General features: G+C 68.7%; 52 protein-coding genes and 8 pseudogenes (1 of these 60 cut by a window edge). 28 read left to right on the forward strand and 32 right to left on the reverse strand.

The window, feature by feature from the left end; all coding sequences use genetic code 11:
* A pseudogene (locus ABZU69_RS31790) lies at nt 1-184 on the reverse strand (IS701 family transposase); the annotation flags it as partial.
* A 453-nt stretch (nt 185-637) separates the two neighbouring features.
* Here ABZU69_RS31790 and ABZU69_RS31795 point away from each other — a divergent pair.
* From ABZU69_RS31795 to ABZU69_RS31805, 3 genes are all read left to right on the forward strand, one after another.
* Nucleotides 638-1,093 (forward strand): hypothetical protein, encoded by a 456-nt coding sequence (locus ABZU69_RS31795; RefSeq protein WP_354967996.1) that lies wholly within the window; start codon nt 638-640, stop codon nt 1,091-1,093.
* Between the two features lie 209 nt (nt 1,094-1,302).
* Nucleotides 1,303-1,782 carry an SUKH-4 family immunity protein gene (locus ABZU69_RS31800; RefSeq protein WP_354967997.1) on the forward strand — a complete coding sequence of 160 codons (480 nt, stop codon included), beginning with the start codon at nt 1,303-1,305 and terminating at the stop codon, nt 1,780-1,782.
* Between the two features lie 127 nt (nt 1,783-1,909).
* Entirely contained in the window at nt 1,910-2,434 is a 525-nt protein-coding gene (locus tag ABZU69_RS31805; RefSeq protein WP_354967998.1) for a GNAT family N-acetyltransferase, read from the forward strand.
* 37 nt (nt 2,435-2,471) lie between these two features.
* Here ABZU69_RS31805 and ABZU69_RS31810 read toward each other — a convergent pair whose 3' ends face one another.
* The 6 genes and pseudogenes from ABZU69_RS31810 to ABZU69_RS31835 form a co-directional block, all read right to left on the reverse strand.
* A complete protein-coding gene (locus ABZU69_RS31810) occupies nt 2,472-2,888 on the reverse strand; it encodes a transposase (protein ID WP_354967999.1) in 417 nt (138 codons plus the stop codon).
* Between the two features lie 19 nt (nt 2,889-2,907).
* Nucleotides 2,908-3,201 (reverse strand): annotated as a pseudogene (locus tag ABZU69_RS31815) (integrase core domain-containing protein); the annotation flags it as partial.
* Between the two features lie 4 nt (nt 3,202-3,205).
* Entirely contained in the window at nt 3,206-4,405 is a 1,200-nt protein-coding gene (locus ABZU69_RS31820; RefSeq protein ID WP_354968000.1) for an IS30 family transposase, read from the reverse strand.
* A 74-nt stretch (nt 4,406-4,479) separates the two neighbouring features.
* Nucleotides 4,480-5,262, reverse strand: coding sequence for a DDE-type integrase/transposase/recombinase (locus ABZU69_RS31825; protein ID WP_354968001.1), 783 nt, complete (start codon nt 5,260-5,262; stop codon nt 4,480-4,482).
* Nucleotides 5,259-5,591, reverse strand: coding sequence for a transposase (locus tag ABZU69_RS31830; RefSeq protein ID WP_354968002.1), 333 nt, complete (start codon nt 5,589-5,591; stop codon nt 5,259-5,261). Before ABZU69_RS31830 ends, ABZU69_RS31825 begins: the two co-directional genes overlap by 4 nt.
* Before the next feature lie 45 nt (nt 5,592-5,636).
* Nucleotides 5,637-6,068, reverse strand: a pseudogene (locus tag ABZU69_RS31835) (IS5 family transposase); the annotation flags it as partial.
* Nucleotides 6,069-6,365: 297 nt separating this feature from the next.
* Between ABZU69_RS31835 and ABZU69_RS31840 the strand changes: the two are divergent.
* Nucleotides 6,366-7,202 (forward strand): IS5 family transposase, encoded by an 837-nt coding sequence (locus tag ABZU69_RS31840; RefSeq protein WP_354968003.1) that lies wholly within the window; start codon nt 6,366-6,368, stop codon nt 7,200-7,202.
* Nucleotides 7,203-7,357: 155 nt separating this feature from the next.
* Here ABZU69_RS31840 and ABZU69_RS31845 read toward each other — a convergent pair whose 3' ends face one another.
* Nucleotides 7,358-8,518, reverse strand: coding sequence for a low temperature requirement protein A (locus ABZU69_RS31845; RefSeq protein ID WP_354968004.1), 1,161 nt, complete (start codon nt 8,516-8,518; stop codon nt 7,358-7,360).
* A gap of 508 nt (nt 8,519-9,026) precedes the next feature.
* Nucleotides 9,027-9,276 (reverse strand): annotated as a pseudogene (locus ABZU69_RS31850) (transposase); the annotation flags it as partial.
* Between the two features lie 120 nt (nt 9,277-9,396).
* Between ABZU69_RS31850 and ABZU69_RS31855 the strand changes: the two are divergent.
* The 4 genes and pseudogenes from ABZU69_RS31855 to ABZU69_RS31870 form a co-directional block, all read left to right on the forward strand.
* Complete coding sequence (locus ABZU69_RS31855) at nt 9,397-9,699, forward strand: transposase (protein WP_354968005.1); 303 nt, start codon at nt 9,397-9,399, stop codon at nt 9,697-9,699.
* Complete coding sequence (locus ABZU69_RS31860) at nt 9,696-10,280, forward strand: IS3 family transposase (RefSeq protein WP_354968006.1); 585 nt, start codon at nt 9,696-9,698, stop codon at nt 10,278-10,280. Before ABZU69_RS31855 ends, ABZU69_RS31860 begins: the two co-directional genes overlap by 4 nt.
* 63 nt (nt 10,281-10,343) lie before the next feature.
* Nucleotides 10,344-11,602: pseudogene (locus ABZU69_RS31865) on the forward strand (IS30 family transposase).
* 34 nt (nt 11,603-11,636) lie between these two features.
* Nucleotides 11,637-11,903, forward strand: a pseudogene (locus tag ABZU69_RS31870) (integrase core domain-containing protein); the annotation flags it as partial.
* Nucleotides 11,904-12,083: 180 nt separating this feature from the next.
* Here ABZU69_RS31870 and ABZU69_RS31875 read toward each other — a convergent pair.
* The 4 genes from ABZU69_RS31875 to ABZU69_RS31890 form a co-directional block, all read right to left on the reverse strand.
* Nucleotides 12,084-13,217: an IS630 family transposase gene (locus tag ABZU69_RS31875; protein ID WP_354968007.1), complete on the reverse strand. Its 1,134-nt coding sequence runs from the start codon at nt 13,215-13,217 to the stop codon at nt 12,084-12,086.
* A gap of 68 nt (nt 13,218-13,285) precedes the next feature.
* Entirely contained in the window at nt 13,286-14,017 is a 732-nt protein-coding gene (locus ABZU69_RS31880) for an alpha/beta hydrolase (protein WP_354968008.1), read from the reverse strand.
* Between the two features lie 265 nt (nt 14,018-14,282).
* Nucleotides 14,283-14,720 (reverse strand): PPC domain-containing DNA-binding protein, encoded by a 438-nt coding sequence (locus ABZU69_RS31885; protein ID WP_354968009.1) that lies wholly within the window; start codon nt 14,718-14,720, stop codon nt 14,283-14,285.
* Nucleotides 14,721-14,987: 267 nt separating this feature from the next.
* The gene (locus ABZU69_RS31890; protein ID WP_354968010.1) at nt 14,988-15,560 is read right to left on the reverse strand and encodes a DNA starvation/stationary phase protection protein; all 573 of its coding nucleotides are present in this window, start codon (nt 15,558-15,560) and stop codon (nt 14,988-14,990) included.
* Nucleotides 15,561-15,676: 116 nt separating this feature from the next.
* On the opposite strand from ABZU69_RS31890, the gene ABZU69_RS31895 reads away from it, so the two are divergent.
* The 3 genes from ABZU69_RS31895 (at nt 15,677) to ABZU69_RS31905 (ending at nt 17,814) form a co-directional block, all read left to right on the forward strand.
* Entirely contained in the window at nt 15,677-16,663 is a 987-nt protein-coding gene (locus ABZU69_RS31895; RefSeq protein WP_354968011.1) for an NAD(P)-dependent oxidoreductase, read from the forward strand.
* Nucleotides 16,664-16,672: 9 nt separating this feature from the next.
* Nucleotides 16,673-16,969, forward strand: coding sequence for an SDR family NAD(P)-dependent oxidoreductase (locus tag ABZU69_RS31900; protein WP_354968012.1), 297 nt, complete (start codon nt 16,673-16,675; stop codon nt 16,967-16,969).
* Nucleotides 16,970-17,079: 110 nt separating this feature from the next.
* Nucleotides 17,080-17,814: a nucleotidyl transferase AbiEii/AbiGii toxin family protein gene (locus ABZU69_RS31905; protein WP_354968013.1), complete on the forward strand. Its 735-nt coding sequence runs from the start codon at nt 17,080-17,082 to the stop codon at nt 17,812-17,814.
* Between the two features lie 197 nt (nt 17,815-18,011).
* Here ABZU69_RS31905 and ABZU69_RS31910 read toward each other — a convergent pair whose 3' ends face one another.
* The 4 genes and pseudogenes from ABZU69_RS31910 to ABZU69_RS31925 form a co-directional block, all read right to left on the reverse strand.
* Nucleotides 18,012-18,293, reverse strand: a complete 282-nt coding sequence (locus tag ABZU69_RS31910) for a hypothetical protein (protein ID WP_354968014.1) — start codon at nt 18,291-18,293, stop codon at nt 18,012-18,014.
* Between the two features lie 426 nt (nt 18,294-18,719).
* The gene (locus tag ABZU69_RS31915) at nt 18,720-18,923 is read right to left on the reverse strand and encodes a cold-shock protein (protein WP_250799179.1); all 204 of its coding nucleotides are present in this window, start codon (nt 18,921-18,923) and stop codon (nt 18,720-18,722) included.
* A 326-nt stretch (nt 18,924-19,249) separates the two neighbouring features.
* Nucleotides 19,250-19,528: a hypothetical protein gene (locus ABZU69_RS31920; RefSeq protein ID WP_354968015.1), complete on the reverse strand. Its 279-nt coding sequence runs from the start codon at nt 19,526-19,528 to the stop codon at nt 19,250-19,252.
* 319 nt (nt 19,529-19,847) lie between these two features.
* Nucleotides 19,848-20,420, reverse strand: a pseudogene (locus ABZU69_RS31925) (NADAR family protein).
* Nucleotides 20,421-20,492: 72 nt separating this feature from the next.
* On the opposite strand from ABZU69_RS31925, the gene ABZU69_RS31930 reads away from it, so the two are divergent.
* Complete coding sequence (locus tag ABZU69_RS31930; RefSeq protein WP_354968016.1) at nt 20,493-20,807, forward strand: DDE-type integrase/transposase/recombinase; 315 nt, start codon at nt 20,493-20,495, stop codon at nt 20,805-20,807.
* A gap of 232 nt (nt 20,808-21,039) precedes the next feature.
* Entirely contained in the window at nt 21,040-23,526 is a 2,487-nt protein-coding gene (locus ABZU69_RS31935) for a tetratricopeptide repeat protein (RefSeq protein WP_354968017.1), read from the forward strand.
* Nucleotides 23,527-24,056: 530 nt separating this feature from the next.
* On the opposite strand, the pseudogene ABZU69_RS31940 reads toward ABZU69_RS31935, so the two are convergent.
* From ABZU69_RS31940 to ABZU69_RS31950, 3 genes and pseudogenes are all read right to left on the reverse strand, one after another.
* Nucleotides 24,057-24,233, reverse strand: a pseudogene (locus ABZU69_RS31940) (site-specific integrase); the annotation flags it as partial.
* A gap of 200 nt (nt 24,234-24,433) precedes the next feature.
* On the reverse strand, nt 24,434-25,621 hold the full coding sequence (locus ABZU69_RS31945; RefSeq protein WP_354968018.1) for an FAD-dependent monooxygenase: 1,188 nt from the start codon (nt 25,619-25,621) through the stop codon (nt 24,434-24,436).
* Nucleotides 25,614-26,093, reverse strand: a complete 480-nt coding sequence (locus tag ABZU69_RS31950; protein WP_354968019.1) for a cupin domain-containing protein — start codon at nt 26,091-26,093, stop codon at nt 25,614-25,616. Before ABZU69_RS31950 ends, ABZU69_RS31945 begins: the two co-directional genes overlap by 8 nt.
* 36 nt (nt 26,094-26,129) lie before the next feature.
* On the opposite strand from ABZU69_RS31950, the gene ABZU69_RS31955 reads away from it, so the two are divergent.
* Nucleotides 26,130-27,950: a GAF domain-containing protein gene (locus ABZU69_RS31955; protein ID WP_354968020.1), complete on the forward strand. Its 1,821-nt coding sequence runs from the start codon at nt 26,130-26,132 to the stop codon at nt 27,948-27,950.
* On the opposite strand, the gene ABZU69_RS31960 is transcribed toward ABZU69_RS31955, so the two are convergent.
* From ABZU69_RS31960 to ABZU69_RS31975, 4 genes are all read right to left on the reverse strand, one after another.
* Nucleotides 27,923-29,107 carry an MFS transporter gene (locus tag ABZU69_RS31960; protein ID WP_354968021.1) on the reverse strand — a complete coding sequence of 395 codons (1,185 nt, stop codon included), beginning with the start codon at nt 29,105-29,107 and terminating at the stop codon, nt 27,923-27,925. The genes ABZU69_RS31955 and ABZU69_RS31960 overlap by 28 nt on opposite strands.
* A 1-nt stretch (nt 29,108) precedes the next feature.
* Entirely contained in the window at nt 29,109-30,593 is a 1,485-nt protein-coding gene (locus ABZU69_RS31965; protein WP_354968061.1) for a CoA-acylating methylmalonate-semialdehyde dehydrogenase, read from the reverse strand.
* Nucleotides 30,594-30,673: 80 nt separating this feature from the next.
* A complete protein-coding gene (locus tag ABZU69_RS31970; protein WP_354968022.1) occupies nt 30,674-31,948 on the reverse strand; it encodes a helix-turn-helix domain-containing protein in 1,275 nt (424 codons plus the stop codon).
* A 271-nt stretch (nt 31,949-32,219) separates the two neighbouring features.
* On the reverse strand, nt 32,220-33,197 hold the full coding sequence (locus tag ABZU69_RS31975; RefSeq protein WP_354968023.1) for a LacI family DNA-binding transcriptional regulator: 978 nt from the start codon (nt 33,195-33,197) through the stop codon (nt 32,220-32,222).
* A 436-nt stretch (nt 33,198-33,633) separates the two neighbouring features.
* Here ABZU69_RS31975 and ABZU69_RS31980 point away from each other — a divergent pair, with 436 nt between their 5' ends.
* The 6 genes from ABZU69_RS31980 to ABZU69_RS32005 all read left to right on the forward strand — a co-directional run bounded on the left by ABZU69_RS31980 (nt 33,634) and on the right by ABZU69_RS32005 (nt 39,661).
* Nucleotides 33,634-34,701, forward strand: a complete 1,068-nt coding sequence (locus ABZU69_RS31980; RefSeq protein ID WP_354968024.1) for a hypothetical protein — start codon at nt 33,634-33,636, stop codon at nt 34,699-34,701.
* A 78-nt stretch (nt 34,702-34,779) separates the two neighbouring features.
* On the forward strand, nt 34,780-35,637 hold the full coding sequence (locus ABZU69_RS31985) for an ABC transporter permease subunit (protein WP_354968025.1): 858 nt from the start codon (nt 34,780-34,782) through the stop codon (nt 35,635-35,637).
* Nucleotides 35,634-36,458, forward strand: coding sequence for an ABC transporter permease subunit (locus ABZU69_RS31990; protein ID WP_354968026.1), 825 nt, complete (start codon nt 35,634-35,636; stop codon nt 36,456-36,458). Before ABZU69_RS31985 ends, ABZU69_RS31990 begins: the two co-directional genes overlap by 4 nt.
* Before the next feature lie 49 nt (nt 36,459-36,507).
* On the forward strand, nt 36,508-37,272 hold the full coding sequence (locus ABZU69_RS31995) for an ABC transporter ATP-binding protein (protein ID WP_354968027.1): 765 nt from the start codon (nt 36,508-36,510) through the stop codon (nt 37,270-37,272).
* A gap of 26 nt (nt 37,273-37,298) precedes the next feature.
* A complete protein-coding gene (hisD, locus tag ABZU69_RS32000) occupies nt 37,299-38,609 on the forward strand; it encodes a histidinol dehydrogenase (protein ID WP_354968028.1) in 1,311 nt (436 codons plus the stop codon).
* A gap of 41 nt (nt 38,610-38,650) precedes the next feature.
* Nucleotides 38,651-39,661: an amidohydrolase family protein gene (locus ABZU69_RS32005; RefSeq protein ID WP_354968029.1), complete on the forward strand. Its 1,011-nt coding sequence runs from the start codon at nt 38,651-38,653 to the stop codon at nt 39,659-39,661.
* Nucleotides 39,662-39,684: 23 nt separating this feature from the next.
* Here ABZU69_RS32005 and ABZU69_RS32010 read toward each other — a convergent pair whose 3' ends face one another.
* The 3 genes from ABZU69_RS32010 to ABZU69_RS32020 all read right to left on the reverse strand — a co-directional run bounded on the left by ABZU69_RS32010 (nt 39,685) and on the right by ABZU69_RS32020 (nt 42,339).
* The gene (locus tag ABZU69_RS32010; protein ID WP_354968062.1) at nt 39,685-40,095 is read right to left on the reverse strand and encodes a heme-binding protein; all 411 of its coding nucleotides are present in this window, start codon (nt 40,093-40,095) and stop codon (nt 39,685-39,687) included.
* Nucleotides 40,096-40,100: 5 nt separating this feature from the next.
* The gene (locus ABZU69_RS32015) at nt 40,101-40,991 is read right to left on the reverse strand and encodes an NAD(P)-dependent oxidoreductase (RefSeq protein WP_354968030.1); all 891 of its coding nucleotides are present in this window, start codon (nt 40,989-40,991) and stop codon (nt 40,101-40,103) included.
* A gap of 91 nt (nt 40,992-41,082) precedes the next feature.
* Nucleotides 41,083-42,339 (reverse strand): helix-turn-helix domain-containing protein, encoded by a 1,257-nt coding sequence (locus ABZU69_RS32020; protein ID WP_354968031.1) that lies wholly within the window; start codon nt 42,337-42,339, stop codon nt 41,083-41,085.
* A 111-nt stretch (nt 42,340-42,450) separates the two neighbouring features.
* Between ABZU69_RS32020 and ABZU69_RS32025 the strand changes: the two genes are divergently transcribed.
* Together ABZU69_RS32025 and ABZU69_RS32030 are read left to right on the forward strand one after the other, a co-directional pair.
* Nucleotides 42,451-43,146, forward strand: a complete 696-nt coding sequence (locus tag ABZU69_RS32025) for a cyclase family protein (RefSeq protein WP_354968032.1) — start codon at nt 42,451-42,453, stop codon at nt 43,144-43,146.
* Nucleotides 43,143-43,943, forward strand: coding sequence for an SDR family NAD(P)-dependent oxidoreductase (locus tag ABZU69_RS32030; RefSeq protein ID WP_354968033.1), 801 nt, complete (start codon nt 43,143-43,145; stop codon nt 43,941-43,943). Before ABZU69_RS32025 ends, ABZU69_RS32030 begins: the two co-directional genes overlap by 4 nt.
* Here the strand turns inward: ABZU69_RS32030 and ABZU69_RS32035 are convergent.
* From ABZU69_RS32035 to ABZU69_RS32045, 3 genes are read right to left on the reverse strand one after another with little or no spacing between them, the layout of a single operon-like run.
* Nucleotides 43,940-44,590, reverse strand: coding sequence for a GntR family transcriptional regulator (locus ABZU69_RS32035; RefSeq protein WP_354968034.1), 651 nt, complete (start codon nt 44,588-44,590; stop codon nt 43,940-43,942). The genes ABZU69_RS32030 and ABZU69_RS32035 overlap by 4 nt on opposite strands.
* A gap of 45 nt (nt 44,591-44,635) precedes the next feature.
* Nucleotides 44,636-45,343, reverse strand: a complete 708-nt coding sequence (locus tag ABZU69_RS32040) for an enoyl-CoA hydratase/isomerase family protein (RefSeq protein ID WP_354968035.1) — start codon at nt 45,341-45,343, stop codon at nt 44,636-44,638.
* Nucleotides 45,343-46,878 (reverse strand): aldehyde dehydrogenase, encoded by a 1,536-nt coding sequence (locus tag ABZU69_RS32045; RefSeq protein ID WP_354968036.1) that lies wholly within the window; start codon nt 46,876-46,878, stop codon nt 45,343-45,345. The genes ABZU69_RS32040 and ABZU69_RS32045 overlap by 1 nt, the downstream gene beginning before the upstream one ends.
* A 29-nt stretch (nt 46,879-46,907) precedes the next feature.
* Between ABZU69_RS32045 and ABZU69_RS32050 the strand changes: the two genes are divergently transcribed.
* The 5 genes from ABZU69_RS32050 to ABZU69_RS32070 all read left to right on the forward strand — a co-directional run bounded on the left by ABZU69_RS32050 (nt 46,908) and on the right by ABZU69_RS32070 (nt 51,176).
* Nucleotides 46,908-47,801, forward strand: a complete 894-nt coding sequence (locus tag ABZU69_RS32050) for an NAD(P)-dependent oxidoreductase (RefSeq protein WP_354968037.1) — start codon at nt 46,908-46,910, stop codon at nt 47,799-47,801.
* Nucleotides 47,798-48,544: an SDR family oxidoreductase gene (locus ABZU69_RS32055; RefSeq protein WP_354968038.1), complete on the forward strand. Its 747-nt coding sequence runs from the start codon at nt 47,798-47,800 to the stop codon at nt 48,542-48,544. Before ABZU69_RS32050 ends, ABZU69_RS32055 begins: the two co-directional genes overlap by 4 nt.
* A 249-nt stretch (nt 48,545-48,793) precedes the next feature.
* A complete protein-coding gene (locus ABZU69_RS32060) occupies nt 48,794-49,897 on the forward strand; it encodes an LLM class flavin-dependent oxidoreductase (protein ID WP_354968039.1) in 1,104 nt (367 codons plus the stop codon).
* Nucleotides 49,894-50,457 (forward strand): carboxymuconolactone decarboxylase family protein, encoded by a 564-nt coding sequence (locus tag ABZU69_RS32065; RefSeq protein WP_354968040.1) that lies wholly within the window; start codon nt 49,894-49,896, stop codon nt 50,455-50,457. Before ABZU69_RS32060 ends, ABZU69_RS32065 begins: the two co-directional genes overlap by 4 nt.
* A complete protein-coding gene (locus ABZU69_RS32070) occupies nt 50,454-51,176 on the forward strand; it encodes an alpha/beta fold hydrolase (RefSeq protein WP_354968041.1) in 723 nt (240 codons plus the stop codon). The genes ABZU69_RS32065 and ABZU69_RS32070 overlap by 4 nt, the downstream gene beginning before the upstream one ends.
* A 741-nt stretch (nt 51,177-51,917) precedes the next feature.
* Here ABZU69_RS32070 and ABZU69_RS32075 read toward each other — a convergent pair.
* Nucleotides 51,918-52,919, reverse strand: a complete 1,002-nt coding sequence (locus tag ABZU69_RS32075) for a Gfo/Idh/MocA family oxidoreductase (RefSeq protein WP_354968042.1) — start codon at nt 52,917-52,919, stop codon at nt 51,918-51,920.
* 175 nt (nt 52,920-53,094) lie between these two features.
* Here ABZU69_RS32075 and ABZU69_RS32080 point away from each other — a divergent pair, with 175 nt between their 5' ends.
* Nucleotides 53,095-54,342 carry a flavin reductase gene (locus ABZU69_RS32080; protein WP_354968043.1) on the forward strand — a complete coding sequence of 416 codons (1,248 nt, stop codon included), beginning with the start codon at nt 53,095-53,097 and terminating at the stop codon, nt 54,340-54,342.
* Nucleotides 54,343-55,685: 1,343 nt separating this feature from the next.
* On the opposite strand, the gene ABZU69_RS32085 is transcribed toward ABZU69_RS32080, so the two are convergent.
* Nucleotides 55,686-56,161 carry the 3' portion of a hypothetical protein gene (locus ABZU69_RS32085; RefSeq protein ID WP_354968044.1) on the reverse strand. Its footprint extends 82 nt past the window's final position, so only the last 476 of its 558 coding nucleotides appear in the window; its start codon lies beyond the right edge, outside the window; it ends in the stop codon at nt 55,686-55,688.

Here is a 56,161-nt window from a genome sequence, read left to right on the forward strand (position 1 = left end):
CCGCGGCGTCGTCCCACTTCACCCGGGTCAGCAGGTCCTGCATCCCGTCCGGGCCGGCGTCCCCGGCGTGCTCGGCGATGGTCCAGCAGTTCTTCTGTGGCAGAGGCGCCAGCAAGCCGCGGACGAAGTCACGCATCCGCCGCCGGGGTTCCGGCCTGCGGAAACGTTGCCCGACAGTCAGCATCAGGTCGTCGAACAACACCCGCCACCGTCGGGCGTCTACCCTGTATCCGGCAGCCACCGCTGCGTCATGGTCAGTCCACACAACCGTCCATGATCGACGGTGGCTGCCCTCGTTCCCACACCGCACCGAGCCACAGCTCAGCCAAGGTCAACAACCCCGGCTGGAGTATTAGACCGGCTCACTGCCGACACCATAGATCGCGGCCACGACAGACAACCTGGCCGTGGACCCCTCTGCCCCCGACTGTCACCGGGCCGACCTCTTCGTCCCGAACGAACCATGGCGGCCGCTTCACCTGCACCCGCGAGCGCCCTGACCTACGGCAATGGTCCGCCAACGTCCATGCTCGTCCGGGGTTGCACCCGTCGATCGTCGCCCAGTTCGTCACCCGACCGCAAGATCGCCTCGGCCTCCGTATCCTGTTCGTTTGTCAGCAACAGAAACGAGATGTGGATGGGGCAACTGAGTGACTATGGAGTGCCAACGGTGCTCCGCGGCGCGGTCGAAGTTCAGGGCGACGTCTATGCTCTCTACCTTATCGAGCACCGCGACGTCGAATCGTGGTCGTTGGGCTTCATGGAATCCGGCGATCCCAACGAGCAGTCGACAGAGCATGGAATGGACACGTACTGCCTGGGGGCAGGATCGGACAGCCATAGCTACTGGTATGGCGGCATCGTTGAGTGCGAGATTAGCGCTTCGAAGCAACCGACCTTGCCCAAGATGCCACCCAGCGATACGAGCGAACTGCGGCTCGTACTTACGCAGCAGACCGCAGGGCAGCTCGGGCTGCCTACGCAGGTGACCTTCACCCTTTGCCTTACTCTGCGGCAGTTGCTCATGGTCAAGCGAGGTCTGACCAGGGTTCTCACCTCGGGTCGCCCCGGCGATACTCCTCGGCTGCTCTAAGGTATGAGGCGCGCCCTCTTCGCCAAAGGCAAGTAGCAATCCACCGGAACCGTCCTCGCAATCCCGAATGCCGCCGATCCGCCCTCCTGTGGAGCGGGTGCGAATGCCATCTACGTTCGCCTAAAAAGAAGATCGAATAGTGTCAGCCATGTACCAAGTACGTGGTGTCAGGCATGACTCCGGGCCGCACCCTGGGAGGTTTGTAGAGGATGCCGGACCTGATTCGCTACTCGGAATCCGACCTGCGCCGATTCTTTAGCGGGGTCGTGCCGCCTGGTGCTTCCGGGCTGCTCGACGTGGAACTGCCGCGGGATGTGGATGTCTTCTTCCACGCTTATCCGATCGAAGCGGTGAACGTCTCGGCGGCGCCCCCACGCCTGGCGGTCGGCTGGGCGTGGCACGGGGTGTGTGAGGTTCAGATCGACCTCGCCGATGGATCGGTATGGTCGGTCGTCCCGGTCGAGAACAGCGCTTCGGAAGTCACCTTCATGAACAGCGACATCGGTAAGTTCGTTGTCTTCCTCCGATACATGGCAGGGATGGCCGCCCTCGCAGAGACAGAAAGCGGACGGGCTTACCGTGAACGGGCCGAGGCGGTTAGGCGTGAGCTCGTCGCGCTCGATGAGCGGGCCACTAGAGAGGGTGCCTGGTGGTCCGCGGTTACCGAGGAAATGGTGGAAATGGGCTAGGGCTGGCTAAGAGGGTGTTTGAGAAGCGTATGAGGTGATGCTCCGACGGTTGGCGCGACTGCTCTGGCGGCGAGCGGGTTGCCTTCCCGCGGGCGGCTTCTAACCTGATCCGCCGATACACTCGATCATGCCGTTTGATCAGCAGCCCGTGCTCCGTGGAGATCTCGTTGGCGTCAGGCCCATGCGCTCGGCGGACTTTGATGAGCTCTATCAGGTTGCTCGGGATCCTCTCATCTGGGATCAGCATCCGGTCAAGGATCGGTGCCGGTACGAGGTCTTCACGCGGTTCTTCGCGGAGTCCCTGGCGTCTGGCGGCGCTCTGGCGGTCACGTCGGCTGCGGGCGACATCATCGGGTCGTCCCGATTCCACGGTTACGATCAGCGACGCAGCGAAGTCGAGATCGGGTGGACGTTCCTCGCCAGGTCGTACTGGGGCGGCCAGGCAAACGGCCAGCTCAAGACCCTCATGGTGGGACACGCGTTCCGCTTCGTCGAGCGGGTCGTGTTTCTCGTCGGCCCAAACAATCGGCGTTCCCAACGAGCACTTGAGAAAGTCGGCGCGGTTCGCGTAGGAAGCCGGCCTGACGCGGCAGGCCAGGACAGCGCCCTGTTCGAGATGCGGCGCCCAGCGGGCTCTACGACGTCCGGGTGAGTCTTGGGGACGCGCTGGTCAAGGTCGAGGTGGATCATCAGGCCCAGGTGAAGGTGCGGCGGGCTTGTCGACGTGCGGGGTGGCCGCGGCTGATGCGGCGTGTCATGCCGGCGATGGCGGCCCAGCGGATGAGGGCTTCGGATACGGCGGGGTGGCGTTCGTAGTCGCGGGCCAGCCGGCGGCAGGCGGTGAGCCATGCGAGGGTGCGTTCCACTACCCACCGGCGGGGGTGGACGGCGAAGCCACGCTGGTCGGCGGGTTTGCGGACGATCTCCAGCGTGGTGCGCAGCGTGTCGCGGGTCCAGTCGACGAGTCGTCCGGTGAAGCCCTGGTCGGCGAAGACGTGCCGGATCGGCGCGGCCATGTAGGCATTGAGCAGTGCAGGCTTGGCGCCGTCGCGGTCCTGCCAGCTCGCAGCAAGCACTGTCACGGTGACCAGCAGGGTCTGCTGCACCGATAGGTGACAGTTTCAGTCACGCGGCCTGACTGGCCGGTGGGGTCATGATGGTCTCGTACTCGATAGGGGTCAACCGGGACAGGGATCGTTGGCGTCGGCGGCGGTGGTAGGTCCGTTCGATCCAGGTCACGATCGCGGTCCTCAACTGCTGCCTTGTCGTCCAGGTTCGGCGGTCAAGGACGTTGTTCTGCAACAGGCCGAAGAGCGATTCCATGGCGGCGTTGTCGCCGGCGGCGCCGACTCTGCCCATCGACCCGATCCCCTGGTGCTGGTTGAGGGCACGGACGAATTTCCGGCTGCGAAACTGGGCGAGTTCAATCGGTCGTTGCAACACGGGGCTGTTGTAGTGAGCGTAGTTGCTCGGCGAAGACCTCGGCCGGGGTCTTCCAGCCAAGGATCTTGCGGGGCCGGTTGTTGACCGCGAGGGCGACGGCCTCGAGGTCCTCGTTGGACCACCTTGACAGGTCGGTGCCCTTCGGAAAGTACTGACGCAGTAGGCCGTTCGTGTTCTCGTTCGTCGGCCGCTGCCAGGGCGAGTGCGGATCGGCGAGGAACACCGTCGTGCCGGTATCGAGGGTGAACTGCGCATGACCGGAGAGTTCCTTCCCGCGGTCCCAGGTGAGGGTCTTGCGCAGCTGCGCGGGCAACTTCGTCATCGATGTCGTAAGCGCGGTGTTCATCGCGACGGCGCCGTAGCCGCCGAGCGAGGGACCGTTCTTCACCGGTGGTTTCTCGCCCCAGCCTTCCAGCCGCGGCAGATGCACGAGGAGCGTGGAGCGGCTGGTGCGCTCGACGAGCGTGCCGATCGCGCAGCGGCCTGTCCCGATGATCAGATCCCCTTCCCAGTGTCCGGGGACCGCGCGGTCCGCGGCTTCGGCGGGGCGCTCGCAGAGGACGACATCGGCAGTGACATGCCCTTGCGGCTTGTTCTGGGACCGCGCTCTGGGAATCCGCAGCGCCCGGCCGGTGCGCAGACACGCAACCAGCTCACGCTTGAGCGCTCCACGTCCCTGAATGAACAGTGACTGGTAGATCGCCTCGTGGCTGACGCGCATGGACTCATCATCGGGGAAGTCGACACGGAGCCGGTGCGAGATCTGCTCCGGGCTCCACGCCGTCGCCCAGCGGCGGTCCTGCCGATGCGGCTTGTTCAGCCCTTTCCACGCGGGCGGCTCAGGCCCGGTGAGGATCGTGCCGTCGGGTCGGCGGACGCCGCCGGCGAGGCGGTCCTGCACGTACTCGCGTAACCTGCCATTGCTCACGAGCTTCGCGGTCTTCGGGCGCTTCGCGGCCTGCTGCGCCTTCCACTGCCCCACCAGAGCCCGGTAGACCGGCTTACCGCCCCTGGTCGCCGCATTACGGCGCAGCTCGCGTGAGATCGTTCCCGGGTCGCGTCCGATCCTGCGGGCGATCTCGCGCACTCCGACCCCCTGAGCGCGCAACAGCGCGATCTCCTCGCGCTCGGCGAATGACAGGTAACGGCCCGTGGGCTCGTCCAGACTGATCGGCGGCATGCCGCCAGCGTGACGAAACCACCGGGACCCGACCGGCCATGACACACCCACAGCCTCCGCGGCCTCTACCGTCGTTACTCCCGACGCGATCCGCCGCCAAAAGTCCCGCTGCACCGCACGAGACGGCTCCGGCCGTCCCGGTGAACGCATCGACGGTCGCAATGCCCGATCCGACGCCCACTGGCGCCGCGCACCAGCCGGCACCTCAGGTATCTGCCTCTTGCCGCGCCCCATCGCAAACCTCCGTGATCAAGGTGTTGCGACGACCAGTTGAATCCACCCTGCGAACCGCGGTCGGTGTGCAGCACGCGGCCAGCCACGTCACCACGACGGGCTACGGCGTTGTGCAGGGCATTGACGGCCAGCCTCGACTTCATGCGTGAGTCGATGGAGTAGCCGACGATCCGGTTGGACCACACGTCCTTGATCGCACACAGATACAGCTTGCCCTCACCGGTGCGGTGTTCAGTGATGTCGGCCAGCCACAACCGATTCGGGCCGTCCGCGGTGAAGTCGCGGCGCACCAGATCGTCGTGCACCGGCGGACCGACCTTGCCGCCCTTGCCCCGACGCTTCTTCTTGCTGAACGCGCTCCACCAGCCCATGCCCGAGCAGATTTTCCAGGCGGTGCGCTCGACCATCGGCTGGCCGGCAGCGCGGGCCTCATCGGCCAGGAACCGATACCCGAACTCCGGGTCATCACGATGGGCGTCGAACAACGCGTCCGTCCGATACGCCTGCTCCAGTTCGGCGGCGGTGACACGGCGGGCAAGCCACCGGTAGTAAGGCTGACGAGCGATCTTCAATACCCGGCACGTCACCGCCACGGGGATCCCGTCAGCGGCCAGCTCGCTCACGAGCGGGTAGAGCCTTTTCCCGGCAGGTTCGCCTGCGACAGGTACGCAGCGGCCCGCCGCAGAACCTCGTTCTCCTGCTCCAGCAACTTGATCCGCTTGCGAGCCTCCCGCAACTCGACCGACTCACTGCCGGCCACCCCGGGCTCGGCGCCGGCGTCGCTATCGGCCTGGCGCAGCCACTTGAACAACGTCATCGGGTGGACCCCGAAGTCCTTCGCGATCTGCTCGACCGTCACGCCCGGATCACGGTCACGGGCCACCCGCACAACATCATCACGGAACTCACGAGGGTAAGGCTTGGGCACAACAACATCCTTCCAGCCCGCCACCAGGGCAAGCCATCTCAGATGTCACCTATCGGTGCAGCAGACCCGCAGGCCCAGGGTGTCGGTAATGATGAACCGCTTCCGACCGTTGACCTTCCTGCCGGCGTCGTAGCCGCGGCTGCCCCGGCCGACGGTGTCGGCACCCTTTACGCTCTGGGAGTCGATTATCCCCGCCGACGGTTCCGGCTGGCGGCCCTGCTGCACCCGCGCCTTGACCCGCAGCGTCGCCAGGAGTTTCTCCGTCACACCGGCTTCTTCCCACCGGGTGAAGTACCAGTACACCGTCTGCCACGGCGGCAGGTCAGCGGGCAGGTACCGCCACGGACACCCGGACCGCACGACGTACAAGATCGCGTTGACGATTTCCCGCCGCGGGTGCTTCTCCCGCCGGCCGTCCGTGTTCGGCTCCGGCAACAGCGCCTCGATCAGCGCCCACTGGGCATCGGTCAGATCGGAGGGGTAGCCACGACGCGCAGACACCGCGCCACCCTGCCCGTCCCGCCGACGGAAGTCATGCCGCCACGCCGTCCACAACAGACCTTCTCAAACACGCTCTGACTGGGCGTTTTGATCACTCGTAATATGTATTGCTGCTTTCGTGGGCCTGGTCGGCGAGGCGGCTGCACGGTCGAATGGTCACTACTGAGGCCAGGTTCACCTGATTGATGCCGATGCGGGATGCCCTGCTTTGATCCGCAGATCGTGTCTGGTTCTGAAAGTTCGGGAATCGCCGGACCCAACGGCGATCCACCGCCTAGTCCACAGTAGACATGCCGTATGGCCGAGCGACCCGCCTACCCCTGCGACCTGTCCGACGCCCGCTGGGCGCTGATCGCACCACGGCTGACCGCCTGGCGCCAGGCCCGCACCGACGCCGGGATCGGCGGACGTACCGCCACCCACGACCTGCGGGAGATCTTCAACGCCATCCTCTACGTCAACCGCACCGGCATCGCCTGGCGCTACCTGCCCCACGACTTCCCGCCCTGGCAGACCGTCTACGGCTACTTCACCGCCTGGACCAGCGACGGCCTCTTCGCCCAGCTCAACCACGACCTCACCGGGCTGGCACGCGCCAAGGCCGGACGCGCCACCCAGCCGTCGGCCGCCGTGATCGACACGCAGAGCGTGAAGACCTCCACCAACGCACCACTGGCCAGCCAGGGCATCGACGCCGGCAAGAAGATCGTCGGACGCAAACGCGGCATCGTCACCGACACTCTCGGCCTGCTGCTCGCGGTCATCGTCACCGCCGCCAGCGCCAGCGACAACACCATCGGCATCAACCTCCTCGACCAGGCCAAAGCCACCCACCCCGCCCTGACCAAGACCTGGGTCGACGCCGGCTTCAAGAACAGGGTGATCGAACACGGCGCCACCCTCGGCATCGATGTCGAGGTCGTCGCCAAAGACCCGCACATCAAAGGGTTCTCGGTGGTCAAACGCCGATGGGTCATCGAACGCACCCTCGGCTGGATCATGCCGCACCGGCGCCTGGCCCGTGACTACGAAGCCCTACCCGACAACTCCGCCAGCATGATCCGCATCGCCATGATCGACAACCTCACCAAACGCGTCACTAACGAAACCACCCCAACCTGGCGAGACGACTGAAGGCAGCATCACTCGCAAAATACGTGAATCAGACGCCCTCTAAGGGGTTGATCCACGTCAGGGCAGCCCGACGGCTGTTCGGGGAACGGTCGCTTAGCAGACGGAGGGCGTTTCGTGGTGCAGCGCGCCTGCGGCAGGTGGCGCGCTGGAGTTCGTCAAAAGGGTGGTTGGGCGGGCTCCGGTGGTCGGCCGTGGGCACGGCGCGCATCGGTCACGGCCACGGCGAGGAGCACCGCGGCGGCGACGGCCGTGGCGGCGAAAGGCGGCGCGGACATCAGTGCCGGGTAGGACAGCGTCAGCGCCGCGAGGGTGATCAGACGGGCGGGAGAGACCCGGCCGAAGACCTCGTACTCGAAGCGGGCGCGGCCGGCGATGAACAGGGCCGGGCCGAGCAGGATAGGCGCGATCCAGGTCGCCGGGGCGGGATCGAAGGGGTGTTCGATGGTGATCTCGTATCCGAGGGCCGTGGTCACCACCCCGATGATCATGACCAGGTGGGTGTCGGCGGCGGACCGGCCGATAGTCGACGGATTGTCCGAGTGGGCGATGGCGTCGGGGAGGATCCGCCCGGCGCGGTGGTAGTAGATGCGCCAGAGCAGCACTGAGGTGATCGCGGCGACGGCGAAGGCGAGGGTGTGGTCGCGGTCGAAGGGTCCGGTGCTGTAGGTCAGGCCGATCACCAGGATCGTCTCACCCAGGGCGATGAGAAAGAACTGCTGGTAACGCTCGGCGAGGTGTTCCGCGGCGATGTCCCACTCGGCGGTGGTGGCACGGCCCAGCCCAGGCACGGGCCAGCCCCACCGTCCGGCCGCGTACTCGATGCCGAGCGCGAGCGCCCACAGCGGTATTAGCGCCCGGCCGTCGAGGATCGCCCCGGTGATCCACAGCACGCCAGTGACGCTGTAGGTGGCGAGCATCCGCCACTTCAGCTGCCGGCGCTGCCGGTCGCACAGGGCGAACTGGAGCACCAGCGGCCGGGTGAGCTGACCGGCGACGTAGGCGAACGCGAAGGCTTCCGCGTATCCGGTGAACGCCCGCGGGACGGCCACACCCATCACCAAGCTGGAGCCGAGCGCTACGGTGACCACCGCCTGGATCGTGATGGATTCCGGGTCGTAGCGGCTGGTCGTCCACGCGATGCCCTGCCACAGCGCGTACAGGGCCAGCAGCAGGATGAGGGTCTTCCCGGCGCCGGGCAGCGCCCGAGACCAGGCGCTGCCACCGGGCTCGACCACCACGTCCTCGAACGCCCGAGCGACGATCCGCGTCAACGCGAAGACGAACACCAGATCGAAGAACAGCTCGAGGAACGTCACCCGAGCAGGGCGAGCCTGCGCCGGCTCCGGTCTGGCAACCGTACGTCTCCACATGACCAAGACCCTCCTCGACGCCGCGGGCCAGTCGTAACACGCCGACGGACAGCCAGACCGGTAAACCGACCGAGGAGTGCGGGAACAGCGGACGAGCCCGCCGTCGGCTGCTGTCGTGGGCACGTCGCCCGGGTTTCGATCGTCTCCTGCGCCGCCCAAACCCGGAGCAGCGCCGCGGCCACCGAGTGCCGGCCGGTCTGTCGCCTTATGTGCATAGCCCCGTCAGTGACTCTCGGGACCGTATAAGGCCAGAGCACGCGGGCGGTCTTCACGAGCGGTGATGGGTGAATGCGGGACAGGTGGGCACGCTGAGGCGCTCATTCCGCCCGCGAAGTCATCTCTACGGCACTTCGGCCCAGGCCCTCCCGAGTTCACCAGGAACCGCGACCTTAACCTCGGCGCTGGACCGTATCCGGACGAGGACGTGGGTGTTCAACCTGCCGGGCAACCCGCAGAAGTAGGAGCGGTGCCGCAGCTTCGGGGCCGCCAGGTCGATCGTGCCGATGCGGGTGTCCCACTCCCGATGCCGGTAACCGTTGCGGGAGTTGACCCGCTCTTCAGTGCGCTGCCCATAGGCGGCGCCGCGGATCGCCTCCGCCTCGACGGACATCAACGCCTGCGCAGAATGCGCACATCGCCTGCAACACGTCATCGATCTGCTCGCGCAGCAGGTCAACAGGGTTGACACTTTCGCATACGGCCATCGCATTCTCTGTCTTCCTGCTCTGCTCGACCGTTTTGAAGGATGGGCCTGACCCGGTTTGACGGACATCTGAGATCTTTGGGGGCTGTGAGCCCCCGGGAGGATGTTCATCATGGAAGGCATGGGAAAGAAGCCGCGCCGGCCTCGCAGGGCGTTCACGCCGGAGTTCAAGGCGGAGATCGTCGCGGTATGCCGGCGTGGAGACCGGACGGTCGGTCAGGTCGCGAAGGACTTTGACCTGACCGAGACCGCGGTGCGGGACTGGGTCAAGCAGGCTGGCCTCGACGTTGGGACGCGGTCGGACGGGCTGACCACCGCCGAGCGGGATGAGCTGGCGCAGTTGCGGCGGGAGAACCGCCGGCTGCGTGAGGACGTCGACATTCTCAAGCGGGCCACGGCTTTCTTCGCGAAGGAGACCCGGTGAACGTGTATCCGTTCATCGAGGCGGAGAGAGCGCAGCAGGGCAACGTGAAGCGTGCCTGTGAGCTGTTTGAGGTCTCCCGGTCCGCCTACTACCAGCACCATGCCGCCGGCCCGTCGACGCGGGTCCGTCAGGACGTCGAACTCACCGAGCAGATCATCGAGGTGCACGACGCCTCCGCTGGAACCTACGGCTCCCCGCGCGTGCACGCCGAACTGCGCGCCCAGGGCCGCCGGCACTCCCGCAAGCGGATCGCCCGGCTCATGCAAGCGGCCGGCCGGTGCGGTCGGGCACCGAAGCGGTGGCGGACGACGACCGTGCCCGACCCGGCGGCGCCCGCGCGTCCTGACCTGATCGCCAGGGACTTCACTACCGCAGCCGCGGCGGTGAACACCCGCTGGTGCGGAGATATCACCTACATCAACACGTGGGAGGGCTGGCTGTATCTGGCCACCGTTCGACCTGGCCTCCCGTCGGGTCGTCGGCTAGGCCACCGCCGATCATCTGCGCACCGACCTACCCGCTCAGGCTCTATCCCACGCCGTGACCAGCCGTCGCCCCGAGCAGCCGGTGATCTTTCATAGCGACCGCGGCTGTCAGGGCGGATTCAACGGGTCGTCGCAACACCTCGTCGGAAGGGTGAAGCGATGGCTTATGGGCCGAGGCAGAAGCGGGTTCGGGAGTATCGGGGTCAGATTCCCTCGCCGGGACGACCGACGGTGGCGTGGCGTCAGGACCGGGTCAGGTTTTGGGCTGCGATCAGTCGTGGTGTGATGACCGAGGACGCGGCCACGGCGGCGGGCGTGTCGTCACCGGTTGGGTTCCGGTGGTTCCGGCACGCTGGCGGCGTGAATCCTGCGCTGCCTGCGACGGTGTCGGGCCGGTATCTGTCGTTCGGCGAACGCGAAGACATCGCTTTGTCGAAGGCGCAAGGTATGGGCGTGCGCGAGATCGCACGCCGGCTCGGCCGAGACCCGTCGACTATCTCGCGGGAGTTGCGGCGCAACGCCTCGACCAGGACGTACCGGTTGGACTACAAGGCCACGACCGCGCAGTGGCACGCCGAGCGTCGAGCCCGCCGCCCGAAGACCGCAAAGTTGCTCGGGCATGGATTACCGGATGGAGTCCGGAGCAGATCTCCCGAAGACTCAGGGCCGAGTTTCCGGAGGATGAGTCGATGCGCATCAGCCACGAGGCGATCTACCAGGCGCTCTACGTCCAGAGCCGCGGCGCCCTCAAGCGCGAACTCGTCACCTGCTTGCGGATCGGTCGGGCGCTTCGCGTCCCCCGGGCGCGCGCGAAACAACGCGCATGGGCGCACGTCACCAGCGACACGCTGATCAGCGAACGTCCCGCCGAAGTCGCGGACCGCGCCGTTCCCGGGCACTGGGAAGGAGATCTGATCATCGGGTTGCAGCGTTCCGCTATCGGGACGCTGGTCGAGCGGACGACCAGGTTCACGATGCTGATCCACCTACCCCGCGAGGACGGCTGGGGTGTGATCCCGCGGACGAAGAACGGCCCAGCTCTCGCCGGGTATGGAGCGATCACGATGAGCAAAGCCCTCGCCGAGACGATCACGACACTGCCCGAGCAGCTCCGCAGATCGCTGACATGGGACCGCGGCAAGGAGCTGTCTGCGCATGCACGATTTACGGTCGAGACCGGAGTCCCGGTGTTCTTCGCCGACCCCCACAGCCCTTGGCAACGCGGCACCAACGGGCTGCTGCGGCAGTACTTCCCGAAAGGCACCGACCTGTCCAGATGGAGCGCCGAAGAGATCAACGCTGTCGCCCACGCGCTCAACAGCAGACCCCGGAAAACCCTCGGCTGGAAGACCCCAGCCGAAGCCCTCAACGAACACCTACGATCGCTCCAACAACCCAGTGTTGCGACGACCGGTTGAATCCGCCCAGTACACCAGCGCCCAGTACGCCCGACTGGCCAACCAGCACCGGATCCAGTTGTCGGTCGGACGTAGGGGGCAATGCTGGGACAACGCCGTAGCCGAGTCGTTCTTCTCCACCATCAAGGCCGAACTGCTCGACCGGCGGGCCTGGCCCACCCGCGCCGCCGCCCACAAGGCGATATTCACCTGGATCGAGGGCTGGTACAACACCCGACGTCGCCACTCCACCCTCGGCTACCTCAGTCCCGCCGCCTACGAAGCCACCGCCCATGAACGGGCGACCAGCAAGGTAGCTTGAAACCTCATCGACCCTGTCCGTCGAATCGGGTCAACCCCACACCGACGAGTCGGTCGGCCGCAAGCTCGGCCGTTTCGCGCGCACCGTGCGCCGCATCGTGGCCGAGCTGACCGATCGGATCGAGGTGACCAGCCGTCTCCAGGCGGGCGCCGAGGCTGGCTGTAGCGGACTAGTGCCGCGTCAGGCAACGTTCGCCCTGTCGACGACCTCCTGTAGGCGTTGGTCGTCGGTGTGGCGGTTTCGCCAGACGATGTAGCGGCGGATCATGCTGCCCTGTTCCTTGTGGGTGGTGTGGTCGGTGCCGTCGAGGGTGAAGTAGCGCAGGGCGGTGAACTGGGCCTCGATGCGGTTGAGCCAGGAGCTGTTTGTCGGCGTGTAGGCGATTTCGACGTTGTTCGCGGTGGCCCAGCCGCCGACGCGCTGGCACTTCCTCGTGGTCAGGTGCGGGGAGAAGTTGTCACAGACGATCGCGATGCGGACCTGGGCCGGGTAGAGGGTGCGCAGGTAGCGGCAGAACTCCAGGAACTGGGTGCGCTTCTTGCTCGGCTTGATGTGGCCGTAGAGCTCGTCCCGGGTCAGGTCCAGGGCTGCGAACAGGTGGCGCACGCCGCCGTAGCGGTTGTAGGTGGCCCGCCGCCTGTGGCGCGGTTCCCGGTCGGGGTCCTTGTGCTTGCCCCCGCGTTCGGCCCACTGACGGCCGGGGTGCGGCATCAGGTTGAGCGGCCCGAACTCGTCCATGCAGAAGACCACTTCGGGCTCGCCGTTCTCGGGTATGACCTCGCCGTCGGCGATCGCGTAGAGGTGCTCGACCCGGGCCTTCTTGGCCGCGTAGTCCGGATCGCGGGAGGTCTTCCAGGTCTTCAGTCGTTGAAAGGAGACGCCTTCCTCGCGGAGCAGGATGCGCAGGCCCTCGTGGCTGATGTCGTCGACCACCCCCTCGGCAACCAGGAAGTCCGCCAGCTTGGTCAGGCTCCAGGTGGAGAACGGCAGGTCGTGCTCGGTCGGCTTCGACTTCGCGATCTTCTTGATTTCGCGCCGCTCGGGCAGCGTGAAGGTCTTCGGCCGGCCGCCCTTGTACTTCGGGTACAGCGAGTCGAAGCCGTCCGTGTTGAAGTTGTGGATCACATCCCTCACCCGGTCCGCGCTGGTGAACGACACCTCCGCGATCTTCGCCACCGGCATGCCCTGCACGGACAGCAGGACCATCTGGGCCCGCCGCCATGTCACCACTGACCCGGTGCCTCTGCGGATGATCCGCAGCAGACGCTGCCCCTCGTCATCGTCGATCTGTCGAACCTGAACTCTTTCGGCCATGCCGACCAGTTTCAGTGAACGCTCCGATCGGGATCCGGTTCCCGATCGGAGCGTCGCGGGCTGAGAGATCAGCCGAGGTGCCGGGCGAAGAACCTCAGCGTGCTCTCCAGCTCGAATGCCGGCATCTCGCCGTGCTTGCCGGGGTTGGCGTGCAACGTTTTTTCGGCCGAGGCCAAGGCGTCGAACAGCGCCAGGCTCTGAACCCGCGGCACCCGCTCATCGTCCCACTGCACCAAGAACTCTACTGGGACGGTGATCCGCGCGGCGGCCTCGGCCGACGCCAGCACCCCGCCCAAGCCCAGTACCGCCGCGCGGACCCGCGGTTCGGCAGCGACGAACGGAACACCGAGTCCGCATCCCAGCGAGACCCCCCAGTAGCCCACCGGGCCGGCGCCAACGTGCTCGAGTTGCTGAACCGCGTCCAGGACCGCCCGCCATTCCGGCACGGTCTGGCGGGCCACGAGCGCCTGGAAGCCGGCGATCAGCGGGGCCAACTCTTCACCGGCTTCCACACGAGCCTGGTTCTCAGTCGCGATCCGGTCGTACTCCTCAACCCTCGGCCGGTCGCCATGGGCGGGAACGTCGACCGCCACGACCGCGAAACCGCATTTGGTCACGAAGCGGCGTGCACGAGCCAGGACGTCAGGGGCCTTCTTGTGCTGACCGCCACCGTGTCCCATCAAGACGAGCGGACGAGTGGTGACGGCACCTTCCGGCGTCCACAACACGCCAGGAATCTCGCCGAGGGTGAAGAGCTGTTCGCGGACGCCGTCGAACGACGTCTCAGAGATGAAGCGCATAGCGGTTCATGCCTTTCGGGATGCCTCTGCGGGCGCTCCCTAGGCCATGCGAGGGAGGGAGGCCCGACCTGTCAAAGCGTTAATCGGTCTCACCTCCTCCGTTCGCAGCGGTGCACGGCGGCAGGAACGTATCACGAAGGACTCCACCCTGACCCGGGTGGGATGCCGACAGGGCGAACGTTGCCTGACGCGGCACTAGCTAGACCAGCTCCAGCGCCGCCGCGTCAGTCGGGGCCCGCGGGCCCCGACTGGGCCGCCCTTCCGCTCAGTCGGCCCCGGAGATCAGCGCCAGGCCGGTCTGCGGATCCACCCGTTTCGCCAGCTCCGGCGCCACTTCTGAGATGATGACCTCCAGCGTCGGCCAGACCTGGCCGCGCAGCAGATGCCCGCCGACCGTGCTTCCGTCGGACCGTCCCAGCACCGTGTGCACGTGCAGGGCTGGTTCGCCGTTCTGCTCGGCGACGTCGCCGAGCAGGGACAGCACCTCGACCTGCTCGGTGACGGGGATCCGGCGGTAGTCGCCGGCGTTCCGGTCGAACCAGCCGACCTCGGCGTCGGCGAAGGCGCCCACGGCGGACACCCGGGCGGCGAGCAGCCGCTGCTCGCGCAGGGCCGCCAGAATGGCGGCGACCGCTTCCTCTCCCTTGTCGCAGATCACCACCAGGACCCGCCCGGTCTGGTGGCGCACCTCCCGCACCCTCATTGTCATCTCCCATCGACGTTGACGTTCCAGGACGTCGAAGCGGTGGTTTCCGTCGGCCGACACCCGCCCGTTCGCGGCCCTCGGCGGCACACACCGCCGTGGCGCAGCGAGCACTAACCACGGCGGTTCCCGTTTCGGGCGGCGCGGTCCGACGCTGCCTGTCGCCGCGGCGGTGTCGAGAGTCACCAGGGGTCGGGGCGGTGGCCGGCGGTGCCCCGGGGGTGGCCGCCGGCCCGCTGCATCAACGTTCGCAGCGGGGATCGTTTGCTAGACCCGGACGATGGGGGTGTCGACGAGGTGCTCGGCGATGAACCACGTCTGGAGTTCGTTGGTGCGGATCACGTTGGACACCAGCATGTCGTTGCTTCCGTCGTCGCCCTCTGCCACCCGCGCCGCGGCGTCGTGCGCGTCGTTGAGGATCAGCTCGTGCGCCTCCAGCAGGCGCGATAGCATCGCCGGCACTTCCTCGGCACCGTCGGGTGGGCGCGGCACCCTGGTCAGTTCAGCGACGTGACGCGGATCCCCCACCGCGATCCCGCCGAGCGTCTGAATACGCTCAGCAACCATGTCGACCAGTTCCAGCTGTTCGTCCGCGTGCTTGTCGAGCAGCAGATGAAGCTGGTAGAAAGTCGGACCGCGCATGAGCCAGTGGTGCTTCTTGTAGAGCGAGTGCAGAATCCGGGTATCGGCGAGGACCCTGTTCAACCGCTCACACGAGTACATCCGCGCGTCATGAGAAAGGCCGATCGGTAGCTGCCGCACGGTTCCGAACGCCTGGATCTCGCGGCCGTGCTGGTGCAACAGCGGCTGGCTGTCCGACTGGACCTTCTGCTGCGACACGCTGTCTCCTCCGCGTCTTTCCCACTGTGGGCCTCGCCTGTCGCCGCCAGCCGCGCCGGGCAGCCGGAGCAGGCAGGAGGTTCCAACACGAAGCGTAGGCGGCTGAGAACCCGGGGATGGTCGCAATCCGGCAGCGACCCGAGGTCCGCCCCGGCAGCTCGTACCCCCCGTTCCGGTCAAGCACCCGCCTTCGCTGGCCTACGCTGCGTGATAGAGGGAGTACGGGGGGTCAGATGGCGCAGACGCAGCGGGTGGCCGTACTCGGGCTCGGCGGCATGGGACGGCCGATGGCGGCGAACATCCTTCGGGCCGGCCTGCCCACGGTGGTCTGGAACCGCCGCCCGGACCCGGCCCGTCAGCTCGGCGAGCAGGGTGCGGAGGTTGCGGATACTCCGGCGGACGCGGTACGTCGGGCGGACGTGGTGATCACCATGGTGACCGACGCGGACGCAGTCCTCTCCATCGCCGACGATCAGGGAATGCTGGCCGTCATGGCGGACGGCGCGATCTGGGCCCAGATGAGCACCATCGGGATCACCGCCACCGAACGCATCGCCGGGCTGGTGAGTGAGCGACGCCCCGATGTCGTGCTGGTGGACGCGCCGGTGGCGGGCAGCCGGGGCCCGGCGGAGAAGGGGCAACTGGTCATCCTCGCCTCCGGTCCGGAACAGGCCCGGGACCGGATCGCCCCGGTGTTCGACGCGATCGGGAAGCAAACCGTCTGGGTCGGACCGGCCGGGGCCGGCTCCCGGATCAAGCTGGTCAACAACCTCATGCTGGCCTTCATCGCCGAAGGGCTCGCCGAGTCGGTCGCGTTCGGTGACGCCCTCGGGCTGGACCGCTCGGCGGTGATGGGCGCGTTGCAGGGCAGTCCACTGGTCTCGCCCTGGGCCGCCGAGAAACTACAGCGGATCGGCCGGGACGACTACTCGGCTCAGTACCCGCTCTCCCTCGCCACCAAGGACGTCAACCTGGCCCTGCGTGAAGTCGACGTCGACCGGTTCCCCGTGGCCAACAGCCTGGCCGCGGAGTGGCAACGGGCGGTGGAACACGGGCTCGGCGACGAGGACCTCACCGTGATCACCCGCGCCCTGCAGCACTGAGCAGAGACCATGGCGAATATTCTGATCACCGGAGCTGGTAGCGGACTCGGCCGGGGCGCTGCGCTCGGTTTGGCACAGGCGGGGCATCACGTCATCGCCAGCGCCGAGATCTGGTCCCAGGTCCGTGACCTGCGGTCCGAGGCGCAGCGACAAGGTGTGCACCTCGACGCGGCAAAGCTCGACGTGACCGATGAGATCGATCGCAAGCATGCCTTCGGCTACGATCAAAGCGGGGGGAACTCAGAGTTCGACCAGCCGCCTGCTCGACGTGCGGGTTCCGATGACCAAGCCAGCGTTGGTGCCTGAGACCGCTCGTTCCGACCGGCCCTGCTACCGGTTGTGCCGGGCGTCTTGCAGTACCCGAACGCCTACCGCGCCGGCGAGCCCGACTTCCTCGTAGCGGCCACCGGCCAGCTGTGGACCAACGCCCGACGCGCCGCCATGAATCACGTCTTGGCGGCCATCGCCGCAACCACCTGGGGCCAGTATCTGGTCTTGCGCGGCAGCGTCACCATTGCGGCCTGGGTCGGCGACGCCGCCGCGAGCCGGGCGACCTCGACTTCGTCGTCACCCCGCACACCATCACCAGCGACAGCACCGACGCCCGCACGCTGCTCGATGACATCAAGACCGCCATCCGAACCGCAACGGGCGCCGGCCTGCAACCAGACCGGATCACCGAGTCCGCCATCTGGACGTACGAACGCGCTGACGGACGCCGCCTGCTCATCCCGTTCAGCACCCCGGAGGCATCGGACGGCCACGTACAGATCGACATCGTCTTCGGCGAACGACTTCCTCTCCCGCCAGAGGTGCTGATCCTGCCCGACGTCGACGAGTCGTTACTGGCCGCGCCCGCCTCGCTGGCGCTGGCGTGGAAGCCGCTGCGGCTGGCCACCGACATGTACCCGCAAGGCAAGGACCTCTACGACGCGGTCCTGCTCGCCGAACACACCGCCGTTGACCAAGCCCTCGTCCGCCAACTCATGCGACCGGAACTCGGCGCCGAAGCCGATACCTTCACGGCCGAGACCGTGCTGTCCTGGGAGGTCGACTGGTCCAACTTCACCGACGAGTACTCCGGAATTACGGGCACCGCCGAGCAGTGGACCAGGCGGCTGGCACTGGCCCTCGATCACGCCTGGACCTGACCAAGCCAGAACAGGTCGGCAGGACCGGCACCCGCTCCATCCGGCTGTCGTGACAGTTGGTAACGCGCGATAGGTGGCATGAGAGTTAACGGTTCCCGGCAGAGTCTATCGATCGACACGATCCTGCCCTCATCGCTGCGTCAGAGCAGAGTGACCGCGTCGCGGCGGCGATGTAGCGGCGGCCGTGCGGCGCACGATCAGAATGGTGCGGGTCCGCGGCCTGCCAACGACATCAACACCTGCGTGGCGAGTAGCTTGCGTATGCCGGTGACGACGACTGTCCCCATCCGATCGTAGGGCAGTTCCAATTGCAGCCCTTCGACTGCGTTGCGAAGGTCTGCCGTGATCTCGTCCGGACGGAATGTGCCCCCCCAGCCGTTGAGTCCTCCGCGCTGGTTGGTACTGAGGGAAGCCATGCCGGATATGCATGCGCCGTCGACCAGGATCAGCCTCGCAGGACCCGAGTAGGTCGTCGTCATAATCATCAACCCTTCAGGATGTAACGCCGTGCACCCCGGGTCCCGGCTGTCTGACAGTCATCAGGAGGCGAGGCGTCGAGTCCGACCACGGCGTGCTCCACCTGGACCGCGACCGTACGTGCCTCAACCGTCAGGGCGGCGGCGATGCGGAATTCGGCTCGTTAGCGATAAGGGTCGATGTCCGTGTCTGTCTGGTTCATGAGCCAGAGGCGCGCCTTGGGCGAGCTGACAGTCGGCCTGGGCAGACTAGCGCCCGAGGTCCGAATCGATCCAGAGAAGAGAACACGGGGGCAATGCTGAGCGGGCTCCACACCGAGATGGCCGGACTTCTGCCGATCAGACGATCTTCGCGATGCCGTGGTGAACGCATGAAACGCCGAACGGCGGCCCGCTGAACCAGTCGGGCCGCCGTTCGCAGAGTGTGGATCAAAGCGGGCGGATGTTCTCCGCCTGCAGGCCCTTCTGGCCTTGGGTGATGTCGAACTCCACCTTCTGATTCTCGTCGAGGCTGCGGAAGCCGCTCGCCGAGATCGCGGAGAAGTGGGCGAAGACGTCGGCGCCGCCGTCGTCCGGGCTGATGAAGCCGAAGCCCTTGTCGGCGTTGAACCACTTCACGGTACCTGTAGTCATGTCTGCTCCTTCGCAGGCTGTTAGAGACCGCACTGCGCGGACCCTTACGCCGCCGCGTTGATCACCCGCGTCGAAACGACACGAAAAGCGCCTGGATGGGTTTCAGATGCCCCATCAGGCGCCGGAAGACGTCTACGGAAATCAAAACTGCAACTCGGGCACCGTAGCACATGATCCGTCGTCGATCCCATGGCGGTGAGTGGACCTGGTCACTCGTCTGCTTGCCACGCCGCGTGGACGGCACGTTGACCGGGTTCACGATGGGCTAGTCGTCGTCCCCACCGCGCGCGGGCGCGGTTGGGGTGTGGTCCGGCGTCGACAAGCCGTTATCCGTGGGGTGGCCGGCCGCCGAGGTAGCGGCCCTGCTCGCGGGTTCGTGCCTGCATCGCCATAGTGGTGCGGAAGCGGGCGCGTCGCACCTCCCGCTTGGCCTGTGCCCCGAGCAGCATCAACAGCGCCTGGTGAGTGACGTCCTGAAAGTCGATCGGCTCGTCCGTCTCGGGCAGCCACAGTTGCACGCCGTGCCGCTGCAACAGCGCGGCCACGTGCGTGGCCTGGCTGCCGGAGAACGCACGGGCGTACTCGCCGACCACGATCGAAGCCACGGTCAGGGTCGGTCACTGCGGCGAGTAGTGCGGCGGCTTGGGGTCGGTCGACCCACGACAGTTCGCGGGTGTGGCCGACGTCGAAGAACTGCGCCACGATCCGTCCCCTGCCAGCGACAAGTTCGGTGGCGACGTCGAGTTGCCACCGCCGCGAGGACACCGGGTCCTGATAGTTCCTGCGTCGAGACGCGTCCGTAGAACGCGAACCGCAGCCCGGCCGGCGCCCGGCTCCCACGTCGGCGAACCTGCGGCGTCTTGCCCTCGACCCACGCCGCGAGCAGATCCTTCTCACCGTGGTTCGGCACGGTTGCCCCGTCGATCATCGACTGTCCGGGCGCAGTCGCTCCCGGGTGTGCATGAGAGCGAAGCCGAGCAGGTTGAGCCCCCTCCACTGGCCTGGGTCGGCGGCGCCGGGGTCGTCGGCGGCGAGCCCGATGCCCCAGATCCGGTCGACCGGGCTGGCCTCGACCAGGATCCGGTCGCCGGTGCCGACCAGGTAGTCCCGCAGATCACCGTGCTGCCCGACCTTGGCGACGCTGCCGTCGACCACGATGGCGTACCGGTTGGCCTCCCAGATGGTTTGGTCGAAGCCTCGGATACCTTCCGCCCCAGTGTCTTGGCCCGATGCGGATGCGACGCGGCCAGCACTTCCTCCGCGATGGTCGTGTCGCCGAACAGCATGGCTTTGGCCCACATCATGTAGTGCTCGTCGGTGCCGAACTCGCGCCCGCCGATGGAGAACGGGGCCGGCCACCACTGGCTCAGGCAACCGGCGCCGACCCCTCCGCGCCGCGGCCGTTGGTTTTCCCCAGAAGTGCAGGAACTTCACCCGCTGGCCGGAGGCAATAAGGTCGGCCAGCTCAGCAACGGTACGCGGATACGCGGCCGTCATTCTCCCGGACCAGCCCACCGGGTCGCAGCCGATATTCCAGCGACGGCGACCGGCTGCCCAGCACCGTCACGGATGCTGAAGGTGACGCCTACCGAGGTGGTCACCGACGCCGCGCCGGTCTACCCCGCCGTGCTCGACGACCTGATCTCCTCGGCCTGGCACCATGTCGAGCGGCACGCGAACAATCCGATCGAGGCCGATCACAGCCAGCTCAAGCACCGGTTACGACCCATGCGTGTGCTCCGAACCGACCAGACCGCACAAGTGATCATCGCCGGACACGCATTCATCCAGAACCTCCGCCGTGGACACTACGAACTCGGGCTCGACAGTCAGCCCAAGCTCCGAGTCGCTTCGGCGTTCAGTGAACTCGCCCGGGCCATCTGACGCGAACCCGACCCGGGCGTAACGCACCTCCCCATCAGATAATGCAACGGCGCCCTCCGGCCCACACCTCTGTTGCGCAGGCAACCACAACACACCACCAGACCAACACCGCATCCAGCAGCGCGACGACGGCGAATGCGCGCCGGTGATACAGGCCGATCCGGGGATGCCTTGCGCGCGACTGCTGTGATGAGGTGGCTGCGACTGGTGACCGGAGCCGGATGGGGTGTGAATGCGCTGGGCGACGGTGATCCTCGGGGCGGTGGTGGCCGGGGCGATTGGCTGGTGGGCGGCCGCTGGGCCGAACCACCAGGACAGCGACGTCGCGGTCGGTGTCGCCGCCGCGATCGTCACGATCGTCGTCACTGCGCTGACGAAGTGGGCCAACCGCGACGGTCACCCCATCCCGGACCCCGACCAGCTCGCCGCCCGCGACACCGGACCGTTGCCGCCCGGCGCGGCCGGAACCGACCCGCCGCAGATGGTGATCGGCGATTTGCCCGGGCAGGCGGTCGCCTGGCAAGACCGGGTCGAGCTGCTGGACCGGTTGACGGTGATGGCCGGGCACGGCCGGACTGTCGTGGTCTGCGCGGTGACCGGGCAGCGCGGCATCGGCAAAACGCAGCTTGCCGCCGCATACGCCCGCGCCCGCGTCGCCGAAGGCTGGCCCGTGGTGGTGTGGGTCGTCGCCGACACCCCCGCCAACCTGGTCACCGGCCTGGACGCACTCGGCGCCCAAGCAGGAGTCCGCCAACCCGACACCGACCCCGTCGACGCCGCCCGCGCCGCCCTGGCGTGGCTGCGCGCGCATTCCGGCCCCTGTCTGCTGGTCTACGACAACGCCGTCGACCCGGACCTCATCCGCGCCTGGACCCCACCGGTCGGTGCTGTGCATACCGTGGTCACCACCACCCGCCACGACTTCGGCAACCTCGGCGAACCCGTCGACGTCACCCTGTTCACCCCGACCGAAGCCGTCACCTACCTACGTGCCCGAACCGGACTCACCGACGACACCGGCGCGGGTGAGGTCGCCGAACAGCTTGGCTGGCTGCCCCTCGCCCTCGCGCAGGCCGGCGCGGTCATCGGCCCGCGCCGCCGCTACCGCAGCTACCGCGCCTACCTGGACCGGCTCGCCACCATGTCCGTCACCGACATGCTGCCACGCCCCAGCGGCGACCCCTACCCGCACGGCGCCGCCGAGGCGATCCTGCTCGCCCTGGACGACCTCGCCGCCAATGACCCCGACGGACACGCCCGCAACCTGCTCGATCACCTCGCCGTGCTGGCCCCCACCGGCGTCGACCCCGCCATGCTCGCCCACCTCACCGACGACGACACCGCCGCGGTCGTCCTCGCCGAACGGTCGCTGACCATCCCCACCGTCGACACCGACCGCACCGTGGTCCACCGGCTCGTGCAGCGCGTCGTCCGTGACCACAACCAGCACCTCGGCCGACTCGACACGCTGCTGAGCGACACCGTCGACCGGCTCGACGCCGCCGCACAGCAGACTGGCGAGCAATGGGCGACCCGTACCCTCATCGCCGACTACGTTCAACACGCCCAGACCCTCGCTACGCACCCCACCGACGAATCCACCACACGACGGTTGCTCACCCTGCGGATATGGATGCAGTACTGGCTGGGCCGGGTCCACAGTGTCAGTGCCGCGCTCACTCACGGCGCGGCCCTCGTCGAAGACTGCGAGCGGGTCCTCGGCCCGGACCATCCCGAAACCCTGGAATCGCGCAATGACCTGGCCTTGGCCTACCAGGCGGTGGGGCGGCTGGACGAGGCGATCGACCTGTACCAGCGCACCCTCGCCGACCGCGAGCGGGTCCTCGGCCCGGACCACCCCGACACCCTGGCCTCGCGCAACACCCTCGGCGGCGCCTACCGGTTGGTGGGGCGGCTGGACGAGTCGATCGACCTGGTGCAGCGCACCCTCGCCGACCGCGAGCGGGTCCTCGGTCCGGACCACCGCGCCACCCTGGCCTCGCGCAACGACGTGGCCAATGCGTACTGGATGGTGGGGCGGCTGGGCGAGTCGATCGACCTGGTGCAGCGCACCCTCGCCGACCGCGAGCGGGTCCTCGGCTCGGACCATCCCGAGACCCTGGCCTCGCGGAACGTCCTGGCCTCTTCCTATCAGATGGTGGGGCGGCTGGACGAGGCAATCGACCTGCAGCAGCGCACCCTCGCCGACCGCGAGCGGATCCTCGGCTCGGACCATCCCGACGCCCTGGTCTCGCGCAACGACCTGGCCTTGGCCTACCAGGCGGTGGGGCGGCTGGACGAGGCGGTCGAACTTTGCCAGCGCACCCTCTCCGACTGCGAGCGGGTCCTCGGCCCGGACCACCCCCACACCCTTGGCTCCCGCAACGACCTGGCCTACGCCTACCAGGCGGTGGGGCGACTGGACGAGGCGATCGACCTGCACCAGCGCACCCTCGTCGACCGCGAGCGGGTCCTCGGCCCGGACCATCCCGACACCCTGACCTCGCGCAACAACCTCGCCGGCGCCTACCAGACGGTGGGGCGACTGGACGAGGCGATCGACCTGCACCAGCGCACCCTCGCCGACCGCGAGCGGATCCTCGGCCCGGACCACCCCGAGACCCTGGCGTCGCGCAACAACCTCGCAGGCGCCTGCGAGACGGTGGGGCGGCTGGACGAGGCGATCGACCCGCACGATCAACCGGCTGCACAGCAGTGAAGCACAGCAGCCAGAGGCACCGAGCCGGACCCGTTCGGACCCGCGCAACCCTTCTGACCTCGGACGGGACCTCACCGGACCACCGGGCCGACAGTTCGCATCGAAGGGGTCTGATCCGTTGTGCCCCCGTCGCGCTGGGAGAAATCCGGGAGATGATCTTGTAAATGACCGTTCCCGGCACCGATGCAGACCAACGGTCACTAACGCTTTGACCTGCATATCTGCACTCAGCCGAAGGGCACGGAAGCGACTTGACCTTGTTCGGGACGAAGGGGTTGCAAGTTCGGTGCGGGTCTCGCAGATCGGCCGCCCGACCGCTGGGGGAGTACAGCAGCGGAGTACAGCAGCCGACCGCTCCACAGGGTTCCGTACCGTGCCGAGAGAACCTGTCTGACCTGGGCTGGGGAGCGGTCGGGACGGCTTGCGCGTCTCTGGGGGTCAGGGGGTCGTCGGTTCAAATCCGGCCGTTCCGACGCAGCTCAGAGGGCACATCTGATCGACGGACGTGCCCTCTCGTCGTAGCTGGGTGACTAATTGAGTGACAACGCCTCAGGGTCGAAGATCCGGTCCATGGCGATCGCACCGCTCAGGAGCACCAGCCGGAGTTGGTGCCGGTAGACGCTCTCGGTGACGGTCGTGCCGGAGTGGCCGCAAAGGTCGGCGATCTGTTCGATGCTGACGCCGCTGTCCGACAGCAGGGACACGAAGGGGATTCCTTGGCGAGACCACACCACTGTGTTGCGAGGCTGCGCGGTTCGAGGTGCTGGCAACCGGCGAGGAAGTGCCTCGAAGAGATGATCTTGTTGTGCCGTTCAGGTGCGAGGCCTGTGGACGCTGGGCGGTCAGGTAGGCCGCAGTCGAGGGGTCTTCCCGGTTGCAGGCGTCCCACAGCCCCACCAGAGGCGTCCTACTGGTCGGGGCCGTAGAGGCCGAAATGCAGCGCTGGGTCAGCCGGATCCCAGGTGTTCGTGAACTGTGACCGTGCACCCATCTCGGCAACCCGACTGAGAAGGTTGTTGCCCAACGCCAGCCGGGCCGGCTCCCAGCCGGCCAGCGCGCGGGGAATGTCGGGCTCAGCAGAGAGCGCGTCCGCGAGCGCCCAGGCGTCGGCGGCCGCCTTGGCGGTGCCGGCCGCTGCGTGGGGTCGCGCGGCGAACGCAGCGTCGCCGATCAAGGCCACGCGTCCGAAAGCCATCTTGCGCACCGCGATGTCGAGAACGATCTGGATGTACGGCTGGGCGGTCCGGGTCACCAGCTCGGCTGCCGCGGGTGGCAGCAGCTCCAAGGCGTCGGAACGCATCCGGTCGACGTACCGCTGCTGCACCTGTCCCGGGTGCACCGAGACGGGGGCGGTGAAGCCGCGCTGGTCGGTGACCATCTCGTCCAGTTCCGGGCCCTCGGGGACGTTGCGGTACCAGACGTAGTTGAGCTGCCGGTCCCCTCGGGAGAGGCTGCCGTTGCTGTCGGGGATTGGGTACATGCAGATGTGCGAGGCGTCGATGACGGCGTAGGTCGTCGCCTTGTGGATGAGGTCGGCCGTCTCGACCGACACTGTGCGCTCGGGCACGGTTCCACGCCAGCCGATGTAGCCCGAGTAGCGCGGCTGGAACTGCGGCTGAAGCCGCCGGCGCCCGATCGACGAGATTCCGTCGGCGAACACCACGAGTTCTGCACTCTCGGTCCGGCCGCTGGTGAAGCGGATGTTCACGCCGTCGTCGTCCTGACTGACTCCGACGGCGTACTCGCCGAGGTGGTAGTGGTCGGTGCCGAAGTCGTCCAGCAGCACGCGGTACATCGTTGTCCAGGAGCTGAATCGCCAGGCGGCGGGCTCCTCATGCACGATCTTGTTTCCTACGCCCAGGTAGCGCGTCACCGACGAGCCGATGCTGATGTCGTCGACGCCGAAGCCGTGAGGTCGTTCGACGATCCAGCGGACGGTGTCGGGCTGGAGGACGATGCCGCCGCCTCGGCCGTCGAGGTACGTCGGGGTTCGCTCGAAGACGTCGACCTCGAAGCCCTGCTCGCGCAGCAGCAGGGCCGCGGTGAGTCCGGCGAACGAGCCGCCGACGACGACCGCGCGGCGCGCCTCAGTCATGGTCGTACCTCTCGCTGTTGTCGAGTGCGGGTCCGTACGGGTGGTGCTCGAGGTTGACGACGATGGCGTCCTGGGTGGTGCGCGCGACGATCATCCGCACCGGCTCGGCGCCGCTGGCGTTCTCCTCCCAGTGCACGACGTGGGGCTTGATGTAGACGAAGTCGCCTGGGTGCGCCTCCCGCATTTCGTCGAGGGTGTCGCCGACCCACCAGCGACCCACCCCGCTGAGCACGTAGAGCGCGGTCTCGGACTGGCCGTGGTGGTGGACACCGGTCTTGCTGCCCGGGGGGAGCACCGAGAGCCCCATCCACAGTTCCTGGGACCCGAGGCGGCGGGCGGAGACGGCCTCGAAGCGCTTCAGGCCGGACGTCTGGGGTGTCTCGTCGGATAGGTCGTCGGCGCGGATGATGTGCACGTCGGCCTCGCGGGACGTCCCGGGCGGCTCGGCCTCGGACAGGTGGTGGTCGTTCATGGCGCCTACTGTGGCCTCCGCTGGCCCCGTTCGGACATGTGTCGCCGCACAGGTATAGCGCGGAGTCGGGTGTCGTGGCACAGTCACGCCATGCAGACGAGCGGTGCCCTGCACCTGCGCCCCTGGCTCGAGGCGATCGCGACCATCGCCACCGTGATCAATCGACCGGTTTCGCTACCAGAGGTGCTCGACCTCGTGTCCGAGACGGCGGCCCGCCTGCTTGGCTACGATTTCTGCGCCGTCTTGATCGTCGACGAGGACGGCAATTCGCTGGCCATCACCGGCACTTACGGCCTCTCGTCGAGCTACATCCAGCAGGTCAACGCCGACCATCCGGTGATGCTGGACCCGGACGACGAGCTGCAGGCTCCCTCCAGCAAAGCGTTCCTCACCGGTAGGTCGGTGCAGGTGGTTGATACCCTGGCCGACGCGACCTTCCTCCCGTGGGGTGGGGTGGCGCGCCAGCAGGGCTACCGCTCGTTGATCTCGGTCCCCGTTGTGTCGTCGGGCGTGCCCGTCGGGACGCTCAACTGCTACAAGCGGGTTCCCCACGAGTACGGCGCCGACGAGCGGGATCTGCTCTCTCTGCTCGCCGACCAGGCCGGCGTCGCGATCGAGACGACCAGGCTGCGCGATCGCGAGGCCGCGACCATCGCCGAGCTGCTCGCGGCCAACACCGCTCTCGCCGAGCAGCACGAGTTGCTGCGTCGCGGGGAGGCGGTGCATGAGCAGTTCACCCAGGTCGCGCTCCGGGGCGGTGGCGTTGCGGGGGTCGCGGCGGCGCTGACCGAGGTGCTGGGTACGTCGGTCGTGGTGACCGAGGAACCGTCTGGGGCCGAGCTGGCCGCGGTGAAGCGTGACGAGAAGCCTCTCGTCACACAGGACACGGAGGCGCACTCGACGCCGGTGATGCTCGGCCTGGACACGGTCGCTCGGATCTGGGTCCCCCGGTCCGTGCTGCCGCTGCCCGCCATCGACGTCCGCGCGCTCGAGCACGCCGCCACGGTCTGCGCCCTCGAGGTGCTGCGGGCCCGCGCGGCACTCGAGGTCGAGTGGCGCCTGTCCGGCGAGGTGGTCACGGACCTGCTCACCGGGAACCCAGCGGGGTTGGTGACGGCCGCCGAGCGGGCGGGCCGGCTCGGTCTCGACCTGACGAACCCGCATGCCGTGATCGTGGTCCACGGCGGCACGCAGCGTGCCGGGTCCGCCCGCGTCCTGTCGGTCGCGAGGTCGCTGGTGGCCACCGCTCAGCCCCGTGCGTTGGTCAGCGCGATCGCGGACGACGTCGTGTTGCTGTTGCCGGCGAAGGACCAGGCCGACGCCTTGGACCGCGCCGGTCAGCTCCAACGGCAGCTGCGCCGTATCGGCGTCGGGGCGGACACCGGGGTGGCAGTCTCGCCGCTCTGCACGACGCTCGCCGACTACCCCGCGGCCTACCGACGTGCCCGCGGTGCGGCGACGATCGCCCAGCTCCGTGGGCAGGCCGACACGGTCGCGAGCTTCGAGTCGCTGGGCGTGCACGGGCTGCTGCTGCAGCTCGAGGACGTCTCGGAGCTACGTCGCTTCGCCGCCGAGACGCTCGCCCCGATCCGCGCCCACGACGCTACGCGCGGGACTGCTCTCGAGCAGACGCTGCGCGCCTACGTCGCCCACGACCTCAACACCGCTGCCACTGCCACCACGCTGTTCGTGCACCCCAACACGGTCGGCCTGCGCATCCGCAAGGCCGAGCAGCTGCTGGGGGTGTCCACCGCGCACGTGCGGTCCCTCGCCGAACTCCAGATCGCGCTGAGTGCCGACGAGGTGGCCGACGCGCTCGGGACCCGTGGTCAGGACGGCGGCACGGCACGTGGCTGAGCACCGCTCGGGAGCACGAGCAACGGCACCAGCCACAGCATGGCGACGACGACCAGTGTCCAGGAGGCGTGCCCGTGGTCGGCTGCCCACCCCATGACCGGGGTCGCCGTGACGACGAGACCGAACGCGGCCGTGTTCATCATCCCGACGGCAGCCGCCGGTCGCTGCGGGTAGCGCGCCTGGGCGGCGCCGACCACGCTCGCGAACGGCAGTCCGCTGAACAGCCCGAGCACCACCACGGCCAGGACCGCGACCACCGGCGCGGTCGGTCGGGACAGCGCCATGGTGGCGGCCGAGCACGCGATCAGTGCGAGGACACAGATCGTCCGGCTGTGGGTGGGCCACATCGCCGCGACGTGGCCGCCGAGAGGCCGGCTCACCACGGAGAGGCCGAGCACGCCCGATCCGATCACGGCGGCCGCCGTGGACTCGAACGACCAGATGTCGACGAGCAACGTGGTGGCCCATGACGAGAGTACGAGGCCCACTCCGAGCGTGACGGCGTGGACGGCGGCGAGGCGGAACAGCTCACCGTCGCGCAACAGCGTCGACGGTGGTGATCCGGCGGTGTGGACGCCATGCGTGGGCGTCGCTCGGCGGGCTCCGTCCGGCGGTTGCCGCGCCGCCAATACCAGCGCGAGGGCCGTCACAGCAGCTGTCGTGACCCAGGGAGCCCGCCAGTCCAGCACGAGCTCGGCGAACGGCACCACGAGCACGGCCGCTCCCGACGCGGCGAGCGCCACGCCACCGAAGATCCCCATGCCCCACGATCCGCGGCCGCTGCTGCGCGCCAGCTCGGCTCCGGAGACGAAGCAGACGGCGAATCCCGTCCCGGAGGCGATCCTGGCCGCCACCGCCAGCCAGGGCAGGGGGGCCAGCAGGGCCAGCAGGTGCGCGGCGACGACGAGGGACAGCCCGGCGACCGCCGCCGTTCGCACGCCGAGGCGGTCGACCAGGATCCCGCCGGGGAACTGGAGGGCGGCATAGGGCGCGGCCAGCGCGGCGGTGAGCAGGCCGACCCAGAGAAGGTCAGCGCCGTAGGCGGCCGCCATGGTGCTCGCTGCGGCGCCCGCGGCCGTCATCGCCCAGCCGGCCGAACCGCCGAGCAGGCAGGCAAGAAGGAGCGTCGGAGCGGGGGGCGCCGCCGTGGTCGTCACTTCAGGTGTTCTGCGGGAAGCCGAGCTGTACTCCGCCGCTCGGCGCGCCCCACCGCGACGTGACCACCTTGGCGCGGGTGAAGAACCGCACCCCCTCGGCACCGTGGGCGTGCGTGTCGCCGAACAGTGAGTTCTTCCAGCCGCCGAAGGAGTGGTGCGCCACCGGCACCGGCACCGGCACGTTGATCCCGACCATGCCGACCTGCACCTCGTTTTGGAACCGCCGGGCGGCCGGCCCGCTGGAGGTGAACAGGGCGGTGCCGTTGCCATAGGGGTTGGCGTTGATCAGGCGAAGCGCCTCGTCGAAGGATTCCGTTCGTACGACTGCGAGAACCGGGCCGAACACCTCGTCGCGGTAGACCGACATCTCGGGTGTGACATGGTCGACCAGCGTCGGCCCCAGCCAGAAGCCTGACGCCTCGCCATCCACGTCCCAGTCGCGGCCGTCGACGACGAGCTTGCCGCCCTCCGCCTCCGCCGCCTCGACGTACGAGGCAACCCGATCGCGGTGCTCGCGCGTCACGAGTGGCCCCATGTCGACGTCGCGGCGTCCGGACCCGACCGACAGGGCACGTGTCCGGTCGGCGATTCGGGTCACCAGGTCGTCCGCTACCGGTCCCACCGCGACGACAACGCTGATCGCCATGCACCGCTCGCCGGCCGAGCCGTAGCCCGCGCTGACGGCGGCGTCCGCAGCGGCGTCGAGGTCGGCGTCGGGGAGCACGACCATGTGGTTCTTGGCGCCGCCGAGGGCCTGCACGCGTTTGCCCGACACGGCCGCGGTCTCGTAGACGTGCCGCGCGACGTGCGTCGATCCCACGAACGACACCGCCTCGATCGCGGGATGTCTGAGCAGCGCGTCGACCGCTTCGGCGTCGCCCTGCACGACGTTGAACACACCGGCCGGCAGGCCTGCCTCCTCCCACAGCCGCGCCAGCCAGATTGAGGCCGACGGGGTCTTTTCGCTGGGCTTGAGCACGACGGTGTTGCCCGCCGCGATGGCCACCGGCACGAACCACAGGGGCACCATGGCCGGGAAGTTGAACGGGTTGATCACGGCGACCGGTCCCAACGGCTGGCGTACGGTCGACACGTCGACACCGGTGGCGGCGTTCTCACTCACGGCGCCGTGCAGCAGCTGGGCGATCCCGCAGGCGACTTCGACGACCTCCTGGCCGCGGCTGACCTCTGCGACGGCGTCCGCCATCACCTTGCCGTGCTCGTCGGTGATCAGCTCGGCCAGCTCCGTCTTGCGTGTGTTCAGCAGCTCGCGGAAACCGAACAGTGTCTGGGTGCGGCGGGCTAACGACGTGTCGCGCCACGCCGGGAACGCCGCGACGGCGGCGTCGACCACGCGGGCCACGTCGTGCGTGGACGCCAGTGCCACCGCGGCGGTCACCGCTCCGGTCGCTGGGTTGGTGACCGAGGCGGTACGGGTGCTCGCACCCGCGAATTCTCGCCCCATCCAGTGGTTCACACGCGCCACGTCGCCGTTCATGTACTCGCTCCTCATGCGGGGACCCTCAGGATGGGAGGTCCGGCCGCGCGGTGTACTCACGCCGGACGTCATCCCGGCGTGCCGGGACTGACCGGCGGCGGCAGTGTCGGGCTGTCGGCCCGACTGTTGTTCTCGGTCAGCAGCCGCGCGAGCCTCAGCGCGACCTGGAGCTCGGTCCGTCGCTCCGTCAGCGGGCGGCCCAGCAGCTCTGCGGCCCTCTGAAGCCGGTTGCGCACGGTGTGCTCGTGCAGGTGGAGGTGCGCGGCGGTGGTCACATGGCTGCCCCACCGTTGGGACGCCTCGACGGTCTCGCGCAACCGCGCGGCCAAGTCGTCGTCGGCACCGAGCTGTCCGAGTTCGGCGTGGACGAACGCACGGGCCTTGACCGGGTCGGCCATCAACAGGATCTCGAGGCTGACGTCGGGGTGGCCCAGCACCCTGGGGCTGCCCGCCGCACCCCACGCCGTGCGTACCCGTTGCACGTCCTGCACCTGGAGCCAGCCGGCCCGCACGCCCTGTACGCCGACGTGCGGGTCGCTGACCGACGCTTCGACGCCGAGGCCGCGGAGGCAGTCGGTCAGGTTGGCGATCCTCGCGGCGCGCCATCCCGGTGGCCGGGGGTGTGCCAGCCACACCACCGTGTTGGTGAGGTCGACCGCATGGACGAGGGTGTCGCGGGTGTGGCACGCCTTGCGCAGCGCGTTGAGGATCTGGCGCGCAGCGCCTTCGGGCATCGCCGGCAGCAGCACGGTGATGTGGCTGGCGTCGAGGGGATAGTCGAGCAGCACCAGGTCCGACGGTGGGAGTGGCGTGGAGTCCTCGCGCAGCAGATGCTGGACGAGGCCGTTGCGTACGTGCTCGCGCGAGCGGCTCAGCGCCTCGTCGGCCCGGGCGAAGCTGTCCGCGACCTGCGATGCCACCTGGTGCTGGTAGCCGAGCAGCAGCGCGGTCATGCTGCGTAGTGCCTCGAGGCTCTCTGCGCGCGGGACGTCGTTGCGGTCGGCCCGCTCGACCAGCCGGTCGCACCACTCGTGCCACATGGTCAGGAAGCCCACACGGTAGGACCGCTGCAGCGCCGTCTGCGGCAACCTGAGCCGGGCCTGCATGCGGGCCAGGGCGAACGGCTCGGCGAGCGTCACCTCAGTGAGGTGGATCCGCCCCGCGATGACCTGGCGGAGATGGCGGAGGTTCTCGACCACGCTGGCCCGTAGCCGGGTCACGAACTCGTCGTTGTCGCGCAACGTGTCGAACGCCGCCGCGAGGTCCGCCTCGACGACCTGGTCCGCCAGGGCCACCAGATCCACGCCGTCGGAGGCCTCGCGTGCCCACGTCGGCAGGCGCACGTCAGCGTCTGGACGCGGTCGTGGGGCTGGTGTGGGCGTAGTCACCTGGTGGAGCGAGGCGGAGGTCATGAGGCCACGGTGCCGCCGCCCGCGGATCCGTGCCGATGTGTCGCTCACCACACTGTCGCCTCAGAAATGGGTGGCCCCACATGGTGGCGCGTCGCGTGACGCGGCGAGGCTGTGGCGCATGGGTGGTGCCGAACCTACCGCCCCCGCTCGAGGAGGACATGCCATGTCACCAGCGACGGCCGGGCCCTGTGGGCACCGGGTGTCAGCGGGCCACCCGCTGGGTGGTCGACCGCTGCACGAGGCTGGTGGCGAACAGACGCTCGCGCCCGGCGCCGATGTCGCCGCCGTGCTCGATGCGCTCCACGAGCAGTCGGGCGGCCGTCCGTGCCATCTCCGACAGGGGCTGGCGGACCGTGGTCAGCTGGAACACCTCCCAGGCTGCCATCGGAACGTCGTCGAAGCCGAGCACCGAAACGTCGCCCGGCACGTCCAGGCCAAGCGACTTCGCGGCGTCGATGGCGCCGAACGCGATCACGTCGTTGCCGCAGATCAGCGCGGTCGGGGGAGTGGCCAGCCGGAGCAGCTCTCGGGCGTTCTGGTAGCCGCACTGGTGCGAGTACGGTCCTTCGCGGACGAGACGCTCGTCGAGTGCGATCCCGGCGTCGACGATGCCGGCGTGCCTGTCTCTGCTCGTCGAGGTGTTGGCGGGGCCACGGATGACGCCGATGGTGCGGTGGCCGAAGTCCAGCAGATGGCGAGCGGCGGCGCGTCCGCCCTGGTAGTTGTCCGCAATGACGCGGTCGACGTCCATCGCGTCGACGTACCGGTTGAGAAGCACGACCGGCAGGTCCCGCCCGGCGAGGGCCTGGCCGAGCCGCGAGTCGAGGGTGGCCGTCGTGACCAGGACGCCGTCGATCGACCGGTTGAGCAGGTTGACCAGGGCCTCCTGCCCGGTCGGGATGTCGGTGCGCTCGGCGAACAGCACGACCCGGTAGCCCATAATCTGCAGCTCGTCGTGTACCGGCGTGAGCAGCGTCGGGAAGAACGGGTTGGTCAGGTCGGCGACGACAACACCGATGGTGCGTGTGCGCTGTGGCGTCGGGGGAGCCACCCACGATGGGCGGTAACCCAGCCGCTCGGCGGTCTCCTCGATGAGGCGGCGGGTGTCCTCCCGCACCCGGGGGTCGCCCCGCAGGGCGCGCGAGACCGTCGACTGGGAGACGCCGGCGGCCTGCGCCACGGTCGAGCTGTTCGTCGCCGGGCGCGCGCGTCGCCGTCGTCCCGGACCGTCGCCCGTCGTGCCCGGATTCACGCTCACAAGCCGTCTCACTTTCTTCTCGTGTCCAGGCACCGGCCCTCGATGCGGGCAGAAATGCATAATCTATGCACAACGAAGATAGGCGACCATCTCGTTGCTGTCAACTTCCTAGAACCCCGTGTACGTCCGGAAATATCGGCACGCAGGCGTGAACCCGGCGGCCGATGAGCGCATGGTCGAGAACAGGAGCATGCATAAGTTTCCGAGAAATGCTTGACTTGCAAGATTAGTCACGGCAGTGTCAGGCGCCACATCCCCACCACTTCACCCCCACCCCCCAACCACCACCAGGCCCGTCGTAGCGCGACGCCCCTTGATCGCACCCTCGGACCGGTCGAACGACTCTGAGAGGCACGATATGAGCACTGCACGCATCTTCCGTCCCCACCGCTGGCGCCTGGTAGCCGCCGCCAGCGTCATTGCCCTGCTGGTCTCCGGCTGTGGGTCGCGTCCAGGCGCCGCCAAGGGCGGCGAGGCAAAGGACGCCGGCGGCGTCGTCAACATGGTGATGGCTCCCGACCCGGTCTGGAAGTGGATGGAGAGCCAAGGCATCAAGCAGCAGATGGAGGAGGAGGCGGGGATCCAGGTCCTCACCTCGTCCTCTTGGGACGAGTACGGGGTGTACGCCGGCGGCCACGCGGACGTCGTCTCAGCCGCGTCGTACGAGGTACCCGACCTGGAAAAGCAGACCGGCGAGAAGACAACAATCTTCGGCAAGTTCAATTCCGACAGAAGCATCCTGGCCGTGTCGGCAAAGAGCAACGCCCAGACCATCTGCGACCTCAAGGGCAAGAAGATCGTGACGCACAGCGCCGTCTCGATCACGATCATGTGGGGCGTCTACGCCCGCAAGTTCTGCAACCTCGACCTGCGCGCCGGGGGCGGCGACTTCGAGCTCGTCGTGACCGACCCGCAGAACGCCGCCGGCCTCATCGAGCGTGGTGACGCCGACGCCGGTCTGCTGCTGCCCGACTTCTCGATTCCGCAGCTGTCCAGCGGCGCGATCAAGCCGCTCTACGACTCCAAGTCGGTCTCGCAGATCTACGCCGAGAAGTTCTCCTCCGACCCGCAGAACGTCACCCACCCCCAGAACAATGTCTTCGTCGCTCGTAAGGCCTGGGTCGAGAAGAACCCCGAGGAGGCGGCCTTCCTGGTCAAGATCTGGGACCGCGGCGTGCAGGAGTGGGCCAAGAACCGCGACGCGATCGTCAAGGCCTACCCCGAGGACTTCGCCGCCGAGACGCCCGAGGAGAAGGCGTTCATCCAGGACTGGCTGGCCAACAAGTACGACTGGTTCGTCGACACGACCTACCTCGACCAGGCGTGGGTCGACAGCGAGACCAAGCTGTTCGAACTGATGAAGGAGACCGGCTACGTCGACAAGAACACGCCGGCCCCCGACTTCACCATCCTCCCGAAGTCCTGAACCTCGAGTCCCGACGCATCCAGCAGGCCCGGTGTGGCCGGGTGAGTGGGCCCGGTAGGGCCGAGTGAAGGAGAGATGATGACGGATCAGCTGGTGGGCGCGGCTCCGGCCGCGCCCCCCGCGGACCCCGACGACCGCGAGGCGAGCGCCCGCAGGATCGCCCGGCTGCGGCGCTGGCGGCGCACCGGCCTGCTCGTCATGGGCTGGATCGCGATGTTCCTGCTATGGGAGTTCGGCTCTTGGTGGTACGGATCGCGGCTGCTGCCCCGCCCGCACGAGGTCATCCAAGCGGCGGTCGAGATCGTCGAGAACGGCAACTTCGTCACCGACTTCTCGGCGAGCGTGCTGAAGACCTTCGCCGGTTTCGGGGTCGCCGCCGCCGTCGGGGCGCCGGTCGGCTATCTGATGGGCCGGTACAACTACTGGCGGGCGTTCTTCCACGATGGCGTGACCATCGCCGGCACGATCCCCGCGATCGTCTACGCGGTCATGTCGCTGATCGTGTTCGGCCTGTCGAACTTCGGGCCGATCCTCGCGGTCGCGCTCGTGTCCGCGCCCTACGTCGCGCTCAACGTCGCCGAGGGCATCCGAGGCGTCGACAAGTCCCTGGTCACCATGAGCGAGGCATTCGGGCGGGCCCCGCACCAGATCCGCCGGGAGGTGCTGCTCCCGACGATCGTGCCGTTCGTGTTCGCCGCGATCCGGATGTGCTTCGCGGTGGCCTGGAAGGTCGAGGCGCTGACCGAAGTGTTCGGAGGCCGCAACGGTGTCGGCTTCCAGATCCGCACCGAGTACCAGCTCTACGACATCGCTGCCGTGCTCGCGTGGACGTCCCTGTTCATCGTGTTCATGCTCCTCATTGAGCGCCTGGTCCTGTTCAAGGCCGAGGCACGGCTCCTCGCATGGCGTCCGGAGGAAAGGAGTTCCGCCTTATGAGCACCACGTTCCAGGCCACCGTCAACCGGCGCCGCTCGACCAGCGAGATCGAGCAGAGCACGCCGACCTGGCGCAAGCGGCTCACCTCCGACGGGGCCGCCCGGGTCGCCGCGCTGCTGTCCTTCTTCCTGTTCTGGGTCCTGATGTCGCTGCTCTTCGGCCGCGTCCCGGGCCCGGTCGAGGTGGTGCAGCGGCTCGGCGAGGAGTTCTCCCGCGGCGAGGTCTTCGGCAACTTCGGCTCGACGCTCTACCGCTTCGGCGTCGGGTTGCTGCTCGCGACCGTCGTGGGCATCGCGATCGGTGTGCTGATGGGCCTCTCCTCGCTGTCCCGGGCGTTCTTCGAGAGCCCGGTCCTGGTCGGCCTGTCGATCCCGGCGATCATCTGGTCGTTTCTCACGGTGATGTGGTTCGGCTTCGGCGACATGAGCCCGATCATCACGACGTTTCTGACCTCGGTGCCGTTCGTGGTCGTCAACGTCGCCCAAGGCGTGCGGGGCGTCTCCCGCGACCTGCGCGACATGTCGTCGACGTACAACGTGCCGGTCACCCGCCGCATCCGCGACCTCGTCCTCCCAGCCGTCACCGGGTACATCGCGGCCGGCGTGCGCTTCGCGATCATCATCGGCTGGAACGGCGTCCTGCTCGCCGAATGGTTCGGCGGCGGCGGGGGCGTCGGCTACCGTGCCCGCTTCTGGTACGACGCCAACCGGTTCGGCGGGTTCGCCGCCTGGGTCGTGCTGTTCGTCGGCTTCATCGTGCTGCTCGACCGGCTCGTGCTCGACCGCGCGATCAAGCGCGCCTTCCGCTGGCGGGATGGCTGATGACCCCGTCCGCCCCCATCCTGCACACCCCCAGCCCTAGGGAGCTCTCGTGGCAGTCCTGACCGTCAAGAACCTCGCCAAGACCTTCAACCTGGGCACTCCCCGGGCGAGCCGGGTCCTTGACGACATCTCCTTCGAGGTGAGCGGCCAGACATTCGTTTCGATCGTCGGGCCGTCGGGCTGCGGCAAGAGCACGTTGCTCAACATCATCTCGGGTGTGGAGGAGCACACCTCCGGCGAGATCAGCCTGACCAGTGACGATGGCGGCCCGGCCCGTATGGGCTACGTCTTCCAGGACCCGCGGCTGCTTCCCTGGCGCAGCGTCATGCGAAACATGATGTACGTCCAGAACGACCGGAGCGAGGCCACCGTGGCCAGGGCCAAGCGGTACCTCGAGATGGTGGGCCTGGCGAAGAACGCCAACTTCTATCCCGGTCAGCTGTCCGGCGGCATGCAGCAGCGCGTCGGCATCGCCCGTGCCTTCGCGGTCGAGCCCGACCTGCTGCTGATGGACGAACCGTTCAGCCACCTCGACGCGATCACCGCCCGAGGGCTTCGCGCGCAGCTACAGGACATCTGGGCCCAGTCGAAGAAGACCGTGGTCTTCGTGACCCACGACGTCGTCGAGGCCGTCGAGCTGTCCGACCGGATCATCGTGCTCCAGCCCGGCGGCCGGATCTACGAGGACATCACCATCGATCTGCCCCGCCCGCGCCGGCAGACCGACCCCACGGTGGCCACGCTCCAGGCCGAGGTGCTCGCGCGTCTCGAGGCCATGAAGGAAATGAGCCCCACTGCCGAGCCCGTGGCCTGACCGCACCCGCCCAGTACAGGAGCACCATGAGCACCCACCTGAAGTCCCCCACCGGCGGCGTGCCCGCCGCCCACGGCAACGACGACGTCTCCGTCGTCGTCCGCGAGGTGATCAAGGACGTTCGCGCGAACGGCGACGAGGCCGTACGCCGTTACTCCGAGAAGTTCGACAACTGGTCGCCCGAGTCGTTCAGGCTCGGGCCGGAGCAGATCGAGGAGCTCGTCGCGTCACTGACGTCCGAGGTCGTCGACGACATCCGAACCGTGCAGGCCAACGTCCGCGACTTCGCCCAACGCCAGCGCGACACCCTGCAGGACCTGGAGGTGGAGACCCAGCCGGGCGTGTTCCTGGGCCAGAAGCACCTGCCGATCGTCGCGGCCGGTGCCTACGTGCCCGGGGGCCGCTACCCGCTGACCGCCTCGGCGCACATGACCGTCGTGACGGCGAAGGTCGCCGGGGTCGAGCGAGTCACTGCCTGCACCCCGCCGCTGCGCGGAAAGATCCCAGCGGCGACTGTGGCCGCCCTGCACCTGGCCGGCGCGGACGAGATCTTCCTGCTCGGCGGTGTCCAGGCGGTCGCCGCGATGGCCATCGGCACCGAGTCGATCGGCAAGGTCGACCTGATCGCCGGCCCCGGCAACGCGTACGTCGCCGAGGCGAAGCGGCAGCTGTTCGGTGAGGTTGGCATCGACCTGTTCGCCGGACCGACCGAGATCCTCGTCGTGGCCGACGATGCGGCCGATCCGTTCGTGGTGGCCGTCGACCTGCTCAGCCAGGCCGAGCACGGGCCGGACTCCCCGGCGGTGCTCATCACCACCTCAGAGGCACTCGCCCGAGCGGTCATGGTCCACGTCGACGAGATCCTTCCGGGCATGTCGACCAACGACATGGCCGGCCCCGCGTGGCGCGACCACGGGGAGGTGCACGTCGTCGAAAACCTCGACGCGGCGTACGCGCTCGCCGACACCTACGCCAGCGAGCACGTGCAAATCCTGACCCGCAACCCGCGCGAGGCCCTGGACAAGATGCGGCACTACGGCGCGCTCTTCCTCGGCGAGGGCACCTGCGTGTCATATGGCGACAAGGTGATCGGCACCAACCACGTGCTGCCCACCCGCGGTGCCGCCCGCTACACCGGCGGGCTGTGGGTCGGGAAGTACCTGCGCACGGTGACGTACCAGGAGGTCACCGATCCCGCCGCCAGCGCCCGGCTCGGCGAGCTGTGCGGCCGCGCCGCACGCGTGGAGCTCTTCGAGGGTCACGCCCGCTCCGGCGACGTCCGGGCCGCGAAGTACGCCGGCGCGCAGCTGCCCTGGGCGCCCACGCCCGTCGGCTGAGTCCGCTTTCGCCCCACGTCCCAACGAATAGAAGGTCATCCATGCCCAGCGGATCCCACCGAACCGTCGACATCCACGCCCACGTCATCCTCCCCGACTGCCAGCCGCTCGTGGAGGGGCTGATGGCGCCGGAGATGGAGCCGTTCAGCTACTACGGCGGCGACGAGACCAACGCCTACCAGCTCGAGCACGTCCGCGAGATCATGCCGCAGGCAACCGACCCGCAGACACGGATCGCCGACATGGACCGGATGGGCATCGACGTCCAGGCCATCTCGGTGGCCCCGGCCGGCTACTTCTACTGGGCCGACCCGGAGCTCGCCCGTGAGCTCGCCCGGATGCAGAACGAGAACCTCGCCAAGATCGTCGGCGACCACCCCGATCGGTTCGTCGGGTTGGCCACCGTACCGATGCAGGACGTGCGATCGGCGGTCGAGGAACTCGAGCGGTGCGTCACGGAGTACGACTTCCGGGGCGTCGAGATCAACACCAACGTCATGGGAATGGATCTCGACGACCGCCGGTTCCGGCCGTTCTTCGCCAAGGCGGAGGAGCTCGACGTCGTCGTGATGCTGCACCCCAACGGGTTCACGGGCGGCGAACGGTTCCGGAAGTACTACCTGACCAACGTCATCGGCAACCCGCTCGACACCACGCTCGCGCTGACCCGGATCATCCATGGCGGGGTCCTCGAGGAACACCCCAACCTCAAGCTGGTCGCCGTGCACGGCGGCGGCTACCTGCCGTTCTACTCCTCCCGAATGGACCACGCCTACGAGTTGCGGCCCGAAGGCCGGCACCACATCTCACGACCGCCGAGCACCTACCTCAAGCAGATCTACGTCGACTGCCTGGTGTTCGACGCGCCGCACCTGGAGTTCCTGGTCCAGCAGATGGGGGCCGATCACGTCGTCATCGGCACCGACTATCCGTTCGACATGGGCCACTACGACCCGCTCGGCCAGATTGACGAGACCCGCGGGCTCAGCGACGACGACCGGGAGGCCATCCGCGGTCGGACGGCAGCGCGGCTGCTGAAGCTCACCGACTGATCCGCCGACCGGGGCGCGCGCCGTCAGACCAAACCGGCGGCCGCGATCCCGGCCAGCACGCACGCCTCGTCCACGTCCGAGACGTCGCCACTTGCGCCGACGGCTCCCAGCAGGGAGCCGTCGGCGTCGCGTACCAGAACACCTCCCGCCGCGGGCGCCAGCCGACCGCCGGTCACTGCGGCGAGCGAGGCGAAGAACGTCGGCTGCCGCTCCGCCCGCTGGGCGATCTCCCGCGACGACATGCCCATACCGAGCGCGCCGAAGGCCTTGGCGGTCGCGATCTCGACGCGCAGGATGCCCGCGCCGTCCTCGCGCTTCACCACGACCACATGGCCGCCCGGGTCGAGCACCGCCACCGCGAGCGGCGCCGCCCTGACCACGCGGGCGTGTCGCAGCGTCCCGGCGGCAACCGCCTCCGCCTGCGCCAAGGTCATCTCGCTCAACCCCGCACCTCCGCCTCGACGACCTCCAGCAGCGCGGCCGCGTCGGCATCGGCCCACCCGGCGTCCACCGCCTTCGTGTACAGCGGCAGTGTCGCGTCGAGCACCGGCGTGGCGACGCCGACCGACGCGGCCAGCTCCTGCACCAATGAAACGTCCTTGACGAACATCGACACCCGCGCGGTCGCCGGCCGGTAGGCACGCTCGACCATGAGCGACCCGCGCTTGTCGAAGATGACCGACCCGCCCGCCCCCTCGCGGACCGTCTCGAAGAGGACCGCCGGGTCGAGGCCCGCGGCCACGCCGAGCGCGAACGCCTCCGCCGTCGACGCGTTGTGGATCGACACCAGCAGGTTGGCGACCAGCTTCATCGTGATGCCGTGGCCGAAGGGCCCGACGAACCGCACTGACCGCGCGAACGCTGTCATCACCGGACGGGCCTTCTCGAACGCCGCCTCGTCGCCGCTGCCGAGCACCACCAGGTCGCGGTCGCGGGCCTGCGCGCCGGTACCGCTGAGCGGGCAGTCGAGCAGCGGTACGCCGACCGCGGCGAGCAGATCGCGGCACTCCTGCTTCACGGCCAGCGACAGCGTCGACGTCTCGACGACGACGAGGTCGGCCGGCTCCGCGGCGGCGAGGCCCCGGCACACCTCCAGCGCCGCCGCGGCGGACGGAAGCGAGGTGACCACGACCGCCGACTCGCGCGCGAGGGCGGCGAGGTCGCGGGCCGGGCGGCCGCCGCGGGCGACCAGTTCGTCGACCGCGGGCCGGGCCAGGTCGGTGCCGGTCACGTCGAAGCCGGCGGTCAGCAGGTGGCCGGACATCGCCGACCCCATGATCCCGAGGCCGACCACGCCGACCGTCGTCACGTCCGTCTGGGCTGTCGTCATCCGGCCACCCTAGGGCGAGCCGGTGTGAACAGGGGTGTCAGCAAACGTCAGTGCCGGGCCGCCGGACTGCTGGGCGACAGGTGTCCCAGGCTCAGGGGCGGCGCAGCACGAGGTCGCAGGCGATGCGGACCTCGGGGCGGTCGAGCCGGAGCCCCGAAATCGCGGCTATCCGGTCGAGCCGGTGCCGGACGGTGGTGACGTGCACGCCGAGCTCACGGGCCGTCGCCGAGGCGCTGCCGCACGCTGCGAGGAACGCGCGCAGAGTGCGCTCCAGCTCGCCGCCTTCTGGCCCGGTGCCGCGGTCGGCCGCGCGCAGCCGATCGATCCCCGACAGCCGGACACCCGCCGGCAGCGCGGCAACCACGTCCGCGACGAGCACCACGGCGTCGACGTCTGCGTACGCGACGAACGACCCGTCGTCGCCTGCCACGACTGTCGCGGCCGTCGCCTCGGCACGCAGCCGCGGCAGGACGGCGAGGCCGGCGCCGACCGAGCTCGCCGCGACCCTCATGGTGCGCAGCGGGCCGTCGCCGGCGAGCCTCAACACCTCCTGGCCGAGCCGCGCGGCCGTCTTCTCGGACTCTTCGGCGCGCAGGGCCACCAGGGCGAGCCCGCCGTCGCCGCGGGGGGTCACCACCCAGCGGCGGTGGAACGAGTCAAGACAGAGCCGCAGGTGCTCCAGCAGGCGCGTCCTCCCGGCCTCCCCGTCCTCCGTCCGTGCCCGCGCCTGTGCCGGACCGGCGACGGACAGGACCACGAAGCGCCCGTCCCGGTCGAAGCCGAGCCGGTCGGCAGCTGCAGGTGCCCCGGGCAGTCCGTCGAGCAGCGCGGAGGCGAGCCGCGACCGGTGCGCCTCCTCGGCGTCGAGCCGCTCAAGGTGCCGCAGCAGGGCGGGCGTCTCCTCGTCGACGGCGCGGCGGAAGATGCGGGCCGCCCCGTCGCCGAGCGGCCGCTCGCCCTCCGCGACCCAGGCGAACCCCAGCAGGCGGTCTCCGGCCCGGAACGCCGTGATCAGCCGGCGGTGCGCCTTCCGCGGGCCGTCGGACAGGTCGACGACGTCCGCGGTGCCGCGGAGCCGGTCGAGGCTTCCGGTCCGGGTCAGATGCTCGAGCCACACACCCGGGATCCTGCGGCCGAGGATCGCCTCGGCGCGGCCACGGTCCATCGGGCCGACGAAAGCGGAGTAACCGACCACTCGGAACGACGGGTCCTCCAGGATGACCGGCCCGCCCACCACCTCGGCGATCCGGTCCGCGATGTCGAACGGCGACGCGGTGGTCCCGGGCCGGGGCGGTGTCGGGGCTGCCGAACCGGGGCGCCGGAGCGCTTCATCGATCGGTGCGTTCATGACCGTAAATCTACTCCGATTGGAGCGTCCGTGCCGCGCGCGGCCGCCCTAGAGTTCCGACACCCAGCCACCCCGGTCAGCGGGGCCGGCCCGACGGAAGGGAGCGTCGACGTGCAGCTCGTCGACCTGTCACAGGACATCTACCAGGGCATGCAGGTCTATCCCGGCCACCTCAAGACCGTGGTGTTCGACCACGCGTTGCACGAAGAGACGGCGCTGCGCTTCGTGGGCGGCTTCTCGTTCCAGACCAAGGGCATCATCTTCAACGACAACGGCCCGACCCACGTCGACTCGTTCTCCCACCTCGACCCCGACCCGTCGGCCCAGACCATCGACCAGATGTCGCTCGACCTGTTCTACGGCGCGGCGGTCTGCCTCGACGTCTCGCACGTCGGCGCCGGCCAGGACATCACCGCCGAGCACCTCGACGCGGCGCAGGACGCCGTCGACGTGACCGTCGAGCGCGGCGACATCCTGCTGCTGCACACCGGGACGCACGGCCGGTACGCCGGGCAGCCGCAGTACCTCACCGAATTCCCCGGTCTCGGGGAGACCGGCAGCGAATGGATCGTCGAGCACGGGGTGAAGACGTTCGGCGTGGACAGCCCGACACCCGACAACCCGACCAGCAAGTCCTACCCGTGCCACATGATGTGCCGCCGCCACCACATCACCCACTACGAGAACCTCACCAACCTCGACCAGCTGATCGGCAAGCGGTTCACGTTCATCGGCTTCCCGCTCAAGGTGCTCGGCGCCCACGGCGGCCCGACCCGCGCGGTCGCCCTGCTCGACGGTCCGGCGTGACCACCGTCGACGGGCCCGCCTTCCCGGGAGACCGGGTGGCGGGCCGTACCGCCGTCGTGACCGGTGCCGGCAGCGGGCTTGGCCGTGCGATCACGCTCGCTCTCGCGGCCCGCGGCGCCCGCGTGGTCGCGGTCGGGCGCAACCGGGAGCGGCTCGATGCAGTGGCGGCCGAGGCCAAGGCGATGCCCGGGAGCGTCCGGGTCACGGCGGCCGACGTGTCCGACCCGGCGAGCGTTGCCGCGCTCGCCGAGGAGGTGGCCGACGAGACGGTGGAGATCCTGGTCAACAACGCCGGCGTCCCTGGCCCCGTCGCGCCGCTGGTCGACATCGAGCCCGACGAGTGGGACGACGTCTTCGCGACCAACGTCCGCGGCATCTACCTGATGTGCCGGGCGTTCCTCCCGGCGATGGTCGAGCGGGGCGTCGGCGATGTGATCAACCTCGCGTCGGTGAGCGGCAAGCGCCCGCTGACCCGCCGCACGCCGTACACCGCTTCCAAAATGGCGGTGATCGGGCTGACCGCGACACTCGCGTACGAAGTGGGCCCGGCAGGCGTCTCGGTGAACTGCCTGTCGCCGGGTCCGGTCCAGGGGCCGCGGATGACCCGCAACTTCAACCTGGAGGCCGAGCGCACCGGGACGACGTACGAGGAGGCCGAGGAGGCGTTCGTGTCGCGGGCAGCGCTGCACCGGATGCTCACCGAGGACGAGGTGGCCGCGGCCGTCGTCGCGATGCTGCACATGCCCGGCCTCTGCGCGGCCGACATCGACCTGTCCGCGGGGATGGTGGCGCGCTAAGCCCCGTCCCGCTCCTGGGTGAGCAGGTAGTCGAGCACGACGGCGTGTGACGACGCGAGGTGGGCGCGGGTGAGCTCGGCGGCAGCCCGCGCTTCCTGCGCCTTCACCGCGTCGAGGATCTGCCGGTGCTCCTCCTGCAGGTGCCCGGCCTGGCCGACCACGTCGAGGTGGAAATAGATGTAGCGGTCGGTGAGCCGCCGCAGCTGCTCGACCATCGCGATCATGCGCGGCCGTCCGGCCAGCGTGTAGACCTCCGCGTGGAAAGCCGCGTTGGTCTCCACCCAGGTGCCCGGCCAGATGGCCGGGTCATCCATCACCGCGAGCAGATGGGTCATCCGCGTGATGCCGGCCCGGCCCACCCGCGGGACGGCGAGCCGGGTGGCGACGGGTTCGACCGCCTCACGCAGCTCGTAGAGTTCCTGCAGGTCGTCGATGGACAGCGGGGTCACCACCGCGGTGGCGCCGCGTAGCTCGACGAGCCCTTCGCTGGCGAGCTGCTGGAGGGCGTCGCGGACCGGGATGCGGCTAACGCCGTACTCCTCGGCCAGGCCGGCCTGCGACAGCGCGGTCCCCGGCCGGAGCTGTCCGCTGGACACACGCTCGCGCAGGCTACCCGCCACTCGCGCGGCGGCCGACTCGGTGGACACCCGAGCAGTCTGCCGTACGTCGGTTGAACCCGTCATGCCGCCACGTCAGCGCTCGCCACGGCGTAGCGACCCGACCACGAGCCGGTCGATGCTCACGTCGAGAGCGCGCTCGTCGCCAACATCGCCGAACACCCTGAGCATGTCCTTGATGTCGCCGTGCACCCGCGGGCTGCGGGCGCGCAGCTGCGCAACCATGTCGTCGACCCGCTTGGTCAGGGCGTCACGCGTGTCGACCACCTCGTTGAGCAGGCCGAGCTCCGCCGCCTGTTCGGCGGCCAGTGGCTCTCCCGTCGCGGTGAGCCAGAAAGCCTTCCGGCGGCCGACCACGCGAGGCAGCCAGGCGAGGACCAGGGCCGGCGCGAGGCCGATGCCGACTTCGGGGAACCGGAAGGCCGCGTCCCGCACCGCCACCGACACGTCGAAGGCCGCCACCAAGCCGACACCGAACCCGGCCGCGTCGCCCTGCACCTCGGCGACGGTCACCAGCCTCGTCCGCTGCGCCGAGCGGGTGAGCCCGGCGAGCGCCTCGGCCTCCGCCCGCACCTCGGCCGGGGTCGAGCCGCCACGGTCGCGGCCAAGGCAGAACACGTCACCGGTTGCCCGTAGGCGCAGCACGTGCGCGCCCTCCGGCGGGTCGTCGAGTACGGCCGCCAGCTGTCCGCACAGCTCGATGCTGAACAGGTTCTCCGGGGGCCGGGACAGCTCGGCCAGGATCACGCCGTTCTCGACCGGGTGGATGGTCAGGTCGCTCATCAGTTCAGCCTTCCGGTCGCTTTGCCGCCGTACCAGTCAACGTCGTCGGGCGCCGTCCGGACGGTGACCGCACGCACCTGCGTGAAGTCGTGGAACGACTCCCAGCCGCCCTCGCGGCCAATTCCGCTCTCCTTGAGACCACCCCACGGGGAGGACGGGTCCAGGCGGTGGTGGTCGTTGATCCAGACCATCCCGGCCTCGAGCCGGGACGCCACGCGGTGGGCGCGGGCGATGTCACGGGTCCATATCGCGGAGCCGAGGGCGTACGGCGAGTCGTTGGCGATCGCGACGGCCTCGTCCTCCTCGTCGAAGGGGATCGCCACGACGACGGGCCCGAAGATCTCCTCGCGGGCTACGGTCATGTCGTTGGTGACATTGGCCAGCACGGTCGGCTGCACGAAGAAGCCGTCCTCCAGCCCGGGCACGGTCGCGGCGGCGCCACCCGTGACGACGCGGGCGCCGGACCGCACGCCCTCGGCGATGCGGCCGAGGATCCGGTCCCTGGCTCGGGCGGAGATCACCGGGCCGAGCTGTGTGGACTCGTCGCTGGGGTTGCCGATGCGAATTCCCTCGGCGACCGCGGTCAGCGCGTCGAGGAACCCGTCGTGGATGCTGCGGTGCACCAGCAGCCGGCTACCCGCGATGCAGGTCTGGCCGGCCCCGATGAAGCCGCCGAACGCGGCGCCGCGCGCGGCCACGTCGACGGGTGTGTCACCGAAGATGATGACCGGCGACTTACCGCCGAGCTCTAGTGTGGTCTTGGCGAAGCGCCTCGCGGCCGCGAGCGCGATCGACCGGCCAGGCTCGGTGCCGCCGGTGAACACCACCTTCTTTACCAACGGGTGCTCGGTGAGAGCGGCGCCCACGACCGGGCCGAGGCCGTTGACGACGTTGAGTACGCCGTCGGGAATGCCGGCCTCGTGGGCGATGTCGGCCAGCAGCATCGCGGTCAGGGGGGTCTGCTCGGACGGCTTCAGCACCACCGAGTTGCCGGTCGCCAGCGCGGGCGCGAGGGACTTCGACGCGATCATCATCGGGTGGTTGAACGACGCCAGGATCGTGACCACGCCGAGGGGCAGCCGGCTGGTGTACGAGTGGTAGGGCCCGGGCATCGGGACCACCGCGTCGCGGTCCGCGAGCAGCAGCGAGGCGTTGTAGCGGTACCACTCCGGCAGCCGGGTGATCTGCGCCTTCGTCTCGGTCAGTGGCCGGCCGTTGTTGGCGGTCTCCAGCTGGTAGAGGTCGCTCATCCGCGCCGCGATCCCGTCGGCGAACCGGTGCAGGATCCGCGACCGCTCGTGGATTGGCATCCGGCTCCACACGCCGGAGTCGAAGGCCTCCTGGGCGACCCGGACGGCCTCCTCGACGTCGGCCTGGTCGGCACTGTCGGCGACCGCGAGCACGCCGCCCGTCGCGGGATTGACGACATCGAGCCGAGGGCCCCGCCCCTCGACGACCCGGCCGCCGATGCGTAGCCCGGTCGCCAGTGGTCCAGAGGGGAGCGCCACCGTCGGCTGGATGTGGGCCGTGGTCACGGTGCCGTCCGCTTGGTATACATCATGGCGTGAAGGTATACACGAGTCCCGGTCAGGTCAACGGTCCCCGCGTCTCCGTGCTCGGCACCGGGGTGATGGGCGCCAGGATGGCGCGCAACCTCGCCGCGGCCGGGCTGCCGCTCAACGTCTGGAACCGCACGCCCGAGCGGGCGGCCCCGCTGGCCAAGGCCGGCGCCCGAGTGGCCCCGACGGTCGCCGACGCTGTCCGCGACGCCGACGTCGTCCTGACGATGCTGTGGGACGCCGACACCGTCGAGGAGGTGCTCCGCGACGCGGACGGAGCGTTCGCGCAGGGCGCGGTGCTGCTGCAGACCAGCACCGTCGGCGTCGACGGCGCCGCGCGCCTGGCCGACGTGGCGGCCGAGCTCGGGTTGCGGTACGTCGACGCGCCGGTCCTCGGTACCAAACATCCCGCTGAGCAGGGAACCCTCGTCGTGCTGGCGTCCGGGCCCGCCGACACGCGGGCCGTGCTCACTCCAGTGCTCGACGCCATCGGCTCCCGGACCGTCTGGCTCGGCGAGGCCGGCACGGCCTCGCGGCTCAAGCTCGCGGCCAACGCGTTCGTGCTCAACGTGACGGCGGCCATCGCCGAGTCGATGGCGGTGGCGGGCGCGCTCGGCCTCGCCCCGACAGCGTTCCTGGACGCGATCCACGGCGGCCCGATGGAGTCGCCGTTCGTCGCGGCCAAGGGCACCCTGATGGCGGCAGGCGACTACCCGCTCTCCTTCGCAGTCGACAGCGGGATCAAGGACGCCCGATTCATCCTCGCCGCGGCCGGCGACGCCGCGCCCCTCACCGCCGTCACGCTCGAGCTGCTCGCGACCGCCTCCGCGGCAGGCCACGGCGGCGACGACATCGCGGCGCTCGCCCACGCCGTATCCCAGCCGCGGGGGGCGCGGTGAGCCGCCCAGTTGCCGTCGTCACGGGCGGCACGCGTGGCATCGGGGCTGCCACGGCCGAACTCCTCGCCGACCGCGGCCACGACCTGGTGCTGGGCTACCGGTCGCGCGACGCCGAGGCGGCCGAGCTGGCCGAACAGCTGGGCGAGCGGGGCGTAGAGGTGCGCACCGTGCGCTGCGACGTCGCAGACGAGGCTGATGTCGAGCGACTGTTCGCCGTCGCCGACGCGCTGGGTCCGCTGGCCGCGCTGGTCAACAACGCCGGGGTCCTCGAACAGCAACGGTCGATGGTCGAAATCGACATGGCTCGCTGGCGCCGGGTCTTCTCCGTCAACGTCTTCGGCGCGGCCGCGTGTTGCCGTGCCGCGGTCCGCCGCATGTCCACCCAGACCGGCGGCAAGGGCGGCGCGATCGTCAACCTGTCGTCGCGCGCCGCGCAGCTCGGCTCGCCTCAGGAGTACGTCGACTACGCCGCCAGCAAGGCCGCTGTCGACACGATGACCCGGGGACTCGCGCTGGAGGTGGCCCGGCACGGCGTGCGGGTGAACGCCGTGCGCCCCGGCATCATCGACACCGAGATTCACGCGGGGGGTGGGGATCCGGGGCGCGTGCCGCGGCTCGGCCCCGCGCAGCCGATGGGACGGCCGGGCACGGCCGTCGAGGTCGCAGAGTCCGTCGTGTGGCTGCTCTCACCAGCAGCGTCGTACATCACCGGCACCATGCTCGACGTTTCGGGCGGCCGCTGAACCGACGACGCCTGCCGGCTCCCTCGGTGCGCGGGCTGATCATCGAAGCCGGCCGCCTGCACGTCATCGCCAGCCGCATGACAGCGATGGTTCAGCGCTGGCTACCGCGGCGGCACCGTCACTGACGACTTGCGTCATTCACCGCCTGCGGATTCACAGGCCACGCCACTGCCCAGACACAGATCACGAACGAGACTGCCGATACGCGGAACAGACCGCGGGGCGACGCACAGGAAGCGAGAGCACGCCGTGAGACTGGGTTACTTCTCGATGCCGCTGCACCCACTCGGCCGGACGTGGGCCGAAACCCTCCAGGAGGACCGCGAGGCGGTCATCCTGGCGGACTCGCTGGGCTTCCACGACGCGTTCATCGGAGAACACCTCACCGACCAGCACGAGAACATCACCAACAGCCTGCTGTTCCTCGCAACGCTTATCTCCGACACGCAGCACATTCGGCTGGCGACCGGCACCACGAACCTGTCACAGCAGCACCCGGCGCTGGTAGCGGCGAACTCAGCGATGTTTGACCACCTCAGCAACGGCCGGTTCATCCTCGGCATCAGCCCGGGCGCGCTGACCTCCGACGCGGAGGCGCTCGGCATCCTGCACGAGGACCGCAATCGGATCTTCGCCGAGGCGATCGACGTGATCACGAAAATCTGGGAGCTGGACCCGCCGTACTCAATCGATCTGCCCGACAACCGGTTCAAGGTCACCACCGAGACCACCATCGACCTCGACTTCGGCGTCGGCATCATGCCGAAGCCGCTCCAGCAGCCCCGGCCCGAGATTGTCGGCACCGTCGTGGCGCCGTTCTCCAAAGGCGTCATCGCGATGGGCCAACGGGACTTCCACCCGCTGTCGGCCAACTTCCTGCTCCCGCAGTGGGTGGCCACCCATTGGCCCAACTATGTTCAGGGCAAGCAAGCCGCCGGCGAGGTGGCAGCCCCGGCCGACTGGCGCGTGGCTCGTACCGTGTTCATCGCCGACGACCCTAGCGTGGCGCAGGCCTACGGCCGCGACAACGAGGACAGCCCGTACCGGTTCTACTACTCGCAGATGCTGAAGAAGATGCGGAAACTCGGCCGCCTCGAGCTGTTCAAGACGCACCGGGACCAGCCGGACGAGGAGATCACGCTCGACTACGTTCTCGACAAGCTGGTCATCGCCGGCACGCCGGAGTCGGTTACCGAGCAGATCCTCGCCTTCCGCCAGGAGATCGGCGAGTTCGGCGAACTCGTGTACGCCGGACTGGACTGGGTCGACCCGCGGCTGGCCCGCCGCTCGATGGAGTTGATGGCGCAGAAGGTCATGCCCGACGTCAACTCGGCCCTGGGCTCCGCGGCGTGAGCGACCGCCTGCCACTGCTCTCCGACGCCGAGCTCACCCACGAGCAGCGCTCGGCCGCCGCACGGATCGCCGCCGGTCCGCGCGGCGCGGTCTTCGGGCCGTTCGTGCCACTGCTGCGCAGCCCCGAACTGATGACCCGGCTCCAACTGGTCGGCGAGTACCTGCGGTTCGACAGCGCACTCGACGACGACCTGGTGGAGCTGGTGATCCTCTACGTCGCGCGGGCTTGGGACCAGGAGTTCGAGTTCGGCTACCACCAGCCGCTGGCGTTGCAGGCAGGCCTCCCCGAGGACGTCGTCGATGCCGTCGCGCGGGGCGTGCGGCCGGCGGGTGGCCGGCCGGAGGTCGGTTATGTGTACGACCTGCTCGACGAACTGCACATCACGCGCCAGGTCTCCGACGCGACGTACGCCTCCGCTGTCGAGGCACTGGGCGAGGCGCGGGTCGTCGAGGTGGTCGGCACAGCCGGCTACTACACCACTCTGGCAATGACGATGAACACCGCCCGGACGCCCCCGCCCGCCCGGGCGCCACGACTTCCGGCCCGGGAGCGTGCATGAAGGCCCCGCTGGTCCTACTGCACCCGCTGGGTGTCGACCACCGGTTCTGGAACCCAGTGGTCGAAGCGCTGCCCGACGACGTGGGCGACGTCGTTGTGCCCGACCTGCTGGGTCACGGGTCCGCCCCGCTGCCGCCGCAGGGCGCGACAATTGATGACTTCGCCGATGCGATCGAGGCTGACATCGCCAGGCATAGCGAGGTCCATCTCGTAGGGGTGTCGCTCGGCGGCCTGGTCGCCCAGGTGCTCGCCGCTCGACGGCCCGACCTTGTGAAGCGACTCGTCGTCGCCGACGCCGTCGCGGTCTACCCCGACGCCATGCGAGCGATGTGGCGCAACCGGGCGGCCACGGTGCGGCGTGAGGGCCTCGAGGCCGCCGTCGAGCCGATGGAGGCGCTGTGGTTCTCCGAGGCGTTCCGCCGGGACGCGACCGATGCGGTCGAGCGCGTGCGCCGGATCCTGCTGGCCAGCGACCCAGAGGGGTACGCCCGCACATGTGAGGCGTTGGCGATCGCGGACACCACCGCCGTGGTGGGGTCGGTTGCGGCGTCGGTGCTCGTGGCGTGCGGCAAGGACGACGCTCTGCCGTTCCGGCAAGCGACCCAATGGTTCGCCGCGACGCTTCCAGCGGTGACGGTGGCGTGGCTCCCGGGCGGGCACGCCGCGGCATACGAGCACCCGAAGCCTTTTGCGGACGTGGTGGCGGGCTTTCTCTCCTGACCGTCGGTGCGGATAAGCCGTCGCCTCGCGTTCGGCCTGGGCGAGGGAGACGTAGGAGCAGCCGTACCAGCCGGACGGCGACCTCAGGCAGGGTTCGCCGCCGCTGAAGGGAGTGGCCGAGCAGCGCCGTCTTGTGCAGCCGGTTTCGCACCGTGCGCTCGTTGCAGTCGCAGCTGCTCTGCCGCCGCTACGTAACTGCTTACCCCACCCCCATGCCCACTCGTCGTCCAGACCGTAGAGCTGGCCGAGGGGGAGGGAGACAACGCTGTTGGCGTATCCGGAACTGGCGAGGATTTGGTCGACTTTGTCGACGATCCACCGCTCGCCTGCCTTGCCGTCAGCGTAGAGCTGAGCCAGGTGGGTGAAGGCTTCCATCGCGGCGGCGCCATCTGTTCCTGGCGCGGCAACACCACATTATGCAAGCGCGGCCGGGAGCAGGGCCCGGACCCGTGCGGGTCGTCGCCGTGAAGCCTGGCGAGCTCAGCGAGGGCTGGCCCGTCTTATCCCCCTGCGAGCCAGAACGCGGCCCACCGAGGGATCCACTCGGTGGGCAACATGCCCAGCGTCAGCCACGCGACAGGAGTTGGTGCGGGATCCTCGCTGCCGGAGTGTCTGGGCAAATCGTGCATTCGGTCACCGTGTCGACTCGGTGGTGATCGCGAGACGTTTCTTCGCTGGAGTGGTTAGGCGCGGACCGCTAGGGAAGCCGGCTGCTGTCGAACCACGATGCGCCTGGGGTCGTCACGACGAACCACCCACCCGTTCAACGAGCCCGCTGTGCGCCGAGCGGGTGATCGCCTCGAACGCGTCGACGTTGTACAGCATCTCCTCGTACAACACCGGGTACGGCGCTTCGCCGGCGGCGGCACGGGCGAACGCTTCGATGTTCTCGCGGACGCTCGGGTACGGCGGCAAGAACACCGTCTTCGGCTCCGCTCCGCGGTGCACGGTGGTGACATCCCAGCCGCGCGGGAGCTCGGGGTGGTTGCGATCACGGATCTCCACCCACGCCTTGGACCCGAGCACCGTCACCCGGCCGACGAACGGCGTGGTGAGGATGGCCGTGATCATCGCAGTTCGGCCGTTCTCGAAGCCCATGGTGATTGTGAGAGTGTCACCGTTTTCGAACGTCGTCGCGTGGGTGGCGAGGCGGGCCCACACCTCCACCGGTCGACCGAACACCGCGATCGCCAGGTCGACCATGTGGATGCCGGTGGCCGACAGCGGGCCGACCGGCGCGGCCGCGGTGGACAGCCGCCAGTTGTCGCCCGGCAGGTCCAGGAACTTGTCCTGGCTAAAGTTGCCCTCGAACACCAGCGGGGTACCTAGCTCGCCGCTGCGGCACATCTCGCGCAGTTGCTGGACGGCCGGCTCGAAGCGGCGCTCGTGGCCGATGCCGAGCTGCACGCCCGCCGCCTGCACCGCCGCGATGGCGGCACGGGCCTCGCGGCCGTTGGTGGTCAGCGGCTTCTCGCAGAACACGTGCTTGCCAGCCCTGGCCGCGGCCACAATCTGTTCCGCGTGCAAGCGGTGCGGCGTGCAAAGGATCACCGCCTCGACGGCCTCGTCCGCGAGGGCCTCGTCCAGCGAGGTCGCCACGCGGATGCCGTGCTCGGCTCCGCGCTCACGGGCGGATTTGGCGACGTCCACGCCCAGTACGACTCGAACGTGCTCGCTGTTGGCCAGGTCGGTGACGATCTTCTGGCCCCACCATCCGAGGCCCACGACGGCTGCGTTGATCATCCGAGAAGTCAAGCCTCGGGACCGGGGAAAGCGGACTGTCCCCCGACGTGAAATTCACCCGCCGCGATGACGGAATCCGTCAGTCCCACCGGATACCTCGCCGGGTACGACGCGGAGCAGCAGCCTTCTTACGGTCCCCGGCACCCCGGCACCCGCAATCACACGGCTTGCGTGAGTGCCCACCTTCCCCCCGCTTTGTTCAATGAGCAGCACCGGGAAGAAGGACGTGACACTGTCCGCAGCCAATCCCGGCAGCGACGACGGAGGTAGTGGAATGAAGCCCGCCAGCACCAGCACGGACCGGTCGGTGGATGCGGCCAACTTCCGGCACGTCGTCGGTCACCTCGCCAGCGGGGTCACCGTCGTCACGACCGAGGCGGACGGCAAGCGTCACGGCATGACCGCGAGTTCCGTGACGTCGCTGTCGCTCGACCCGCCGATGATGCTCGCTTGCATCAACAACGCCGTCCCAACCGCACAGGCGGTGTCGATGTCCAGGCGGTACGTCGTCAACGTGCTCGGCGAGGACCAGGGCGAGCTCGCCAAGCAGTTCGCCATCGCGAGCAGTGACAAATTTCGCGGTGTCGCCCTCCGCATTGGGGCGTTCGGGCTGCCGCTGCTCAGCGACGCCCTCGCGCATATCGAGTGCGAGGTCGTCGAGTCGGTCGTCGGCGGTACCCACACGATCTTTCTGGGGCGGGTGGTGTCCGCGACCGCCGGCCAGGGGCAGCCGCTGACGTACTTCCGCGGCGGGTTCGGCCGGTTCGAGTTCGCTCGCGACGATGAGGTCTACGGACGCGCGCGCGAGCTCGTTCTGAGCCGGGTGTACCCCGCCGACCACGCGTTGCCGCTCGACGAACTGGCGACGCAACTCGACGTCGACCCGGCAGCTGCGTTCTACGCGCTGACCCGGCTGTCGTCGGATGGGCTGGTCCGCCGTGACCCGGACCGCGGCTACGTGGTCGCGCCGCTCGACGTGCGCACCTCCGACGAGACCTTCGACGCCCGGCTCGCGATCGAACTCGGCGTTATCGCGCTATCGATGCATCGGGTGACCGATGACGAGGTGGCCGAGCTGCGTCGCCGTTTCGACACGATGGCCGCGCTGCTCGTCGACGACCGGTTCGTGGACTTTCACGGCTATCTCGCCGCCAACTACGCGTTTCACGAGCACCTCGTGTCCCTCGCCTGCAATCCGCTGCTCACGTCGACGTTCGGTCGTCTCAGCATCAAGAGCGTGATGACCCGCTCATTCGGGTCGACGCCGGAAACGTCACAGAAGTTCGTGAAGGTTCAAGGGCGCCTGGTGGAGGCGTTCGAGCGGCGTGACGCACGTGCCGCGAAGCAGGCCGCCGTCGACTACTGCGAGCTCGCAAAGAAGCGGGTCCGCGAGATCCTGGCGTTCACCGGCGGACGGCTCTAGATGCGCCTGCTTACAGTCGGCTGATCGGGGATCCGCCGGGCGCGCTGTGCGGTTCGGCTCAGTTCCGCGTGAGCTTCCTCGATCGCCGCAAGGGTGGCCTGCAGGTGCTGGAGGGTCAGGCGCACGGCGGCCTGTTCGTCCCGCCGCTGGTAGATGTTAAGAAGCTCCTTGTGCTCGGCGTTCGCCTCGGGCGACGGAACATTTGGAGCATAACGGTTGCAATTGCAGGGCCCGGATGTCCGCCCATCGTGGTGACCCCTTCCTGACTTTCGGTCAAGGACCTGAACGGCCCTTAAAGAAAGGCCGAGGTAAGGTCCGATCACGGTTTACCAAGTCAGGCGCGAGGGGTAGCCTCCTGGAAAACTCTCAGTCCATGAGTCGACGAACGACATGCCACGAGACAGGCCTCCGGTATAACCCATTCCGATTAATCGTGTTGGTCCACGCTCATTGGCCTCTGTCGAGGCCGTCCGATTCGGAGGTGTTTGATGAGGCCAGACGAAGGTGTTCCAATCCGATGGATCACTTGGCCAGCTGGCGTAATCGCCGCGCTCGCCTGGGGGGCTGGTCGCCTTACGTCGATCGCGTTTCTTGACCTCATCTTCGTCGCCGCTGTCGCTTGGTTAGGCGGTTGGTTATTGAGCGACTTTACTTGCCGCTACCTCACCCGGCGTGGGGAGCTCGCACCGCGGGAGGGCGAAGTCGAGTGGGCGGTCGACGAGCCGAGACCGCGCCCACAGTGACGGAGCCGCCATTTCCTCGTAATGCTCGCCGACATGCGGCCGGTCGCTGTCGATCGTGCTCACCCTGGTGGGGGAGACGTGACCGGGCGGAGGGACGCCCAGATCGCCCCCGGGATCGAAAACCCCACTGCGTCGGACTCGCCCTGCAGAGGCCGCCAGGACGCGCTCGATGCCTTCGTTGCCGGCCTGTGCGGGCAGGATCGCGCGTCATTCGACCGGGTGGCCCTCACCGTGGTCGCCATCGAGAGCTCGACCGCCGACGGCGAACGGGCAGGGCGGGCGGGAGGGCGAGAACCAGCCTGGTCAAGCTGCTCGCCATGTACGCGCCGCACACTCTGAGGTTCTTCGACGGCGAGTTCATCTCGGAAAGTTTCCGGGCGCCTGCTTCTCGGCCCTCTCCGCCGGGTTCGACCCAAAGATCAAGAGCGCACCCCTTGCGAAGATCAAGGCGCAGCACGGTGCCGACGAACGAAGATCGCGGCCGTCTATCAGACGGTGCTGAAACCGGTCCTGGATGCGGCCGGACGCCCCACCGGCGTCGACTTCGCGCCGGGATAACCGCGGCTCGGCAACCCTGAATCCGAGGGTGAGTTACTCCTGTCAACTCGTACGCCGATTGCGGTATCTGGCAGCTGCGGCCACCAGAGCGAGCACGACCGGAACGACGATGGCAACCGGCAGCGAGCCCGCTGCGGTCAGGGTCCGCTTTCCGGCCACTGTCACGTGTACCGGCTGGCTCACCACCAGCGGGCCCGTACCCGCCGTGGAGTCGCCTGCGGGCATGAGCACGACGTAGACGTCGAAACTGCCGGTGTTGACGGCCTGACTCTGCCAGGACAGTGACGTGCTGCTGCCTGGCGCCACCGGCGGAACTTCCCGGGTCACGTCCGCCGACCAGTCCTCGAGGTCGACGTAGACGCCGTCCAGGCTCGCGACGTTGAGGTGGGCCACCAGCCGGTCGGTCGGCACGGAACCCGAGTTGACCACGCGGGACTCAAGCGTCAACCGCTCACCAACGACCGTGTTGAGTCGGCTCTGCTCCAGTACGACCTCGACGACGCCCGGCAGTGGCGGCG

The sequence above is a fragment of the Micromonospora sp. NPDC005206 genome (assembly GCF_040608175.1).
Taxonomy (GTDB): domain Bacteria; phylum Actinomycetota; class Actinomycetes; order Mycobacteriales; family Micromonosporaceae; genus Micromonospora.

Excerpts from the sequence above, each read along its gene's own strand:
- ABZU69_RS31795 (WP_354967996.1), top strand. The coding sequence starts at position 638 with ATGGGGCAACTGAGTGACTATGGAGTGCCAACGGTGCTCCGCGGCGCG.
- ABZU69_RS31800 (WP_354967997.1), top strand. The coding sequence starts at position 1,303 with ATGCCGGACCTGATTCGCTACTCGGAATCCGACCTGCGCCGATTCTTT.
- ABZU69_RS31805 (WP_354967998.1), top strand. The coding sequence starts at position 1,910 with ATGCCGTTTGATCAGCAGCCCGTGCTCCGTGGAGATCTCGTTGGCGTC.
- ABZU69_RS31820 (WP_354968000.1), bottom strand. The coding sequence starts at position 4,405 with ATGCCGCCGATCAGTCTGGACGAGCCCACGGGCCGTTACCTGTCATTC.
- ABZU69_RS31840 (WP_354968003.1), top strand. The coding sequence starts at position 6,366 with ATGGCCGAGCGACCCGCCTACCCCTGCGACCTGTCCGACGCCCGCTGG.
- ABZU69_RS31855 (WP_354968005.1), top strand. The coding sequence starts at position 9,397 with ATGGGAAAGAAGCCGCGCCGGCCTCGCAGGGCGTTCACGCCGGAGTTC.
- ABZU69_RS31875 (WP_354968007.1), bottom strand. The coding sequence starts at position 13,217 with ATGGCCGAAAGAGTTCAGGTTCGACAGATCGACGATGACGAGGGGCAG.
- ABZU69_RS31880 (WP_354968008.1), bottom strand. The coding sequence starts at position 14,017 with ATGCGCTTCATCTCTGAGACGTCGTTCGACGGCGTCCGCGAACAGCTC.
- ABZU69_RS31885 (WP_354968009.1), bottom strand. The coding sequence starts at position 14,720 with ATGAGGGTGCGGGAGGTGCGCCACCAGACCGGGCGGGTCCTGGTGGTG.
- ABZU69_RS31895 (WP_354968011.1), top strand. The coding sequence starts at position 15,677 with ATGGTCGCAATCCGGCAGCGACCCGAGGTCCGCCCCGGCAGCTCGTAC.
- ABZU69_RS31900 (WP_354968012.1), top strand. The coding sequence starts at position 16,673 with ATGGCGAATATTCTGATCACCGGAGCTGGTAGCGGACTCGGCCGGGGC.
- ABZU69_RS31910 (WP_354968014.1), bottom strand. The coding sequence starts at position 18,293 with ATGACGACGACCTACTCGGGTCCTGCGAGGCTGATCCTGGTCGACGGC.
- ABZU69_RS31915 (WP_250799179.1), bottom strand. The coding sequence starts at position 18,923 with ATGACTACAGGTACCGTGAAGTGGTTCAACGCCGACAAGGGCTTCGGC.
- ABZU69_RS31930 (WP_354968016.1), top strand. The coding sequence starts at position 20,493 with ATGCTGAAGGTGACGCCTACCGAGGTGGTCACCGACGCCGCGCCGGTC.
- ABZU69_RS31935 (WP_354968017.1), top strand. The coding sequence starts at position 21,040 with ATGCGCTGGGCGACGGTGATCCTCGGGGCGGTGGTGGCCGGGGCGATT.
- ABZU69_RS31945 (WP_354968018.1), bottom strand. The coding sequence starts at position 25,621 with ATGACTGAGGCGCGCCGCGCGGTCGTCGTCGGCGGCTCGTTCGCCGGA.
- ABZU69_RS31950 (WP_354968019.1), bottom strand. The coding sequence starts at position 26,093 with ATGAACGACCACCACCTGTCCGAGGCCGAGCCGCCCGGGACGTCCCGC.
- ABZU69_RS31955 (WP_354968020.1), top strand. The coding sequence starts at position 26,130 with ATGTGTCGCCGCACAGGTATAGCGCGGAGTCGGGTGTCGTGGCACAGT.
- ABZU69_RS31980 (WP_354968024.1), top strand. The coding sequence starts at position 33,634 with ATGAGCACTGCACGCATCTTCCGTCCCCACCGCTGGCGCCTGGTAGCC.
- ABZU69_RS31985 (WP_354968025.1), top strand. The coding sequence starts at position 34,780 with ATGACGGATCAGCTGGTGGGCGCGGCTCCGGCCGCGCCCCCCGCGGAC.
- ABZU69_RS31990 (WP_354968026.1), top strand. The coding sequence starts at position 35,634 with ATGAGCACCACGTTCCAGGCCACCGTCAACCGGCGCCGCTCGACCAGC.
- hisD (WP_354968028.1), top strand. The coding sequence starts at position 37,299 with ATGAGCACCCACCTGAAGTCCCCCACCGGCGGCGTGCCCGCCGCCCAC.
- ABZU69_RS32005 (WP_354968029.1), top strand. The coding sequence starts at position 38,651 with ATGCCCAGCGGATCCCACCGAACCGTCGACATCCACGCCCACGTCATC.
- ABZU69_RS32010 (WP_354968062.1), bottom strand. The coding sequence starts at position 40,095 with ATGACCTTGGCGCAGGCGGAGGCGGTTGCCGCCGGGACGCTGCGACAC.
- ABZU69_RS32015 (WP_354968030.1), bottom strand. The coding sequence starts at position 40,991 with ATGACGACAGCCCAGACGGACGTGACGACGGTCGGCGTGGTCGGCCTC.
- ABZU69_RS32020 (WP_354968031.1), bottom strand. The coding sequence starts at position 42,339 with ATGAACGCACCGATCGATGAAGCGCTCCGGCGCCCCGGTTCGGCAGCC.
- ABZU69_RS32040 (WP_354968035.1), bottom strand. The coding sequence starts at position 45,343 with ATGAGCGACCTGACCATCCACCCGGTCGAGAACGGCGTGATCCTGGCC.
- ABZU69_RS32070 (WP_354968041.1), top strand. The coding sequence starts at position 50,454 with ATGAAGGCCCCGCTGGTCCTACTGCACCCGCTGGGTGTCGACCACCGG.
- ABZU69_RS32075 (WP_354968042.1), bottom strand. The coding sequence starts at position 52,919 with ATGATCAACGCAGCCGTCGTGGGCCTCGGATGGTGGGGCCAGAAGATC.